The 57,671-nt window shown below is 70.1% G+C and carries 45 protein-coding genes and 3 pseudogenes (2 of these 48 only partly in view); 17 read left to right on the top strand and 31 right to left on the bottom strand.

The window, feature by feature from the left end:
• Both NEH16_RS07040 and NEH16_RS07035 read left to right on the top strand, forming a co-directional pair.
• Window positions 1-154: the 3' portion of a helix-turn-helix domain-containing protein gene (locus NEH16_RS07040; RefSeq protein WP_265547093.1), read on the top strand. 50 nt of this gene lie to the left of the window's left edge; 154 of the gene's 204 nt are visible here — the last part of the coding sequence; its start codon lies beyond the left edge, outside the window; it ends in the stop codon at window positions 152-154.
• Window positions 155-335: 181 nt separating this feature from the next.
• Entirely contained in the window at window positions 336-1,367 is a 1,032-nt protein-coding gene (locus NEH16_RS07035; RefSeq protein WP_265547091.1) for a tyrosine-type recombinase/integrase, read from the top strand.
• A gap of 1,143 nt (window positions 1,368-2,510) precedes the next feature.
• Here the strand turns inward: NEH16_RS07035 and NEH16_RS07030 are convergent.
• The 4 genes and pseudogenes from NEH16_RS07030 to NEH16_RS07020 form a co-directional block, all read right to left on the bottom strand.
• A pseudogene (locus NEH16_RS07030) lies at window positions 2,511-3,355 on the bottom strand (IS5 family transposase).
• A 225-nt stretch (window positions 3,356-3,580) separates the two neighbouring features.
• The gene (locus NEH16_RS07025) at window positions 3,581-4,042 is read right to left on the bottom strand and encodes a hypothetical protein (protein WP_265540179.1); all 462 of its coding nucleotides are present in this window, start codon (window positions 4,040-4,042) and stop codon (window positions 3,581-3,583) included.
• A 66-nt stretch (window positions 4,043-4,108) separates the two neighbouring features.
• A pseudogene (locus NEH16_RS33840) lies at window positions 4,109-4,315 on the bottom strand (helix-turn-helix domain-containing protein); the annotation flags it as partial.
• Between the two features lie 1,699 nt (window positions 4,316-6,014).
• A complete protein-coding gene (locus NEH16_RS07020; protein WP_265540178.1) occupies window positions 6,015-6,686 on the bottom strand; it encodes a methyltransferase in 672 nt (223 codons plus the stop codon).
• Between NEH16_RS07020 and NEH16_RS07015 the strand changes: the two genes are divergently transcribed.
• The 4 genes from NEH16_RS07015 (at window position 6,669) to NEH16_RS07005 (ending at window position 8,973) form a co-directional block, all read left to right on the top strand.
• Window positions 6,669-7,259 (top strand): ABC transporter permease, encoded by a 591-nt coding sequence (locus tag NEH16_RS07015; protein WP_265540176.1) that lies wholly within the window; start codon window positions 6,669-6,671, stop codon window positions 7,257-7,259. The two genes, NEH16_RS07020 and NEH16_RS07015, sit on opposite strands and share 18 nt — an antisense overlap.
• Entirely contained in the window at window positions 7,256-7,507 is a 252-nt protein-coding gene (locus NEH16_RS33645; RefSeq protein ID WP_308286025.1) for an ABC transporter permease, read from the top strand. Before NEH16_RS07015 ends, NEH16_RS33645 begins: the two co-directional genes overlap by 4 nt.
• Window positions 7,414-8,340 (top strand): ABC transporter permease, encoded by a 927-nt coding sequence (locus NEH16_RS07010; protein ID WP_265540174.1) that lies wholly within the window; start codon window positions 7,414-7,416, stop codon window positions 8,338-8,340. The genes NEH16_RS33645 and NEH16_RS07010 overlap by 94 nt, the downstream gene beginning before the upstream one ends.
• Window positions 8,341-8,634: 294 nt before the next feature.
• Window positions 8,635-8,973, top strand: a complete 339-nt coding sequence (locus tag NEH16_RS07005) for an FtsX-like permease family protein (RefSeq protein WP_265540172.1) — start codon at window positions 8,635-8,637, stop codon at window positions 8,971-8,973.
• A 984-nt stretch (window positions 8,974-9,957) separates the two neighbouring features.
• Here NEH16_RS07005 and NEH16_RS07000 read toward each other — a convergent pair.
• The 17 genes from NEH16_RS07000 to valS form a co-directional block, all read right to left on the bottom strand.
• The gene (locus NEH16_RS07000) at window positions 9,958-10,863 is read right to left on the bottom strand and encodes a hypothetical protein (RefSeq protein WP_265540171.1); all 906 of its coding nucleotides are present in this window, start codon (window positions 10,861-10,863) and stop codon (window positions 9,958-9,960) included.
• Window positions 10,860-11,327, bottom strand: coding sequence for a hypothetical protein (locus tag NEH16_RS06995; protein ID WP_265540170.1), 468 nt, complete (start codon window positions 11,325-11,327; stop codon window positions 10,860-10,862). The genes NEH16_RS07000 and NEH16_RS06995 overlap by 4 nt, the downstream gene beginning before the upstream one ends.
• 1,714 nt (window positions 11,328-13,041) lie before the next feature.
• The gene (locus tag NEH16_RS06990; protein WP_265540168.1) at window positions 13,042-13,818 is read right to left on the bottom strand and encodes a hypothetical protein; all 777 of its coding nucleotides are present in this window, start codon (window positions 13,816-13,818) and stop codon (window positions 13,042-13,044) included.
• A 15-nt stretch (window positions 13,819-13,833) separates the two neighbouring features.
• Window positions 13,834-14,994, bottom strand: a complete 1,161-nt coding sequence (locus NEH16_RS06985; protein WP_265540166.1) for a glycosyltransferase family 4 protein — start codon at window positions 14,992-14,994, stop codon at window positions 13,834-13,836.
• A gap of 87 nt (window positions 14,995-15,081) precedes the next feature.
• Window positions 15,082-15,813, bottom strand: a complete 732-nt coding sequence (locus NEH16_RS06980) for an HAD family hydrolase (RefSeq protein WP_265540163.1) — start codon at window positions 15,811-15,813, stop codon at window positions 15,082-15,084.
• On the bottom strand, window positions 15,810-16,688 hold the full coding sequence (locus tag NEH16_RS06975; protein WP_265540161.1) for a glycosyltransferase family 2 protein: 879 nt from the start codon (window positions 16,686-16,688) through the stop codon (window positions 15,810-15,812). The genes NEH16_RS06980 and NEH16_RS06975 overlap by 4 nt, the downstream gene beginning before the upstream one ends.
• Window positions 16,685-17,422 carry an SDR family NAD(P)-dependent oxidoreductase gene (locus NEH16_RS06970; RefSeq protein ID WP_265540159.1) on the bottom strand — a complete coding sequence of 246 codons (738 nt, stop codon included), beginning with the start codon at window positions 17,420-17,422 and terminating at the stop codon, window positions 16,685-16,687. Before NEH16_RS06970 ends, NEH16_RS06975 begins: the two co-directional genes overlap by 4 nt.
• Complete coding sequence (locus NEH16_RS06965; RefSeq protein ID WP_265540157.1) at window positions 17,419-18,396, bottom strand: AMP-binding protein; 978 nt, start codon at window positions 18,394-18,396, stop codon at window positions 17,419-17,421. The genes NEH16_RS06970 and NEH16_RS06965 overlap by 4 nt, the downstream gene beginning before the upstream one ends.
• A gap of 265 nt (window positions 18,397-18,661) precedes the next feature.
• Window positions 18,662-18,910: a phosphopantetheine-binding protein gene (locus tag NEH16_RS06960; protein ID WP_265540155.1), complete on the bottom strand. Its 249-nt coding sequence runs from the start codon at window positions 18,908-18,910 to the stop codon at window positions 18,662-18,664.
• 55 nt (window positions 18,911-18,965) lie between these two features.
• Window positions 18,966-19,328 (bottom strand): hypothetical protein, encoded by a 363-nt coding sequence (locus tag NEH16_RS06955; protein ID WP_265540153.1) that lies wholly within the window; start codon window positions 19,326-19,328, stop codon window positions 18,966-18,968.
• A complete protein-coding gene (locus tag NEH16_RS06950) occupies window positions 19,325-20,191 on the bottom strand; it encodes a hypothetical protein (protein ID WP_265540151.1) in 867 nt (288 codons plus the stop codon). Before NEH16_RS06950 ends, NEH16_RS06955 begins: the two co-directional genes overlap by 4 nt.
• Window positions 20,191-21,642 (bottom strand): alkaline phosphatase family protein, encoded by a 1,452-nt coding sequence (locus NEH16_RS06945; protein WP_265540149.1) that lies wholly within the window; start codon window positions 21,640-21,642, stop codon window positions 20,191-20,193. Before NEH16_RS06945 ends, NEH16_RS06950 begins: the two co-directional genes overlap by 1 nt.
• A gap of 5 nt (window positions 21,643-21,647) precedes the next feature.
• Entirely contained in the window at window positions 21,648-24,254 is a 2,607-nt protein-coding gene (locus tag NEH16_RS06940; RefSeq protein WP_265540147.1) for a pyridoxal-phosphate dependent enzyme, read from the bottom strand.
• Window positions 24,251-25,126, bottom strand: a complete 876-nt coding sequence (locus NEH16_RS06935) for a hypothetical protein (protein WP_265540145.1) — start codon at window positions 25,124-25,126, stop codon at window positions 24,251-24,253. The genes NEH16_RS06940 and NEH16_RS06935 overlap by 4 nt, the downstream gene beginning before the upstream one ends.
• A gap of 170 nt (window positions 25,127-25,296) precedes the next feature.
• Window positions 25,297-26,169, bottom strand: a complete 873-nt coding sequence (locus tag NEH16_RS06930; RefSeq protein ID WP_265540143.1) for a hypothetical protein — start codon at window positions 26,167-26,169, stop codon at window positions 25,297-25,299.
• A 1-nt stretch (window position 26,170) separates the two neighbouring features.
• Window positions 26,171-27,142, bottom strand: a complete 972-nt coding sequence (locus tag NEH16_RS06925; protein ID WP_265540140.1) for a UDP-glucuronic acid decarboxylase family protein — start codon at window positions 27,140-27,142, stop codon at window positions 26,171-26,173.
• 203 nt (window positions 27,143-27,345) lie between these two features.
• On the bottom strand, window positions 27,346-29,916 hold the full coding sequence (gene valS / locus NEH16_RS06920) for a valine--tRNA ligase (protein ID WP_265540138.1): 2,571 nt from the start codon (window positions 29,914-29,916) through the stop codon (window positions 27,346-27,348).
• A gap of 200 nt (window positions 29,917-30,116) precedes the next feature.
• Between valS and galE the strand changes: the two genes are divergently transcribed.
• The 3 genes from galE (at window position 30,117) to NEH16_RS06905 (ending at window position 32,085) form a co-directional block, all read left to right on the top strand.
• Window positions 30,117-31,106, top strand: coding sequence for a UDP-glucose 4-epimerase GalE (gene galE / locus NEH16_RS06915; protein ID WP_265540135.1), 990 nt, complete (start codon window positions 30,117-30,119; stop codon window positions 31,104-31,106).
• 395 nt (window positions 31,107-31,501) lie between these two features.
• Complete coding sequence (locus NEH16_RS06910; RefSeq protein ID WP_073967591.1) at window positions 31,502-31,696, top strand: ribbon-helix-helix protein, CopG family; 195 nt, start codon at window positions 31,502-31,504, stop codon at window positions 31,694-31,696.
• The gene (locus NEH16_RS06905; protein ID WP_265540132.1) at window positions 31,693-32,085 is read left to right on the top strand and encodes a type II toxin-antitoxin system death-on-curing family toxin; all 393 of its coding nucleotides are present in this window, start codon (window positions 31,693-31,695) and stop codon (window positions 32,083-32,085) included. The genes NEH16_RS06910 and NEH16_RS06905 overlap by 4 nt, the downstream gene beginning before the upstream one ends.
• Before the next feature lie 126 nt (window positions 32,086-32,211).
• On the opposite strand, the gene bglS is transcribed toward NEH16_RS06905, so the two are convergent.
• Entirely contained in the window at window positions 32,212-32,991 is a 780-nt protein-coding gene (gene bglS, locus NEH16_RS06900; RefSeq protein WP_265540131.1) for a beta-glucanase, read from the bottom strand.
• Window positions 32,992-33,534: 543 nt separating this feature from the next.
• Here bglS and NEH16_RS06895 point away from each other — a divergent pair.
• Window positions 33,535-34,818, top strand: a complete 1,284-nt coding sequence (locus NEH16_RS06895; RefSeq protein WP_265540129.1) for a glycoside hydrolase family 6 protein — start codon at window positions 33,535-33,537, stop codon at window positions 34,816-34,818.
• A gap of 111 nt (window positions 34,819-34,929) precedes the next feature.
• Here NEH16_RS06895 and NEH16_RS06890 read toward each other — a convergent pair whose 3' ends face one another.
• The gene (locus NEH16_RS06890) at window positions 34,930-35,970 is read right to left on the bottom strand and encodes a LacI family DNA-binding transcriptional regulator (RefSeq protein WP_265540127.1); all 1,041 of its coding nucleotides are present in this window, start codon (window positions 35,968-35,970) and stop codon (window positions 34,930-34,932) included.
• A 414-nt stretch (window positions 35,971-36,384) separates the two neighbouring features.
• Between NEH16_RS06890 and NEH16_RS06885 the strand changes: the two genes are divergently transcribed.
• The 4 genes from NEH16_RS06885 (at window position 36,385) to NEH16_RS06870 (ending at window position 41,120) form a co-directional block, all read left to right on the top strand.
• Window positions 36,385-37,806 (top strand): GH1 family beta-glucosidase, encoded by a 1,422-nt coding sequence (locus tag NEH16_RS06885; RefSeq protein ID WP_265540125.1) that lies wholly within the window; start codon window positions 36,385-36,387, stop codon window positions 37,804-37,806.
• Between the two features lie 50 nt (window positions 37,807-37,856).
• Window positions 37,857-39,155 carry an extracellular solute-binding protein gene (locus tag NEH16_RS06880; RefSeq protein ID WP_265540123.1) on the top strand — a complete coding sequence of 433 codons (1,299 nt, stop codon included), beginning with the start codon at window positions 37,857-37,859 and terminating at the stop codon, window positions 39,153-39,155.
• Window positions 39,156-39,267: 112 nt separating this feature from the next.
• On the top strand, window positions 39,268-40,212 hold the full coding sequence (locus NEH16_RS06875; protein ID WP_073967604.1) for a carbohydrate ABC transporter permease: 945 nt from the start codon (window positions 39,268-39,270) through the stop codon (window positions 40,210-40,212).
• Window positions 40,209-41,120 (top strand): carbohydrate ABC transporter permease, encoded by a 912-nt coding sequence (locus NEH16_RS06870; protein WP_374215673.1) that lies wholly within the window; start codon window positions 40,209-40,211, stop codon window positions 41,118-41,120. The genes NEH16_RS06875 and NEH16_RS06870 overlap by 4 nt, the downstream gene beginning before the upstream one ends.
• 118 nt (window positions 41,121-41,238) lie before the next feature.
• Here the strand turns inward: NEH16_RS06870 and NEH16_RS06865 are convergent, their stop codons facing one another.
• Window positions 41,239-42,252: a LacI family DNA-binding transcriptional regulator gene (locus tag NEH16_RS06865; RefSeq protein WP_265540120.1), complete on the bottom strand. Its 1,014-nt coding sequence runs from the start codon at window positions 42,250-42,252 to the stop codon at window positions 41,239-41,241.
• Between the two features lie 231 nt (window positions 42,253-42,483).
• On the opposite strand from NEH16_RS06865, the gene NEH16_RS06860 reads away from it, so the two are divergent.
• The 3 genes from NEH16_RS06860 to NEH16_RS06850 all read left to right on the top strand — a co-directional run bounded on the left by NEH16_RS06860 (window position 42,484) and on the right by NEH16_RS06850 (window position 44,064).
• The gene (locus NEH16_RS06860; RefSeq protein WP_073967607.1) at window positions 42,484-42,720 is read left to right on the top strand and encodes a hypothetical protein; all 237 of its coding nucleotides are present in this window, start codon (window positions 42,484-42,486) and stop codon (window positions 42,718-42,720) included.
• 10 nt (window positions 42,721-42,730) lie between these two features.
• Window positions 42,731-43,216 carry a hypothetical protein gene (locus tag NEH16_RS06855; RefSeq protein ID WP_242442196.1) on the top strand — a complete coding sequence of 162 codons (486 nt, stop codon included), beginning with the start codon at window positions 42,731-42,733 and terminating at the stop codon, window positions 43,214-43,216.
• Between the two features lie 110 nt (window positions 43,217-43,326).
• On the top strand, window positions 43,327-44,064 hold the full coding sequence (locus NEH16_RS06850; protein WP_265540117.1) for a thioesterase II family protein: 738 nt from the start codon (window positions 43,327-43,329) through the stop codon (window positions 44,062-44,064).
• Window positions 44,065-44,127: 63 nt separating this feature from the next.
• Here the strand turns inward: NEH16_RS06850 and NEH16_RS06845 are convergent, their stop codons facing one another.
• The 7 genes and pseudogenes from NEH16_RS06845 to NEH16_RS06815 form a co-directional block, all read right to left on the bottom strand.
• Window positions 44,128-46,170, bottom strand: coding sequence for a beta-ketoacyl synthase N-terminal-like domain-containing protein (locus tag NEH16_RS06845; RefSeq protein WP_073967609.1), 2,043 nt, complete (start codon window positions 46,168-46,170; stop codon window positions 44,128-44,130).
• Window positions 46,167-49,427, bottom strand: a complete 3,261-nt coding sequence (locus NEH16_RS06840) for a non-ribosomal peptide synthetase (RefSeq protein ID WP_265540114.1) — start codon at window positions 49,425-49,427, stop codon at window positions 46,167-46,169. Before NEH16_RS06840 ends, NEH16_RS06845 begins: the two co-directional genes overlap by 4 nt.
• Before the next feature lie 3 nt (window positions 49,428-49,430).
• Complete coding sequence (locus tag NEH16_RS06835) at window positions 49,431-51,776, bottom strand: amino acid adenylation domain-containing protein (protein ID WP_265540112.1); 2,346 nt, start codon at window positions 51,774-51,776, stop codon at window positions 49,431-49,433.
• Window positions 51,755-53,308 carry a condensation domain-containing protein gene (locus NEH16_RS06830; protein ID WP_265540111.1) on the bottom strand — a complete coding sequence of 518 codons (1,554 nt, stop codon included), beginning with the start codon at window positions 53,306-53,308 and terminating at the stop codon, window positions 51,755-51,757. The genes NEH16_RS06835 and NEH16_RS06830 overlap by 22 nt, the downstream gene beginning before the upstream one ends.
• Entirely contained in the window at window positions 53,305-54,984 is a 1,680-nt protein-coding gene (locus tag NEH16_RS06825; RefSeq protein WP_265540109.1) for a condensation domain-containing protein, read from the bottom strand. Before NEH16_RS06825 ends, NEH16_RS06830 begins: the two co-directional genes overlap by 4 nt.
• Window positions 54,985-55,175: 191 nt before the next feature.
• Window positions 55,176-55,355, bottom strand: a pseudogene (locus NEH16_RS33640) (AMP-binding enzyme); the annotation flags it as partial.
• Between the two features lie 17 nt (window positions 55,356-55,372).
• A protein-coding gene (locus tag NEH16_RS06815; RefSeq protein ID WP_343299510.1) for a condensation domain-containing protein crosses the window boundary here: on the bottom strand, window positions 55,373-57,671 show its 3' portion. The gene runs 398 nt beyond the window's last position; only the last 2,299 of its 2,697 coding nucleotides appear in the window; the start codon falls outside the window, past its right edge; the stop codon is at window positions 55,373-55,375.

Raw genomic sequence — 57,671 nt, 5'->3', positions numbered from 1 at the left:
CATCAGCCGGAGGTCTGTCTACCGGTACATCTCCTCGGGTGAGCTGTCGGTTGTGGACCTGCGCACTGGCAACGAGCGCTCGCGTGTCCGCATCCCGAGCAGGGACGTGCATGAACTGGTCCGGCGGCGCACTGCCGCCTCCCTCTGGCGCTGAGCTGAGCCCGACCCATACGTGTTGTGGCGAGGTCCGTCGTCATGCCCAAGACAATCGGAAAGGGAATATGCCGTACCTGTGCAAACTGGCCTCCGGAAATTGGCAGGCCACTGTCAGAAACCATACTGGCGAGCGGTTCACTGAGACGTTTCCCCTTCGGTCGCAGGCCCGCGAGTGGGGCCTGGACCAGGAAGCGAAACTCCGCCGGAATGCGTATCAGGATCCGCAGGCCGGGAAGATCAAGTTTGGGGAGTGGTACGACCGCTGGTGGGAAGCCCGCGTCGTGGAACCCCATACGCAGCGAGGGGACGCTTCGTGTATACGTACCCATATCTCTCCGTACTGGTCTGATTGGGAAGTGCGCGCGATCTCCCGCCTGGACGCGCAGTCCTGGGTCCGGAAGCTGGTCGTGGACAAGAAGGGGGCCTCGGCGATCCGGCGGGCCTACAACCTGATGTCCTCCATCATGCGAGCGGCGGTCGACGAGAATCTCATTTCCGTGACGCCTTGCAGGCGCATCGACCTGCCCCGGGAGGCGGTAAAGCCGCCGCAGTGGTTCACCGTCGAGGAGGCCCAAGCCATCCTCGATGAGCTCGAAGAGCCGTGGCAGACGATGGCGCTGCTCGCCTTCTACACCGGCCTGCGGTGGGGAGAGCTGGCCGGCCTCCACGGGCACCGCATCGACTGGCGGCGGGGCCGGCTGTTCGTCGTGGAGGTCAACACGAAGTCAGGGATCAAGGAGTACCCGAAGAGCTCGAAGAGCCGCCGCGAGGTCCCGATCCCCGAGCACGTTCTCGACGCCCCTGCCCGCCACATGCGCGGGCGCGACCGCGCGGGAGTTGTCTTCACCACTGTCACCAAGGGCCGGTCCGGTCGGTTGCTCGACGACGGCAACTGGCGGACCCAGACATGGTGGCCCGCGGTCAAGCGCGCGCACTACACAGAACCTGACGGGACGAACCGGCCGGTTCCGCACTACCCGCCGCACTCCATGCGTCACACCTGTGCGTCCTGGCTGGTTCAGAAGGGGGTGTCACTGTACGAGGTGCAGCACCTGCTCGGGCACGAGAGCTACCAGACCACGCAGCGGTACGCGCACCTCGCCCCCGATGCTCACCAAGCGGTCCTCGGAGCGTGGCAGCGGCTGGACTCCCAACTGATCGTTCCAGAGGGGGCCAACTCGAGCCCGGCCACGGATGCTCGCCGTCGGTGACGGTAGGCAACGCCCGTCCGCCTCGCACGTAGCGTTTCCCCGGCGCCGCCGGCCACAGTGTTTCGCAGGCGGCATAGAGCCGGTTGTGACATGCCGAGGGTGACTTCCGTGCCGGGGATGCGGGCGGTGAGGAAGCTCTCCAGGCCCACCTCCTGTGCTGTGTCGTCGGAGGGGGATCCACTTCGTTCCCGGAGGGCATCGCGCCGGTCGCGGGTCGCCTGGTCGCCTTCCATGAGGGTGAGCAGGCCCGACTCTCGACGGCGCTCTGCGCGTTCCCGGGCGACGGGCACAAGGCGCAGCAGCGTGAACGAGGCCATCTCCCCGGCGCACAGGGCCAGGAAGGGGAGCATCTGGGAGCGGGCGACGTCCAGCAGGGTGGCTCCGCTCTCGTCCTCGTCGAGCTCGCCTCCGCGGATTGCGGCCCCCTGGGGAGGGGGCCGCGCTGGTCGGTTCGCCGGAGGGGGTGTCGGACTTGCCGGGGCGGTGTTCATGGCGGATCGTGACGAACAGGTCGTTCTTCGGGCTCGCGTGGCGCCTGAGGCCCGTTCCGCACAGGACCAAGCGGTGGTCCAGTCCGTGAGGGTGGACCACGGTGCAGCCGGCTTCCAGCTGCTCCCAGCCGCGATCGAGCCGGCCGGGCCGTATGTCGCTGGCCTTGGCCTCGATCAGCCAGTAGCAGCTCTCGGCTTGGTGTTGCCGACCCCACAGGTCGGGCCGCGGGTTCTTCTGGCCCTTGACCGGCTTCGTCTTCTGTGCGGTGTCCGTGATCCCCTGAAGCCACTTGTTTTCGATGTGCCAGGTCTGGCTCAGGCCCATGAGGGAACGGCAAGCCCATTCGGCCATGGTCATGCCCATCCGGTAGCTGAACGCCCCGCGGGCACTGGACTCCGTGCCCTGTTGCAGGACGATGTTCGCGGTCAGGCGGCGGCTGACGTTGGAGTCGTGGAGGTGAGGCCTGTCATGGAGGTCCATGTAGGTGTCCATCGGCGCTATTCGGGCCGCGATCTCCCGCGCGGCGTAGTGCGGGCGGTCCAACCAGGGAGGGAGATCGTCCTGGCGCCATTCGCCTTGGTCCGACCACCCGGGCCGTTACGGAAGAGGATCGGGATGTCGATGGCGTCGGCCTAGGCCGTTTCTTTCGGATCACCTCGCCGACCAGATGAAGATGGCGGCGAGGTGCAGTCCGGCCAGGTAGATGGTTGCGGTCCTGTCGTACCGAGTGGCCAAACCGCGCCATTGCTTGAGCTTGTTGATGCACCGCTCGACGGTGTTGCGCTGCTTGTAGGTCTCGCGGTCGAAGGCCGGGGGACGGCCGCCGAGCCGACCGCGCCGCTTGCGGTTGGCTGCCTGGTCCGCCGGCTGCGGGATCACCGTCCGGATCTTCCGCTGTCGAAGATGGAGGCGGATCGCCCGGGACGAATACGCCTTGTCGGCCAGGACCATGTCCGGCGTGACCCTGGGGCGGCCGATTCGTCTGGGCACCCGTAACCGGGCCATGACCTGCTCGAAGACGGGTGCGTCACCTGCCTGGCCCGGCGTGATGACGAACGCCAGCGGTCGGCAAACGCCATCTGCGACCAGGTGGATCTTCGTGGTCAGTCCACCCCGGGATCGACCGAGGGCATGGTCTGCCGGCTCGCCGGCCGGGCCCCCTTTTGACGGGGCCCGGCGGCGTGCTGGTGGGCACGGACGACGGTCGAGTCGACCGCGACGACCCAGTCCAGGTCACCTTCGGCATCAGCCTGGGCCAGCAGGGCAGTGAAGACTTTCTCCCAGGTGCCGTCGATGGCCCACTTCCGCAGTCGGTTGTGGGCGCCCTTCCACGACCCGAACCGCTCGGGCAGGTCCATCCACGGTGTCCCGGTGCGGTACTTGAACGCGATCGCGTCGATCACCTGCCGGTGATCCCGCCACCGCCCACCCCGCCTCGGCGTCCGATCCGGCAGCAACGGCTCGATGCGTGCCCACTGGGCGTCAGTCAACGACACACCAGACCAACGATCAGATGATCTGAAAGAAACGGCCTAGGGCAGGGGCGGCTGGCTACTGAGGTACAGGCATACAACACGTTGAGTGAAGCCCTCGGAGAACAGGGCTGTGTGATGGTTTGGTCAACGACATACACGCAGGGGCCCTCGGTGTTCGGCCGAGGGCCCCTGTATTTAATGCCGCCATGTCCGGCACCGCAACTCCGGAGTCTTTCAGCAAACGAGTCAGATTTGCATCCGGGTCAGACTCGCCACATTCCGAGCCGCATTACTCAAGGGATCAGTTGTTCCATGGGATCCCCACACCTTCGGAAGGTGTTCGCGCTGCTGCTCCAGATATTCGCGAGCGGCAGGCGATCCGTCCCGAGCGGCCGAGCGAACGAACTCCATCCGCGCGCTACGCCATGCCGACTCCCAGAAGATCCACTCATCTTGCGGGACATCGCTGACCGCGATGACGGCCAACATGATCCGCCGCGTCAGAGGAGTTCTCCGGGTGACAAAATTATGAAAGCTGGCACGGCTGATCGGGTGAGCGAGCACTCCCTGCTCGGCGAGGTGCTTTGCCTTCTGCTCGGCTTTTCGGTACGTGAGCCCCGATAGTGCATACACCGACACAAGCGCGTTCCAAAGGTCGGTTGGTGTCACCACCATGTCCGGCCTCTTTGGCTTCTCTTCCCTCAGCATGCGCCTGATTCTCAGTTCTCTCAAACACTGCCAGTGTAATCGTCTACCTATATTCAGGTCAGCCCCACAGGCCATCGCATACCTCTCCACCAAGTTGAGTGATGGAAGCTCCGTGCCATTGGCTGCTCTGCTGAGAGTGGACTTATTGCACTCGATGCGCTCGGCTAGTTGTGCGTAGGTCATTCCCGTTCGCTTCCGCTGCTCTCGCAGCCAACTAGCTAGTTCCACAAGGGGAGAGGGCTCCCTCGGCAACGCCCTGGGTTTACGTCCCATTTGACGTCACACTCGGAGTCGGTGAGCAATCGGGTTGAGGCCGCGGACGGTGAACAGCGTGGAGATCAAGGCGACTCCGCCGATGACCTGCAACGCATCCGGCACCGCGTGCCCAAGGGCTACTAGGACCGTAGCCAGAGTCATGGCCACGATTACTACGACGACGACCTGCGTACTCGGGAACGCGGGTGCCTCAGCAGCTCCGTGGACGACGCAGTCCAAACGGGACGGCCGATTCACTGACATGACAGTTCTTCCCTTCCGCCACAGCTCGATGACCTGTGGGCTGTTCTTGCAGCCGCGTCCGATTGCGGCGCCGGGGCCTATATTCCGCACGCTTGTGGCCTCGGCGCCACACTCATTGTTGTGCAGATGTCTAGCACCTGGACCGCAACAATCCCTCTTGGCTGCGCGGGGAGTTCGTCTTGCTGAGAGAAGAAACAGCAGGTGAGAGCGTTCGGTAGGGAAAGGCAGGGATGCCGCCCTCCCTGAACTGTCAAGGGAGCTGTCGTGGTGTACATCACTTGCTTGGCCTTGCTCATGCTACCTTCGCGATCTCGCAGTTCTGACTGCTGCACCGAACCGGCACCGCCACCGGCGAGGTGGATCTTGCAGGTCAGGCCCCGGCGCGGGCCCCTGACCGTTTGACTGGCGTGCAGCGGGCGCGGGTTGAGTCGCTGTCGTCGGACCAGACGTCGAAGCGGGGTGGGCGGTGGCGGGAGCAGCACAGGCAGGTGATTGACGCGATAGCGTTCAAGTGCCGCATCAGGACGCGTGGATGGCCCCTGGGGAGGTTCAGTTCCTGGAAGGGCGCCCACAGCAGGCTGTGGATGTGTCCGATCGACGGTGCGTGGGAACGTGTCTTCGCCGCCCTGCTCGCCCGGGCGGATGCAGAGGACGACCTGGACTGGGTCGGTGCGGTCGACTACGCGACCGTCCGTTCCCGCCAGCACGCAGCTGGCGGCCACTCAGAGGCCCGGCCGGTGCGCCGCCCGCCCGCCCCTTTGGCCGGTGCCGCTGCGGTGATCGTTCCAGAGGGGGCCACGCCGAACCCGACCACGGATACTCGCGTCGGTGACGGTAGGTAACCCTCGCCCACCTCGCCCATCGCGTTTCCCCGGCGCCGCCGGCCACACTCCTTTCCGTGTGTGGCCGGCGGCGCCGTACACGTTTCCGCTACCCTGGCCAAAACACCCCTGGAGGGCGGCGCAGCTAGCGTGGCGCTAGCCCGTGGCGCACGCCGACGCTGGTGACGCTCGTTTGACGCACGGCCCCTCGGGGAGCATAGGAAAACAGGCTCTGACCTGCTGCTTTGTTCATCACCCCAGGGGTCCACATCTTCCCGATGACGCATCATGTGGAGTGCGTGGCGATTCTGGAGCCGGCCGAGAAGGGCCGCTGACCCGCCGTTTCGTCGAGTACGGCTTGAGGAGGCCCCTTCCTTGCCGCTTCTTGGTGACGCCGTGCTCGATATCGCCTGATGTGAGGCTCAGTAGGAACGGGATCCGTAAGGGCTCCAGTGGCCGAGGAAGCGCTTGAGGTCGTCACCGCTCGGCTTGGGTGGGGAGGGCAGCTTCGGTGCTGCGGCGGACTCGGTGAGGTGCTGGAGCGGGCGACCGCGAAGGCGAGCCACGCCTCGATCTCTGTCCTTTCCTGTTCGGGTGGCAGCTATGTGGCGTGGTCGCGTACCGCCGTGACGTCATCGGTCGGCGCTTGGTCCGGTGCCAGGCGTCTGTTTGTGAGCAACTCGGGTGCGGCGCGACGCGCTCGTGTCCGCCTTGCAGGCCGACATGGACGGCCGTGGCGGGCGGAGCGGCCGCGGTCGTCGTCGCAGAGCCGCTCCATGATCAGCACCCGGCCGCCGGGCAGGCAGCCTCCTACGCCGTGCGCGGCAGAGCCGCGCAGGTCTCGTCGTCCAGTCGGACAGGATGTAGCCGTAGGCGAAGCAGTCGCCGGTCGGCAGCGGGTCGCGGAAGAAGTCGTCGGCCGCGAAGCCCAGCCGGTCTCCGAGCTCGTGCTCGGTGGCCCGCATGGCCAGGTGCGGACCGACTTGGGGAAGGCCGAACTCGGTCGCGCGCAGTCGTGGGTAGGCGTGCAGGGCGGCCACAGAGAACGGTCCGCTCGCTCCGCCCACGTCGAGCAGTTGCCGGGAGCCGCTCAAGTCGGCCAGGGCAGCGAGTTCGTGTGACGCGTGGTAGCTGAGGTCCCGCATCGCGTTCAGGAATCGGCCCACCGACTTGCCGTCGTGATAGATGGCCTCGAATGGAGTCGGCTTGTCCCGGTCACTCTCGGCCTTGCCCGTGTCCAGGTAGCCGCTCAGCCGTCCGAACTGCTCGGCGGTGTCGCCGAGCAGGTGCTCGACGAATCCCATCAGGGAGCGGGGATCCTCACGGTCGAGTACGGCCGCAGTGCCGAATCCGCGGTCGGGGACATCAGCGTCCGTACGGCCGTCCTCAAGAAGGGCTCAGTCCTCAACGGGCCGCCCGTGTACGGGCACGGCTGGTCCGCCGCGGCGCTGGCTCCGTTCACGCTGCGCTCGGGCACCCGGCCGCAAGCTGCCCACGATGTCGTACTCGGCAGCGACCTCACCCAGCGGGCCGGGCTCGCACGAGGAGACACGGTGACGCTGGTGATCGGTTCGAAGCCGACGTCGTTCCGGGTCAGTGGTGTTGCCGAGCCCGATTCCTCGCTCGACCGGCAGTCCGCGGTCTTCTTCACGGACGATCAGGCGGCGCGGCTCTACGGCACGTCCGGAAAGATCGACGCGGTCGGTGTGCTGGTCTCGAAGGGGACCAGGGCGGACGGTCTCGCCGACCGGATCCAGAAGGCCGTTCCCGGCGTGGTCACGTATACCGGCGACGACCGCAGCGACGTCGAGACGCTCGACGTCGGGCAGATGCAGGCGTTCGTGTCGAGGTGGCCAGCGCGTTCGGCGCCACCATGATCCTGCTCGAGATCATCGTGGTCTCCGGCACGCTGGCTCGGTCGGTGCAGCAGCGCCGCCGAGAGTTGGCTCTGCTGCGGGCTGTCGGTGCCACCCCTCGGCAGGTGCTGCGCATGATCGGCGGCGAGGCCGTGCTCGTCGGCGGAATCGGGCTGTGCTCGGCGCCGTCCCCGGCGTCCTGCTCGCCATGCTGCTGCACACCGTGTTCACGGCCGGGGGCGCGCTTCCGTCCGGCTTCTCGCTGGTGATCACGCCGCTGCCCGTGCTGGCCGCCCTGCTGATCTGCATCCTCGCTGCCCGGATCGGCGGCTGGCTCGCGGCCTGGCGCGCTGCGAAGGTCAGTGCCGTCGAGGCGCTCGGCGACGTGGCGGTGGAGCCCAAGAAGCTCGGCTGGGTCCGGCTCTCGCTCGGTGCGCTGCTCGTGCCCGGGGGCCTGACCGCCCCGATCGTGCTGCCGATCGCGCTGCCCGGTGAGTCGGACATCGACGGCGCCGCCAGCACAGCGCTCGTTCTGGTGATGGCTGTCGGCCTGCTCGGACCCAAACTGTTCGGCGGTGTCGCGACGCTGCTCGACCGTCGTCCGGGTGACGCCAACCGATTCCTCGCCATCTCCAACTCGCGGGCCCGATCCCGTCGGCTCAGTGCCGCCACAACCCCGCTGATCATGGGTGTGACGATGGCATCCGCGCAGTTCTTCAGCGGCACGACGCTCGCTGCGGCCGCGCACGACCAGGCCGCCGACGGCGTGCAAGCCGACCATGTGGTGACCTCGGACAGTGCGGGGATCTCACCTGGCCTGGCAGACGATCTCCGCCGCGTCCCCGGCGTCCGCACGGTCAGCCCGGTCGCCCGGACCTCGACGATCCTCACCTGGCCCGATGGCGACAGCATCCAGTACCGGATTACCACGGCGCAGGGCGTCGACCCCGCCGCCTTACCGGACACCATGGACCTGGACCGGCTCCGCGGTGATCTGCGCGGTCTCAACGGATCCACGATTGCACTCAGCCGCCTAGTCGCTGGCACGATCGGCGTCGACGTGGGCGGTCGTCGATATGCACCTCGGCGACGGAACCGTTGAGAAGGCCGAGGTGGTCGCGGTCTACGAGAACGGGCTCGGCTTCGGCGACGTCACGCTGCCTCACGACGTGGTCACCGCGCACACCACCGACCACCTCGATCAGTGGCTGCTGGTGAACTCCGACCGGGAGACGGATTTGGACGCGGCGCTGAAGCCGTACCCGACGTTGCACATGCGCGACGCCGGGGCTGTCACTGCCGCACCGGCCGACGACGCGAGCGGCGGGGGGATCAGTCTCGTACTCAACGTCGTACTGCTCGGCCACCCGCCATCGCCGTCGTCAACACGCAGGTCATGGCCACCATCTCACGACGCCGCGAGTTCGCCCTGCTGCGCTTTGTCGGCACCCGCACCGGCCAGGTCCGGTCGATGATGCGTAAGGAGGCGGGCATCATCGTGCTCTGCGCGGTCGTCGTCGGTACGATTGCCGCGCTGCCGTCGCTGATCGGCATGAGCTACGCGATCCGCCACTCGGTGTTTCCCTCCATCCCGCCCCTGATGTACCTCGGCATCGTGACCGCCGCCGCTGCGATCGCCTGGCCCGCCGTGATGCTGCCGGCCCGGCTGGTACTGCGGCCCCCTGCCGTGGAGGCGATCGCGGGGCCCGTGACATACGACCGCCATCACAGGTGAGGTGTGGCTTCGGCCACGCCTCACCTGCTTCAGGACGTGGAGCCGGGACGCCCTCGCAGGCCGAGCCCGACCGTCCATAGAACCGCGCGCAACGCGTGCCTCCAGAGAGGGGTCGAGCATGCCCCACAGTTTTGACAACGCACCCGCCGATCCAGAGAACCGGGCCATCCCGCAACTCATCGCCGCGCGCCAGGCAGGAACCCGACGCGCTAGCGGTCGTCGACGCCGACAAGGCCCTCATGTACCGGGAGTTGGATGAGCGCGCCAACTTCCTGGCCCACCTCCTTGTCACCGCTGGGTGGGCGCAGAGTCGCGGGTCGGCATACTCACGGGCCGCTCGGGCCACACGTCCGAGCCCGTCGTCGCCCTGCTCGCCGTGCTCAAGGCGGGCGGGGTTTATGTGCCGCTGCATGACTGCGGCGAGTGTGACAGAGCACCGTGAGCGAGGCTCGTCGGGTCCGTTTCGCTCTCGTGCGCTCGATGAGGAGGCGGTGCCGGCCATTGCCTGAGAAGGCAGTGCCTATCGCCTCGACGCGCGGCTGGTATCGAGTTCTCAAGTACCGGTATGCGTTCTGCCTTCGGCCTGCTGCACGTCTGAAGGAGGTCGGAGGTCCGGTGAGCAGTACTCGTTCTGGAGGGCGGATGCTGACTGCCCACACCGGTGCCCCCAAGCGCGTCGGCCCCTACCGGATCATCGGACGCCTCGGCTCAGGGGGCATGGGCACGGTGATCGCTGGTCTGGTCGCCTCCGGTCTACGGGGCGCGGTCAAGGTGAGCCTGCCCGCCTCTGGCGCACATGTCCCTCCAGCCTTGCGCCGGGGTGGAAGCGGTTCCAAGCGCGATCCCGTGTCGATTGCCGCCCGCGCTCTTCCCGCCAAGTGCTTAGAAGGCGCTTGGCGGGATCGGTGAGCTAGGGCGCGTGACCCGTGTCTTGCCGGCATCCGCAGGTCTCGCACTCAATCTCCGGCGTTTCGGGACAGTCCGCTAGCTGGGCTTCACATGCTGACCGGGCAGCAGGCGGATGGCGAGGACGGAACCGTCGGCGTGGATGGACACGGGGCCGCCCCACTTCTTGTCCCAGGCGAGTTGGGGGCGAGTGTGCCGGGACGCATGTACGCGGAGGCGGTACTCTTCGCCCTCCCCTTCGGCGAGGAGGTCGAAGAGTTCCTTTTCCACGCCGGAGAACGCTTCGACGCGCGGCCCGTTCAGCCGGAAGACATGGTCGGTGCCGGCGTACGTGTGCCCGAGGAGGCGGTGGCTGATGTCCTGGACGCTGCCAGCGGCAGCGTGTTCGAAGTCGTCGAACCGTTCGTTGCCCTGCCGCTTGGTGAGATAGCGGGCAGTGGCCTGACCGGAGCCCGTGAAGGCCATGAGCCCGGCCGCCGACGTATGTCCGAGGACCTGCTGAAACCACCTGAAGTACTCGGGGGTCACATGGCAGCCGGGAACTGGCTCGCGGACAGCCCCTCCCACATGAGGCGGCTGGATTCCCGGAAAGGGGTTCTCCTCCGATGGCGCGGTGTCAAGGTCGGCGCTCTCGCCGGAGGAGTCGGCGAGCCAGCCGTCACGGCCGTGAGCCTGCAGCGCGTGGACGGTCACGGAGCCGTCCGCAGGCAGCTCCGTACTGAACAGCAGGCTCGGGGTCTCGTTCCACGCACCGATGTGCACGGCTTCGGCGTGCACCGATGCGGACGCCAGCTGGCCGGCCGATATCACCGCGTTGCTGTGGTTGCCCTTGGTCGCGATGGGGATCACGAGGGACGGCTCCCCAGGACGCCAGACCTCCGCGAAATACTGCGGCCGGTACCCGTACCCGACCTTGTTTCCCTTCTCCCTGCTCGTCAGGGCCCACCCGGCGCGCAGGACCGTGTCGGCCGGGATGATGCTCACGGAGTGCTCGGGAACCGCCGCCCAAGCACCTGCTTGGCGAGCGTGAGTCCGAAGGCCATGCCGAGCTCGTGCGACTGGAGGGTCTTGTACCGCTCGGCGATCTTCCGCCCCTCGGTCGAAAGCCCGAGGAACGAGTCAGGGCCGCCCGTCAACGCCTGGCTGTACTTCAGGGCTCCCCAGTGCTCCGCAAGGCCGCGCCCGGCCCCCTTCCAGGAAAGCGTCGTCGCCCGGCCGAGCGTGTGCAGCACGTCCCACATGGAGACTCGCACCCGGCGGTCGAGCTCGTTGCCCGGGATCCCGGACAGGACCGGCTTTCGGCGGAGAGGCTCAGCTTCCTTCTTTTTGCGTGCCTTGTCGTCCGCGGCGATCGCGGACTGCACCTTGCCGAGCAGCTCCTCGTTGGATCGGACGGAGACGTTCGATGATGCATCGAGGTCGAGAAGTACCTTCTTGGCAGGCTTCAAGGAGTCCCCTACTGCTCGCACGGACGGACGTTTCACGGAACCCCGCGAAGGTACGGACTGGGATGCCGGAGCGCGCAAGTGCGCAGGGGCGCAAGAAGAGTTGGCCACTCGCTGACAAAGCGAAGCGACCCATCGCGTGACGCTGCTCTCGGCCCAGGCGTCGATGACTTCACGGTTCGTCGACGGTCGTGTGTAACTGGATGCGCCGGCACCCCCGCCTTTGCCCGTCATGCGGCTCCCGAGCTCCAGGCGGAAGTCAAACCCCTTGAGGCAGACGCCTGCGGCTACCGCCCGCGGATGCTCCTGGTGCGCGTAGGCCACGTCCTGCGTGCCGCTGAGGCCATCTTTGACGACTTCAGCCGGGATGGCTTGAGCCCGGCTGAAGCCTGCGTTCCGGCGCCCTCGGGCAGGTTGCTGCTCGAGGGCGCTGGGGGAAGGTCTCGACTAAGCGCCGTCTTTGCTCGGCGAAGAGCCCTTGGTCTTCCATGAGGGAAGCACTACGTGGGCTGCGATATCGACCTGTCGCAGGGATGTCGCCACGCCGAACTGTCGGCAGAAGTCGCACTCTTCGCGCGCCGGTGGCTCCAAGCCATTGGCCAGACGATCGATGTCTTCCTCGCTCAGATCACCGATGTCAGTACACCCGCTACCTCGAACTCATTGAGCAGATGGTTCCCGTCGTGGTGACGGTGGTTCCGTTCTGGTGGGCAGCGTAGGCCAGCTGACTACAGGGCTGCCCGTTGTTTCGGACGCGGCTGGGGTCGCTACGGTGGTTTCAGTCCGCTTCTTGGAGTCGGTCCTCCTTTCGGCCAGCCGTCGTACGCAGGTCTAGACACTCGAGGTATACGGCAGGGGCCTCAGCCGGCTCTGCAACTCTCTGAGTGCCCAGGCACTCCACACAACCCGCACGATGCCGCCGGAGGCCCGTGAAAGGACGAGGGTCACCACAGAACGCCTGACTGCGGCACTTCCCAGTGCAAGCTAGCGCTACCTCTTCTCTCGGGGAGCCGACTGCGACAGAGCAGTCCGGAACATGGCCCTGCTTGCTGCGGGCGCTCTACGCCAGAGCCGCCCCCCCCGTCACCAGCACGACAGCCTGGTGATCATTGAGGGCGTACTCCTGCCGGAAGCGCCAGAGGTGGCGGCGGCAACGGCTGAGCCGCTTAGGGCCCGCCTACTCGCGGGTTCGGGAAGGATGGCGGTGACTGTGGGCCTCGTCGTCGGGGCATTGTGTGCACCCCTCCGCGAGGCCTTGCATCGAGCCAGGGAGCTTATTGCCGGCGGCTCGCCGATGAACGTCGGTTCTCCTGAGCTGGTGGTAGGGGTGCCAGCTTCTCCCGGGGCGGCGCCCTGCGCTCGATGTGCCGGCCGCGAAGCTGGGGATCACGGCAGGGAGAGTGAGGAACGGCAGGCACGACAGATGACATAGTGACCCAGGGGAGTAGCGGTCTGCTTGTGGAAGACGTTGAGGTCCCGAGAGACGGTGTCCCCTGATGACCATGACGCTCGTTCGACGCTTCGGGCCGCAGAAAAGGTGCTCGGAGCGGGAGCAGAAGCGCTCTGACCCGAGCGGACGCGGCTCGGCTTCACTGCCCGCTTGGACGGGCCCGGCAGCGAACAGTGCCTGTCCCGTACGACCTGGCCGTGAGCCGTACGGTGGCGTGCGAGGTGGTGGACGGGCATCGTCCCGCCCACCACCTCGGCGGCCGTTCGGTCACAGATCCGCTAGGTCATACCCGAGTTCCGTTGCCTCCGCCTGGAGGAGGCGATGGATCTCCTGGGTGTCGGACTTCGTCAGGTACATGCGGGAGGCGTGGCCGACGAGACCGCCCTCAGGGTGGACACATGCCCGCATGGAGACCAGTTCCTCCGGTTCGCGCTCATACCCTTCGAACGCGGGGAGTTCGCGCTTCACGAACTTGCCCAGACGCACGGCATGGGCGCTCGGATCAGCCAGAAGGCCCTCCCAGCGAAGTACGAGCACGTCGCAGCCCTGTAGCTCGAGATCGCGGATCAGCTGCAAGGTGCTGAGCCAATAGGCGCAGTGCGCCTCCACCGACAGCGGGCGCCAATTGCTTGTCGCAGCCTCACGGCGACGCCCCGAAGCAACCACGTCGAAGGGGTGGCGTACGGTCACGACGGCCTGGTTGCAACGGGTACGAAGAAGAGTGCCCAGCGGGTCGGGAACCGCGTCCAGACCGCCCCCTGCCCATGCCACGGGTTCCTTCCAGGCGAGGAGTTCGAGATCGCGGGCCTCGAGTCCCTCGCTCGGCCAGGAGAGAAATTCCCGCTGACGCACCTTGTCGAGCCGGTCCGCCCCCGAGGACGCGTACGCGTTGAGTGCGGCGAAGGCGTCCTCCGAGGGCTTTCCCTTGAGATCGGTGAGAACCTCGTGGACGCAGTAGGCATCGTCCAGTTGGGTCAGCCAGTCACTGATGTATGTCGTGCCACTGCGCGGCGCGCCAGTGACGAAGAGAAACTCCTGCGGCATTCATGTGCCCTTCGCTTACGGTTTGGTGAGGTGCTCACCGCGGGATGCGGCGGCGGTGGACGCGTAAAGCGCTTCTGTGCTCTCGACCCAGCGGTCAAGGCCGTAGAGATCGCGGGTGAGGCTGCGGATGGCTTCGCCGTCGATGCGCCCGTCCGTCGTCGCCTCCAGGGTGTCGCCGAGCTTCTCGGCATACGCCTGAATATCCCAGCGGGGGACGAGTACGGCCGCGTCTCCACCGACTTCGCGGGCGAAGTCGGTGTCCCAGGCGACCACCGGTACGCCCCGGAGGTTCGCTTCCGCGAAGACAAGTCCGAAGGACTCGTACCGCGAAGTCATCGCACACACGTCGCTGGTCCAGTAGAGCTCGTTCAGCTCGGCGTCGGTGACTTCGGGACGCCAGTCGACACGGTCGCCGTACCGGCGCTTGATCGGCTCTCCGTACCGCTCCCACGCGCTGCCGTTTGCGTCCACGAGGTCGTGACCGACCAGGACGATCCGGGCGGTGGGCCGCGCGGCGAGAAGGAGATCCGCCGACTTCGCGAAGAGGTCGAAGCCCTTGCGCCCGCTGAGACGGCCGACGAAGAGCACGGTGTCGCCCGCACGGCGGGGGGTGCCGGTGGGCACGGCGACACCGAACGGCATGATGTGCGTGGCCCGGCGAGCCTGCCGTGGCACATGCTCCAGGTGAGCTGTCGTGGGAGCCACCACGACGTCGCTCCTCACCAGGCACACCCATTCCGCGGCGCCCAGTACCCAGCGACCGATCTGATCGCGAGCGCGGTCGGCCATGCCACCCTCTTCCCGGGGGACCTGTGCGATCCCTGTAGTGGCCCGCAGAAGCTGGGGCGCCACCTTCGCCATCGAGTGCATTGCGCCGAGAGCTCGCCAGCTAGCGAATTCGATCACGTCGAACGGGCCGTGTCTGGACTGGAGCCTACGCAGCTCCCGGCGGACCCGAAGGCTGCGTCTGAGATCGGACACTCCCGGCAGCGCCTCCAGGAGGCCCGTACCGTTTTGGCCATCCTCCAGCCAGCGCACGGTCAGGTTGTCTCGAACGGTGCCCGATTCGGCCCCCTCCGGCTTGTGACCGCAGGCGACGAGCACCAGGACTTTGTGACCCCGGTCCACGAGACCACGGGCGAGGTCCCAGGTGTTGCGACCGATGCCGCCGATCATGGGGGGATACGCGGGCGACACAAGGCACAGGCGCATGGGCTGTTCCGGCCGGCCGGCGTCAGGTCCTGAGATCCGGGGCCCCCCTGGTCAGTTTCCGCCACGTCGTACCTCCAGCAGTTCGAGTAGTTCGCGGTCCACGCGGGGCAATTGCCCCAGCACTCCGTCAGCGGTGCGGGCGGGCGTGCCGGGCCGACGGATATGCACGGCGGCGCCGACACCCGCCCTGATGGCACCCAGGACATCGTTCTCCCAGGAGTCCCCGACCACGACGCATCTGTCGGGTGAGGTGGCCAGGCGATCCAGTGCCATGTGGAAGACGGCGGCGTCCGGCTTGGTGCGGCCCGCGTCCTGTGAGGTCACCACGGTGTCCACGGCCGCTGCCAGACCCAGCCGGGCGCACTTGGCGTTCTGTATGCTTCCGGGGCCGTTCGTGATGATGCCGAGGCGCACGCCAGCCTCCCGCAGGGATCCCAGAACTTCGTTGACGCCCGCATGCAGTTCCACCCGCGCCGCTGTCATGTCGGCGCAAAGGGCGACGGCGGCAGCAAGCGCGGGAGACGGCTTGCCCCACGGCTCCAAGGCATGACGGAGCCGGCTTTCTCGATAGTCGGCCACGGTCGCACGGCCGGTGTCGACCTCGACGTGATGGCGCGCTAGGTGCCCTTCGTACCGCTCCCAGAAGCCGTCCATGGCATCGGCGGGCAGGTGTGGGCGTACCAGGCGGTGCACACTCTCGCGCTCCTTGGCGGCAGCGGACGAGTAGTTGATCAACGTGTCGTCGAGGTCGAACAGTACCGCCATCGAGGAGGGGGCGGTCATGCCCCGGTTCCGCTGTCGCCGGTCACTGCGGTGACGAACTGATCAAGCGTCATCCCCGCCTCAGTGCAGGCATTCGTCCGCAGGAAACCCCACTTGGCGTAGAAGTGCCGCCATGAGCTGATCACGTTGTCGGGCGTACGAAATCCCGGAGCGTCCTCTTCACCGTGTGCCCGGTGCTGGATCAGTGCCGATGTGACGATGGCGAGCGCGTCGTCGCCGAGCTCGCGACGCAGCTCGAGGCTGTAGTCCAGATCCTCGCCCCCGATCCGGTACACCTCGTCGTGCCGCACCGTGGAGGCGGCCTCGCCCAGTACTGCCAGGGCCCGGTGTCCGGCGAAGTCCACGGGCACGGTCCCGGCCGTGGTGCCGACGCGCTGCCACTCCCATTCCCAGCAGCGCAGGGGTGTGCCCGTCATCCGCGACAGTTCCGTGAACCGCAGTTCTGTCTGACCGCTGTACACGAGTTCGCCCTGCCAGTGCTCCACCGAACCGCAGGCCGCGTGACGACCGTCCTTGAGTACCGCGGTCGTGCTCGTCAGCCAGCCCGGATCGAGGACGACATCATCATCGAGATGTACGACGACGTCGGGGTTCGGGCCGTCGTCGAGGACGAGATCCTCCAGAAGCCTCTTGCCGCGCATGTACGCGTTCTGGGTGTGGCGCACGTAACGGGCCTCGTACGTCAGGCACTCGGCCTCCAGCAAGGCGCTTACGTGGGGGCGTGAGGCGTTGTCGAGCACGGTGATCTCGACCGGGCCGGAGAACCCCTGCTGTGCGCGGATGCTGGCGAGCAGAGTCGCCAGACCCTTAGGCCGTTCATAGGCGAGTACAAGGAAATGGGTGCGCATTGATGTGCCTTTCTGGCTGTGACTCATGCGGCGGCCCCTGCGTCGACCCGGAGGACCTCCGCGGTGATCGCCCCAGCGGCGGACGACAGGAGGAAGGACACGGCCGCCGCGGCATCGCCGGCTGAGGTCTCGTGCGCGAGCATTGCGCGCCGCCGGATACGGCCGCGCGCCACCTCGTCGAGGCCTTCGCTCATGGCCGTGTCGATGAAACCCGGAGACACACAGTTGGCGGTGATACCCCAGGGACCGGCCTCGGCCGCGAGCACGCGGGTGAAGCCTTCGAGCGCCGCCTTGGTGGCGCTGTAGACCCCGAGCCCGCGGTACGGCCGCTGCGCACAGATGGAACTGACGGTCACGATGCGTCCCGTCCGTGCACGCATCATGGCTTTCACGGCAGCCTGAGAAAGAACCATGGGGGCCAGGAGGTTGACGGCCAGCATCGATTCCATGCCCGCGCGCGGGAGGCCGACGTGAAGGCCGCTGAGGGCCACGGCCGCGTTGTTGACCATCCCGTAGAGCCCCGTGCAGGAGCGGATTCTGCGAGCGACGGCGTCGACACCCTCCGGTGAGCCGAGGTCGGCCGCCATGAACTCGGCCCGTGAACCGTGTAGTGAGCGCAGTTCCTCATACTCGTCGGTGGGGTTCCTGGCCACGGCGATCACGCCGTAGCCCTCCTGGAGCAGGAGACGGCCGATCTCGAGACCGATGCCACGGGTGCCGCCGGTTACGACGACGACCCTCTCGGTGGTGGGCGTGCTCAAAGTCGAACCTTTCCGGATTCGGCGACTGTCAGACTCTCGATGCTCCTGATGCGCCGTGGGCGCTCGTGGGCATCCAGCAGACCGGCGGTGTACCGCTTGAGTTCAGGTATCAGCAGCAGGGGATCACTGCCCGGACGCAGCACGACGTCAGCGGCCACCACTTTGCCGAGCAGCGCGTTCCGCAGCCCGTAGGCCCGCGCGGCCAGGACGGACTCGTGTTGCTGCAGCACCTGGGTGACCCGGTAGGGGTTCGCCTTGAGGCCGCCGACATTCACGAAGATCCCGGCCCTGCCGATCACATGTACGCGGCCGTCGTCAATCCTTGCCTCGTCCCCGGTGTCGACGAATGGCGCACCAGGGCCGACCGAAATGCACAGGTGTCCGTCGCGGACGTCGAAAGCGGCGCCATTCGGAAGTCGGTGCCCGAGCAGTGTTTCGGGGAGTCCGGGACGACCATCGTCGACGTGGAGGACCGTGCCGAGCTCCGTCGTGCCGAAGATCTGCTTGATACGCGTCGGTGTAACGATGTCGCCGAGCAGCCGTAGCAACGACGCGTCGACGGGCTCCCCGCCGATCGTTGCGGTGTTCACACGCCGGAACTCGGCCGGGTCCCGGTTCGCGATCGCGGCGAGCCGCCAGAATGACGGCGTGCCCGCCGCGACTGTCAGCGGAGCAGCGTCCGGCCGCGCCGTGGCCAGTTCCGCCGGACGAACGAACTCCACGCGCGCTGCCCGCCCCAGCGCCTGGCACGTCGCTGAAACCGCCGCGAAGCTGTGCGGGGCGTAACCGATCGCCCAGTGTTCGCTTCCTCTGCCCCACTCGCCGCGCGCGAGCGTGCGCCACGGCCAGTGGGTCGGCTTCGGCTCACCGGTGGTGCCCGAGGAGAGCAGACACAGACCCGGTTCCGCGGGGCTGGCACCTCTGCCGTCCCCGTTAGTCGCCGCACGGTGCAGTCCTTCGACGCTTCCGGCCACTCCACCACGGCGTCCACTCCGAGCGCGGCCAGGCGGTCGTCGGAGACCGAGGGGCCGATGATCACCACCGTCGAGTCCATGTCGCGTGCGGCGACGAGGGCTGTCACCAGGGCCTGTCCGGCGGGCACGGCTGTGGCGACGGTGGACGGCCTGGCCGCGGCCACCTGTTCCCTGAGCCGCTCGGCCTGCCGGGTCACCTCGTCCCAGCTGGTCGTCCGTCCCGCCTCCCACACGTCGGTGGACCGTATGCGCTGCGGTCCCGTGGTCACGACGGGCCGACCGGTGTGAGCGAGGAGTGCAGCTCGGCCAGTGTTTCCAGCCGTGTCCCGGAACGGAGTTCCAGCAGGACTTCGAGACGCTCTTCGAGCTCCACGATGATTTCCGCAATCAGCAGGCTGTCCACGCCGATGCTTTCCAACCGAGTGGACTGCGGGCCGCCGACGGTGAACTCGGGGGCCTCGTCCTCCCCGTCGGGGAGGCGTACGGCGAGAACGGCGGAGACTGCTTCGCGCATGACCTGCTCTGTAATGGCCGGCTGTGCGGTAGGACCTGCACACCCGATTTCGGTCTCATTCATTGGGAGGCGTTTCCCTTCTCCAGGAGCCGAGCAGATCCCGGTACTGCACGGCAAGCTTTTTCTCGGTCTCCGACAACGGCCCACGCTCCAGGTAGTACGGGGCGGCGATCGGCGCGTCGGTGCGGATTCGGCAGAAACCACCGCGCAGCGGAATGCTTTGAGGGCCTTCTGGAGAAGGCACCACCTTGGGCGGGCTGATATAGGTCAGCCGGAACCCGCCCCGCACCAGAGCGGCCTGCACGGGAACGGACCGCGCGTCGTTCAGGTCGCAGACCGCGACCGTGCACGCTTCGCCACGATCGGCGGCGGCTTCGACCAGGGTGCCCTCGGGGGCATGTAGATCCAGGTGCGTCACCCGGGGCCGTGTGGGTCCCCCGGCCGGGCCGGCGCCGGAGCATCCCGCAGGCCGAGTGGTTCGGCCTGAACAGTGCGGATGTTCACGTCGAACCCGTTCAGCTCGCACAGGTCCGCGACCAGGCTCGCCGACACGGTGTCACTCATGTGCACCGTGCCACATGTGGCGAACCCGTGGCGCACGTACCTCTCCTCGAAGCTCACCTCCCGGTAGTCCAGGAGCTCCAAGGAACCGCCCACCATGACGTAGAACGGGGCGACTCCCCAGTGCCGGGAGCCGACTGCCCGTGTATGGAGACGATGGATGGCCGCCCCGCCGGGCACCCCGTGGGCCGAGCGGCGGTTGCGCGGCACACAGGAGAGAGTGTGGAGCACCTCGCCCTTGCGTGCCCCCGCGAGGATCCGCCCCAGATCCCACAGGATCGCTTCGGTGGCTCCTGCGGAGTCGCCCTGGGTGCTGCCCGTACGCGCGACCTCGACATGCCCCCGGCCGTACAGCTCTTCCCCCGGCAGAGAGGTGTGCGTGCCGAGGGACAGGCCGTCAAGCACTGACCCAGGGGGGCACCCCGGTGCGTGGAACAACTCGGCCACGCGGCTCACCTGATCCTCGGGCCCCCAGAACAGCACCCGTTCCCATCCATCGGCGATCCGGCCGGCCAGGCGCGCCTCGTCGAAGACGTCTGTGTGGTAGTCGCCGTTGTAACAGCGCATCAGGACGCTGCGGCGCAGCCGCACAGCGAGCAGCGGATTGCGCCGGCAGATGTCCGGGTCCGTCCACGTCGCACCGGGCTCGGCCGCGGCGATGCGACGCAGGGCCGGAGCCCGGTCGTCTCCGGTCGCGTGCCGGATCACTCCACCGGCCATCACAGGTAACCGAGTTCCGCGAGACGGCGCAGCATGTCGGGCGAGTCCGCCTGCTGCGCGGGTTCCCCGTCGACCTGGTGCGTCCAGTGCAGTCCCTCGTCGACCGTGTACTGGATATCGAGTTCGGCGAGCAGGGAGCTGACCGGGATGCCGTCGGGCACGGCCACTCCCTGGGCCGCACAGAGTACGGAGAACACCTCCGACATCTCCAACGGCCGGTTCGCGGCTCGGTTCGGGGACGACGGGAAGTCGGCGCCGCCGGCCAAGAAGATCCCGTCGATCCGGTGACCGCTGATCAGGCCTCCGGGCTCCGTGAACAGCGTGCCGGCAAGTCCCGGCCGGGGGTGGATCCCGTCGGCGGGGATCAGGATCAGGTCCGGGCCGAGGTCCCGGAGCGGGCCGTCGTACATGTCTGCGGCGACGAGGACCTGCTGGAACACCGGCTGCTGGGTCTCCGGGGCACGGACGGCGAGCAGCCCTTCCCGCAGCTCATTCAGGAACAGCGCGAACTCTTCGGCCGGTACGCCGTAACCCTGGCGGTCCTGTCGGTTGACGTAGACGGCGATTTCCGGCTCCTCACCGGCGTACGCCCAGGACTTGTGCATGTCCACTTCGCGGCCGTCGGCACCGCGCTGGGCCCAACCGTGCTCGACAAGCCAGTCATCGGTCTGGAACACCTGCCGGGACGGGCCGGCCCCGTGATCACTGACCACCACGATGTTGTCCCAGTCCTGCTGGGCGAGCAGCTTGGCGAGAGCCTCGTCGGCGAACGCGTAGGCATCCCAGACCGCGCTGTCGGTGCCGTCCTCGTGATCCCAGAAGAAGTGCTGCATGCGGTCTGTCACGGTGACCACATGCACCACCAGGTCGGCACTGGAGGGCTCTGCGAAGTCGATGGCGGCGGCCAGGTGGTTGCCGCCCACCTCGAGGATGTGCTTGCGCAACTCGGCCGGGCGGTCGACGAACGACAGGCCCTTCTCGATCTCGTAGCGGTAACCGGGAAGACGCTTCTTCAGATCCTCCGCCAGGTGGGGCGGCCAGGTCTGGCCCGGTGCGTCCTCCAGCGACAGCGTGCCGCATACGAACACCCCTTCCGTGGGGGGTGCGGGGTAGGCCATGGGGAAGTTGGTGACCGACACCCGGCCGCCCTGCTGCTGCACGTACCACCAGAGGAACGCTTCCTCCAGGTGGCGTGTGGAGACCAGCGGGCGGTTCCCGCGCTCGGCGTCGAACCGCCCGCGCCAGTGGAACACACCGTGCTGATCGGGGCGGAGCCCGGTCATGCAGGTGGTCCACGCCGGACCGGTGAAGAAGGGGAGTGTGGATTTCAGCGTCCGTACCGTCCCCGACCGGTACAGCTGCGCCAGGGCCCCGTCGGTGTGCTTGCGCACATAGCGGTCCATGACGTCGAACGTCGCGCCGTCCAGACCGACGACCAGAAGCTTCTTCATGTGGATCAGGCCTTACTCATAGGGGTGTCGAACGTGCGCAGGTACTCGGAGACAGCGTCGGCGGCAGCCGCCGCCTGCTGCTCTATCGCCTCCTGCGCGTGCGTTCCGACGGAGAAGCGGAGGAAGGGGTCCGAGCCCTGTGCCATGGCCGAGGCCGCGGAGATACGGGTCGTTGAGAAACCGAAGCTGAGTCCCTTGACGAGCGGCACCCCGCGCGCACGCGCATTGCCGAGCATGCGCTCGATGACGGCCTCCAGACCGTCCCGGTTGTTCAGCCCGGCACGACGGAACTCGACCGTCAGAACGGCGCCGCCATGGGCCCAGTCCCGGTCCCTCCAGTCGTCCACCCAGCCGACCAGGATGTGCTCGGCGATGCGGGGGTCAGCGCGCAGCACATCCGCGATGACGCGCGCGTTCGCGGACATCTGGACCATGCGGTTCAGATAGGCACCACGGTCGGCACGCGGGAAGCGGGCGAGGGCGTCCGGGTAGAGGATGGTGCCCGTGTTACGGCGGATCGTCCTGGCCGCGGCCGCGAGGTGGCTGGGGACCACGCAGACGCCGGCCATCTGCAGGTCCAGTCCGAACTGCGCGTACTTACTGGCGCTCTCGTAGTAGAGGATCTGTGGGTGCCCCGGCTGGTTGAAGAGGTCGAAGACGTTCAGCGCACCGGAGACCATGGTGCCGTCGATGACCAGCCAGCGGTCCGACCAGCCTTCCCTGCGCTCGGTGAGCTCCGCGAGCCGACGCAGATCCACTACGGGAAGTCCGGCGACATTGTTCACCGGGTCCGCGAACAGGACCTTCGCGTCGTGCTTCTCGACCATGTCGACCAGCAGATCCGCGTCGTAGCGCTCCGCACGGACGTGGTTGAGGAAGCGGAGTCCTTCGAGCTGCTCGGCGGCCTCGAAATAGATGTACGGCGCATAGCCGATGGTGTCACCGGGCTCGACCGCGTGACGCAACAGCAGACTCTCGATCACCTGGTAGGCGGCCATGCCGCTCGAAGTGGCGAGCAGTTCCGTACCATTGTGGGCCAGACCGAGCATGTCGGTGAGTCCGAGCTCCAGGGTACGCAGGTCGTTCGTCCCGTAACGGGCGTAGTTGACACCTCCCGCGGCCTGTGCCGATGTGTCGTAGAAGTTCACCCGCCGGCTCTGGTCGTACGCGGGGCTCGCCCACTCGAGCCCGTTCGTGAGCGTTTCGCGCACGCGGAGCAGCAGACGCAGCACGTCTTCCTGGGCCCCGGGGGCCACGTCCGGAAGACCGGACTCCGGTGACCGCAGCTCCTGAGCCAGGCCGTCCGCCAGGTCACGCAACCGGTCGAGGGCCTCGTGGGCCACCTTGGCCTTCGGCAGCGAGACAGCTTCGAGGTAGCGCTGATGGTCCTCCGCGCGTGCGTCCGCGTCGTTCAGCGACAGCGACGACTCGGCCCAGCGGGAGTTCGGAGGGACGGAATCCGGTGAGCCGGCGGCTGTGCCGGGCCGGGGGTGGTCCTTCGCGAGCTGCTCGCCGAGCCCGGCCACCTCGCTCTTCTCCAGGACCGGCACGTTCCGCCGGAGCCCGAGGCCGATGCGCAGATGCTCGTCGTGGACCTCAGCAACGATGGCGCGGGCCAGAGCGGAGGAGGAGATGTTGCCTCCGGAGAGGACGAGGAGGGTGCGCCCCGTGTCCTCGGGTGCCTTGCCGCTCAGGAGCGCAGCCGCGGTTGTCGCTGCCGCTCCTTCGACCAGAAGGCTGTGCTCGTGCAGCAGCGCGTAGATACCGAGAACGATTTCGTTCTCCGAGACGGAGCGCACCTCGCTCAGCAGTCGCTCCAGCACGTCGGCCAGCGGATTGGCGAAGGTGTGCTGCACCGCGAGGCCGTCCGCGTAGGTCGGCGGTGTGGCCATGCGCAGGCAGTTGTCGATGGAATCCTGGCCGAAGGGCCGGTTGAACACCTCGGGATGAGTGGCTATGAGCCGCGTGCCGGGGGACTGCTCCACCGCGTAGGCGCCGACTCCGCTCAGCAGACCTCCACCGCCGAGGGGTACGACGACGGTGTCGAAAGCGCCCGCATCCTCGACGGCTTCGACCATGCAGGTGCCCTGACCCGCCGCGACGTTCCAGTCGGCGTACGGAGAGATGAACGGCAGCTCGTGGCGCCGCGCGTATTCCACCGCATGGTCTGTCGCTTCCTTGAGGTCGCGGCCGACCACCGTCACCTGGGCACCGGCTGCCGCGATCCGCCGGACCTTGAGCTCGGAGGCGGTGGTGGGAACGAACACACGGGTTCGCTGGCTGAGTGTCCGCGCGGCGAAGGCAACCCCGAGGCCGTGGTTGCCCGCCGAGGCGGTCACCGACATCTGGCCCGGCTCGAACCCGGCCAGCGCGTTGAGCGCACCGCGTGCCTTGAAGCTGCCGGAGACTTGCCAGCACTCCAGCTTGGCCCAGACCTCGCGATGCTCGGTGTCCAGCCAGGGCAGTCGAACGGTGGGGGTGCGGACGGCATGCGGAGCGATGCGCCCGCAGGCATTCTGCACTTCTGCGGCCAGCGTGGAGAGCGGGGCGTCGGAGCCCGAGCCGCCGTGTGACCCATATCCGGCCGAGTGCGAGGAGACCGCCGTACTCAACGGACCACTCCCATCGCCAGCGGCACCTGGAACAGGGCGGGGTGGAAGTAGGGGCCGTGGCCGAACATGCCGTCCTCTCCGAAGAGTTCACCGTGGTCGGCTGTGACGATGACCGCGAGGGGTTTGGGGAGATTCTCGATCACCACACCGAGCCGGCGGTCCACGACTTCGACGGCACGTACCTGGGCCGCCTTCATCTCCAGGTAGTCGGCCTCGGAAAAGTTCAGTAGATAGCCGTCACTCGGGCCGGTGGCTCCGTCGGCCAGGTCGCGACCGGCCACACCGTGGGCTCCGGGGAGCCTGGGCAGACGGGACTTGGGGAGCATGAACGGGTAGTGCGTCTCCGCGGCATTGATGAACAACAGGTTCGGCCGGTCCTCAGCCAGCCGAATGCTGGATGCCTGTGCCCCCAGGCCGCTGCCTTGCGGCGAAAGGTCGTAGTCGGGGAATCCGTGGCGCAGTCCTGCTTCAGGCCGGAGGACCGGCATGGACACCCGTGCGTGGGTCGACCAGCCGCACTCCTGCGCCATGCCTGCGAGGCTCATGGTCGGGTGGAAGTTACCGGCGTGTTTCTCGTCGCCGGCGAGCAGGTAGGACCAGAACAGGAAGTCGTCGCGGTACGTTGCCGCAGCCACCCGGCCTGGTTCCGGGCGCCAGGGGAGCAGCCCGGAGAAGAGGCAGGAATGACTGGGCAGGGTCCAACTGGCGTAACTCATCCGCTGCTCGGTGACAGAGCACACTTCGTCGATCACCGGCGTCCGGGCTTCCTGGAAGGAGTCCCAGCGGAGGCTGTCGAGAACGGCGACGAGGACTGTACGGACCTGTCCCGTGTCAGCGGCGAACTGGAGGGGAGAAGCGGCCTTGTTCAGCAACAGGAACTCCCTTCGTGTAGGGGGCGGTTCGCGACCGCGGAGATGGATACTTCGAGAGTGGGTACCGGAGCCGTCTGTGGCGACGCTGGTTGCATGGAGAAGTCCCTCAGAGTCGAGGTGCCCGGGTCATGAACGCGCTGCGCGTGCGAAGTTCCGCGGGCGTGGGCAGTTCAGAGGAGAGCGGCCAGAAGCTGTCTCAGAGGTGTGCTATCCGGCACGTCGGAAGCACACGGCAGGGGGACCGCGACATGTGTGCCCAGCAGGGCAACATCCGCGGCCACAGGTTCACGCCCGAGGCGGACGCTCAGCCGGTCCACCGCGGAGACCGCGATCCTCCGCAGGTCCGGCGCCTGAGCCAGTGCGGGATCCGTCAGCCAGGCACCGCTGCGGTGCAGGAGCGGCGAGATACGGCGCGCGGGCATCCGCGTCCCCGGCGGCTCCGCGCGCCGTCCGGAATGGGGCAACCACGGATAAACGTCGTGGGCATGGATCACGTCGCCCCGGACCGGCTCGGGGGCATAGGTGTCCACAGGCACACCGTGCCGTTCCAGACGCTGACGTGCCCGCTCGGTTGCTGCGGAGACGAATACCTGCTCGACGGCGAAGTCGTACGAGGCAAGACGGCCCAGAACCCCGTCCAGGGTATCCCCGCTGTACATCGCGTCGTCCACGACGGCCACGCGCACGCCGGCGCCCCCCTCAGTCAGGCTGTCGGGCAGACCCGCAAGGTCCAGCACCAGCTGCTCCCCGGCTCCCAGGCGTCGGTGCGCGGCCACATGGTGATAGCGGGGGCCGTCCCCGCCGACCGGCATGACGAAGAGTTTGTCCAGCACCAGGACTTCGTCGTACTTCTCCAGCTGGGGTGTGACCCACGAGGTGAACCGCTCGTGAACGACGACGTTCCAACCGCGCGAGGAGGCCAGGTCCAGTAGGATCCGGGACAGCGCTTCGAGATCGTCGTGCAGTAACTCTCGCCCGAAAGGGCTCAGTTGTCTTGCGGCTGCCTGAATGTCCAGGATCAGTGATATCGGCTCGCAGTCCATGTCAGAGCGCGGCAACCCGTCCCAGAGCCCCTTCCTCCGTAGGCGCCTGCCCGCGAAACCATTCGATGGTCCGGGTAAGGCCCTCCTCAAGAGGCACCTGCGGCTTCCACGAGAGGTTTCTCGTTGCGAGACTGATGTCAGGACGCCGGATCATGGGGTCGTCCTGAGGCTTGGCGATGAACTCGATGGGCGATACCGAACCGGTGAGCCGCTTCACCTCGCGCGCGAGCTCCAGGATGGACAGTTCGTGGGGATTGCCCAGGTTCATGGGCCCGTGGCCGTCCGACTCCACGAACTGAATCAGCCCTCTGACGAGGTCGTCCACGTAACACACCGAACGGGTCTGGCTGCCGTCTCCGGACACGGTGATGGGCTCGCCGGCCAAGGCTTGCCGGATGAAGGTCGGGATGGCCCGGCCGTCGTGGGCACGCATCCTGGGCCCGTAGGTGTTGAAGATCCTGACGATCGCGGTGTCGAGCCCGTGATGGGTGCGGTAGGCCGTAGTCATCGCTTCGGCGAATCGCTTGGCCTCGTCGTAGACGCCGCGAGGCCCGACGGGATTGACGTGCCCCCAGTAGTCCTCCGGCTGGGGGTGGGTCTGCGGGTCGCCGTACACCTCCGAGGTGGACGCCAGCAGGAAGCGGGCACCCTTCTCCTTCGCGAGCCCCAGTGCGTGCATGGTCCCGATGGACCCCACCTTGAGGGTCTCGATGGGCAGTTGGAGGTAGTCGATGGGCGACGCGGGGGACGCGAAGTGGAGTACGACGTCCACGTCCCCGACCACATGGATGTATCCGGTGACGTCAGTGCGGGTGAGCCTGAAGGATTCATGGCCCATCAGATGGGCGATGTTTCCCGGCTCGCTCGTGAGGAAGTTGTCGAGGCAGACGACCTCGTAGCCCGAACCCAGCAGACGTTCGCACAGGTGCGAACCAAGGAACCCGGCTCCGCCCGTGATGACCGCTCTTCTCACTTCGCCCCCGTTGGCATCAGGTGTTCGAACGGTGCGAGCATAACCGACGGCTCATCAACTTGCCTGGGTAAAAAGCAGCTTGTCAGCGGCATGTGCGCGTGCTCGGAAAGGCTGGGCAACGGGGGCGCCAACGGTCGTTCCGGGAAAAGGCCGTGCCCTGCCGGAGGGCCCGGCAGGGCACGGATTCATGGATGCTGATGCGGTCAGGCCAGGTCGACTTCGACCGTGAGCTCGCCGCCCTCGGTGTTCTGGAAGGCCAACTCGGACACGACCCCGGCCGCCTGGATATCGGCGGCGACGAGCCGGACGTCGTCCAGTACGGCGGCAGGCGCCTTAACCACGGCACGGGCGACCTCGGCCCGCATCGAGACCTTCGCGGTGGACTTGGCGCGCCGGATGATGGCGATGGCGGAAGCGGCGGCCTCGGCAAGCTCCGGGCGTGTGCCGGAGGCCGTCTCCCACAGGTCCGCGCTCGTCGGCCACGAGGTCAGGTGCACGGTCGACTCGTGGGTCCACGACCACGTCTCCTCCGCCGTGTAAGGGAGGACGGGGGCGAACATCCTGGTGACGATGTCGAGGGCGCGCCGTAGTGTGGCCCGGGCCGATTCCGCGCCTTCCTCGGAGCCCTTGCCGTAGGACCGCTCCTTGACCAGTTCGACGTAGTAGTCGCAGAAGAACCAGAAGAACCGCTCGATGGCGTCCAGGGCCGTCGTGTAGTCGAAGCCTTCGAGCGCCTTTGTGGCGTCCTCCGTCGTTGCCGCCAGCTTGGCGAGAAGCGCCTTGTCGAGCGGCTCCGTTGCCTTCGCCCCGGCACTCGGCGCAGGCAGCGAAAGTACGAACTTGCTCGCGTTGAGCAGCTTCATGGCCAGACGCCGGCCGATCTTCATCTGCTGCGGGTCGAAAGCGGTATCCGTACCAGGGCGTCCGCTGGCCGCCCAGTACCGGACCGCATCGGCGCCGTACTCGTCGAGCAGATGCCCGGGGGTGACCACGTTCCCCTGGGACTTGGACATCTTTTTGCGGTCGGGATCGAGGATCCACCCGGAGAGGGCGGCGTGCTTCCACGGAGTGGTGTTCGCTTCGAGCTGGGAGCGCACGACCGTGGTGAACAGCCACGTACGGATGATGTCGTGCCCCTGGGGGCGCAGGTCCATCGGGTACACCTGGCTGTAGAGCTCCGGGTCGGACAGCCAGCCGGAGGCCAGCTGGGGGCTCAGCGACGAGGTGGCCCAGGTGTCCATGACGTCGGGTTCGCCCATGAAGCCGTTCGGCTTGTCCCGCTGGTCCTCGGTGAACCCGGGCGGGCAGTCGCTGGACGGGTCGATCGGAAGGACCGACTCGTCGGGAAGGATCGGAGCCCGGTAGTCGGGCTGCCCGGCCTCGTCGAGGGCGTACCACAGAGGGAACGGCACACCGAAGAAGCGCTGCCGGCTGATCAGCCAGTCGATGTTCAGCCCTTGCACCCAGTCGTTGTAGCGCGACTGCATGTGCGCCGGGTGCCAGACGATCTCGGCGCCGTTGGCAAGCAGCTGCTCGCGGTGCTGGACGGTCTTGATGAACCACTGCCGGCTGCTGACGACCTCGAGCGGCTTGTCGCCCTTCTCGAAGAACTTGACCGCACGAGTGGTCGGCCGGGGGTTGCCGACCAGGCCGCCGGTGCCACGCAGCTCCTCGACGAGGATCTCCCGAGCAGTATGCACCGTCTTGCCGACGATCCGGTCGTAAAGGTCCTGGGCGCCCGCAGCGTCCGCGGTCGGCAGCTCGCTGAAGTCCAGCGGCAGCAGCCGGCCGTCACGGCCGATGACGGTGCGGGTCGGGAGCTTCAGCTCACGCCACCACATGACGTCGGTCGCGTCACCGAAGGTGCAGATCATGGCGATGCCGCTGCCCTTCTCGGGGTCGGCGGCGTGATGGGCGACGACCGGCACGCGGACCCCGAACAGAGGCGACGTGACTTCCTGGCCCACGAGGGACCGGTAGCGCTCGTCGTCCGGGTGTGCCACCAGGGCCACGCAGGCGGGCAGCAGCTCGGGACGGGTCGTCTCGATGTGCACGTCCTCGGTGCCGTGCTTGAACGCCACGCGGTGGTACGCACCCGAAACGTCCTTCTCGACCACCTCGGCATTGGCCACCGCGGTCCGGAAGGAGACATCCCACATAGTGGGTGCTTCGGACTGGTAGGCCTCTCCTCGCTGGACCAGGCGGAGGAAGGACGTCTGCGCGACGCGCTGTGCCTCCTTGCCGATCGTCGTGTACTGCATGGACCAGTCGACGGAGAGTCCGAGTTTGCGCCACAGCTCCTCGAAGACAAGCTCGTCCTCAGCGGTGAGCTTCTCGCACAATTCGACGAAGTTCTGGCGGGAGATGCTGACCGCCGGCGCCTTCTTGTCCTTGCCTGTCCGCTCGGCGATCGGCGTCGGGGCGGTGAACTCCGGGTCGTAGGGGAGTGACGGGTCGCAGCGTACGCCGTAGTAGTTCTGCACGCGGCGCTCGGTCGGCAGCCCGTTGTCATCCCAGCCCATCGGGTAGAAGACGTGCTTGCCGCGCATGCGCTGGAAGCGGGCGACGATGTCCGTGTGGGTGTAGCTGAAGACGTGGCCGACATGGAGCGAGCCGCTGACCGTGGGCGGCGGGGTGTCGATCGAGAACACGGCGTCACGGCTTCCGGGCCGGGCGAAACGGTAAACGTCCGCCTCACCCCAGAACGACGACCACTTCGATTCCAACCCGTCGAGCGAAGGCTTGTCCGGCAGCGGAGAGCCATAGCGCGTCATGTCGACACACCCTTCCCAGTCAGTTCCACAGCTTGAGGCGAGCGGGAGGACCACGCCTTTGAAGGCGATCGCTCCGGTCGGGCTCGCCAGTGATACTGATGAGCTGCAACTCGGCCCTCCGTCCAGTGTAGGGGGCCAGGAGCGAGCAGCTGTCCGGGATATCGCTGCGGAAGACCTTAGGCGAGAGAGGCGACGCGCACATGAGCAAGGAACGAGGGCGGGTGCTGGTGACCGGCGGAGCCGGATACATAGGTTCCGTCGTTGCCGCACGTCTGGTCGAGACCGGACACCGGGTGACCGTACTGGACGACCTGTCCACCGGTTTCCGTGAAGCTGTACCATCCGGTGCCGAATTCGTCAAGGGTCGCATTCAGGAGGCCGCGGAGGTGCTCGACCCCTCCTACGCGGTCGTGATGCACTTCGCCGCGGTCGCCGAGGTCGGTGAATCGATGGTCAATCCGGAGAAGTACTGGGATACGAACGTTCTCGGGACTTTCGCCCTGCTGGCGGCCATGCGTGGTGCGGGCGTACGCAAACTTGTGGCCTCTTCCACCTGTGCCGTGTACGGGGAGCCGACAGCCGGTGTGATCTCGACCCGCACCCCGACTGCCCCCGTGAATCCGTACGGCGCCTCCAAACTCGCGGTGGATCACATGATCGCCGGTGAGAGCGCCGCGTGTGGCCTCGCAGCGGTGTCACTGCGATATTTCAATGTCGCGGGGGCGGTCGCCTCCCACGGAGAGCGCCACGATCCGGAATCGCACCTCATACCTCTGGTGCTGCAGGTCGCGCAGGGGCGGCGGGAGGCGATCTCCATCTACGGAGACGACTACGCAACACCTGATGGCACATGTGTCCGCGACTACATCCATGTTTCCGATCTCGCTGACGCCCATCTGCTTGCTCTCGACGCCGCCGCGCCCGGGGAGCACCTGGTCTGCAACCTCGGCAACGGCAACGGCTTTTCCGTACGCGAGGTGATTGCCGTGGCCCGCAAGGTGACGGGCCACCCCATCCCCGAAGTCGTCGTCTCGCGCCGACCCGGCGACCCCGCGACACTCGTCGCTTCTTCCGCCCGTGCCCGAGAAAGGCTGGGATGGGTGCCGCGCCGCTCGAATCTGTCGGAGATGATCCAGGATGCGTGGGATTTCGCTCAGGCGACTGCAGTGAAGGAGTCCACCGGCCACTGACTGGACGTCCGGAGCTGCATGGCAGGGAGAGTGATGAACGGCAGGCACGGCAGATGACCTAATGACTCAGGGGAGTGGGTGGTCTGCTTGTGGAAGACGTTGAGGTCCGGAGAAGCGTGTTCCCTGATGGCCATGACGCTCGTTTGACGCTCCGGGCCCGCAGAAAGGGTGCTCGGAGCGGGCGCAGAAGCGCGTTGACCTGCGACTATGAGGGTCTCAGGTTCGCGTGACGTCTTCCCGATGACTTATCGTGTGGAGTGCGTGGCGATTCTGGAGCCGGTCGAGAAGGGCCGCTGACCCGCCGTTTTGCGTTTCGGGTGGTCAGCTCGTGGTCCGAGATCTTGAGTGGCTGGTATCACCTCGCCGCCCAGATACCAGCCCGGTATCATTGCTGTATGGCGATGACACTCCGGCTCCCCGAAGACCTTGACGCGAAGCTCACCGAGCGGGCTCGTCGGGAGGGTCGCAGCAAGCAGGAACTCGCCATCGAGGCCATCCGCGACGCCCAGGACCGGGCCGAGCTGAAGGTCGATGACGTCCTGGCCGAGCTGATGGACAGCGATGCGGAGATCCTGGACTACCTGAAGTGACCGACGTGCGCTACATCCAGGTCGACGAGATCCTGGCCATCGCCCGTACGGTCAACGGTACGGGGCACAGCGTGCGTGACATGGGACTGCTGGTGTCGGCGATCGAACGGCCCCGGACGAACGTGTTCGGGGCCGAGCTGTATTCCACGCTGCACGAGAAGGCGGCGGCACTGCTGCACTCCGTCGCCCGCAATCACGCTCTGATCGACGGCAACAAGCGCACCGCCTGGCTTGCCATGCGTGTCTTCCTGCGGTTCAACGGCGTCAGCGCCAGTGCCGCCCCGCCGCCCGTTTCCGTGGCCGGGCCGTTCGTCGAGGAAGTCGCGCAGGACAACGTCGATGTACCGGCGATCGCCAAACACCTCGCGACCTGGTTCCCTGTTTCCTGACGTTCGACGAGGCAGGGGCTCGACGCCTGCGTTCCCATTCCGGACCCAGCCCACGCACCGGGCTGGGTCCGGTTGGGAACCGCCGGGGAGCTGTCGCTCCCCGGCGGTGACTTCACTTCGGTCGGATCAGTACTTGGTGTACTTCATCCAGTCGTAGCGGGCCGTCAGCGGGGTGCCCGGGTAGTTGAACGGGCCGAGCCAGCTGTCGACGCCGGTGCCGGGCCACAGGTTGGCCATGATGCGCATCGGGTGGGTGGGGAGTGCGCCGCGTGAGCCGTTCTCCTGGTGGACGAGCTTGCCGTCCACGAACCAGTTGATGGTTCCCTGGTTCCACCACTCGATGGCGTAGTCGTGGAATCCGGCGGAGGCGTCGAAGCCGAGGTTGATGACGGTCTCGTGGCCGCCGACGCCGTTGGTGAAGTAGTTGGTCTGCATCTGGTTGGTGTTCTTGCCGAGGATCTCGACGTCGATCTCGTCCCAGGGCTGGCCGTCGCTCGGGCCGGTGTAGGTGAAGAAGCCGGTCACGGTGCCTTCGCGCTTGACCGCCTGGAGGCGGGCCTCGAAGCGGCCGTACGAGTACAGGTCGTTGGTGCGGTACTCACCGGAGGCGTAGGGCTTGCCCGAACAGCCGGACGGGCAGCTCGCGGTGTCGAGGTTCTGGCCCATGACACCGCCGCTGAACCAGGTGTGGTCGGCGCGCCAGCCGGCGTTGAACATCCCGCCGTTGGACCAGCCGTCGGACTTGCTCCAGAGGCCCGTGTTGTAGGAGTCGAAGTTGTCGGTGAAGCTGCCGCCGACGGCGTACGCGGGGGTGGAGATCGGGTTGAGGGTCAGCGCGAGTGCGGCGAGTGGAGCGAGTAGCCAGCGGTACTTGAGAGACCGCCGAGAAGCCGTGCGGGATTGCATTGCTGCCTCCTTGGGGGCGTGAATGCGGCAGGCGGGGGGAGTGGTTCGGCGTCCGCCGACGACACAACCGTGCGGGGACAGGACGCCTGTGGTGAGGGGACGTGCACCTGTCAATCACGATCTTCCGTGCACCACCGGTGGGGGGAACCGGGAGTCGCGGTGCGGTACAGGCCCGACGGCGCATGGGTGGTGCGCCGTGAACGGGTGGGACTGGGAACGCTTCCAAAAAGTAGCAGCGCCGTAGCGGGCGGACAAGAGGCCGGAGTGCCTCGATGCATCACGAAGGAAACCTTCCGTTCACACCGAAGGGCCGCTGGCGATGCGCCGCCCGGGTTGGTCAAGTGCCCTCTCGTGCCGCTTCTTATCCCGTTCTGGCTGGTCGGGGGCGGTGGGGCGGCGAGTCGCTGAACGGCTATTGACATGCCTGTAACGTCGGCCTCAGCATGTGCCCACGAAAGCGCTGGGCTTCAATCACATCTGGAAGCGCTACCAAAATCTGTGTCCGAGCCGGCGAATCAGCCGGCATAAAGGAGACTTCACCTCATGAGCAGAGTGCGACGGTTGCTCGTCTCGGTCGCCTGCGCGGCGCTCGCCGCCGGCACGCTGGGCGGCGGTGGCGAGGCGGCTGCCTCGCCCGGCCCCGCGGCGGCCGGCCATACGCTGCCCAGCAACACCCGCTTCTACGTCGACCCCGAGGCCGGGGCCGCTCGGCAAGCGGTCGCCGACGTCAAGGCGGGCAAGGTCGAAGACGCCGTGCGAATGGCCAAGTTGGCCTCCTGGCCGCAGGCGATCTGGCTGGACTACGGCACACCCGCCGAGATCGAGAAGGTCGTCCGGAAGAAGATGCTGGCGGCCAGGCTGACCGGCACCGTACCGGTGTTCGTCCTGTACAACGTCACCGGACGCGATTGCAGCTTCTACTCGGCCGGCGGCGCGGACAGCCCCGAGGAGTACCGCGCCTGGGTCCAGGGCGTGGCCGACGGCATCGGCACCGGCCGCGCCGCGGTCATCGTCGAGCCCGACGGGCTGGCCCTGCTGCCCAAGGAGTGTCCCGAGGGCGACGCGGACGGCGCCCGGACCGAGGAGCGGTACGCCAACATCCGGACCGCGGTCGACCTCATGGAGGCCAAGCCCAAGACGTCCGTCTACCTCGACGGCGGCAGCAGCAACTGGCAGCCGGTCGGTGAACTCGCCGGCCGGCTGATCGAGGCCGGCCTGGACAAGACGCAGGGCTTCGCCCTGAACGTCTCCAACTACCAGCCCACCGACCAGCTCAACCGGTACGCCACCTGGGTCTCCAAGTGCGTCTGGTACACCACCGAAGGCCCGCAGGAGGCACGCGGGAAGACGGACACCTGCGCCAGCCAGTACTACTCGCCGTCCGCCCCCAACGACGGGCAGCCCGGCAACGCGGTGGACTTCTACGACCCGTCCACCTGGAAGTGGACCGACGCCTGGTTCGACCGGACGGTGGGCCGGCCCCCGCTCGAGGACCTCTCGCACTACGTCCTGGACAACAGCCGCAACGGCCTCGGCGCCTGGATCCCCCCGGCGGGCAAGTACACCGACGCCGAGCCCTGGTGCAACGCCCCCGGGCGCGGCATCGGCGTCCGGCCCACCGCCGACACCGGGCAGCCCCTGGCCGACGCGTACCTGTACGTGAAGACCATCGGTGAATCGGACGGCACCTGCCACCGGGGCACGGCGGGCCCCGCCGACCCGGAGTACGGAAGCGAGGACCCGGCGGCCGGCGCCTGGTGGCCGGAGTTCGCGCACACCCTGGCCAGGAACGCGAAGCCCGCGCTGACGTTCAACACCGGCCGGTAGCCGACAGCAAGGCGCTCGCCCGTCCGACGCCGGACGGGCGAGCGCCTTGCTCGTTCAGGGTGCGGGTTCAGGACCGGATCGGGCTGCGCACCGGGCCGTGCTCATGCCTGCTCAGGCCGACCCGCGGCGGGTCAGGGTGGTGGCGGTGATGACGGCGCCCTGGGTCCGTGTGCCGGAGCCCTGCTCGTGGAGCTTGCGCAACAGCAGCCGGGCCATCGTGCGGCCCATGCCCTCGATGTCCTGCCGGACCGTGGTGAGCGGCGGATCGGTGGCCGTGGACACGGAGGTGAGGTCGTCGAAACCGACCACGGCCACGTCGTGCGGCACGGTGCGGCCTCGTGCGCGCAGGGTGCGCAGCGCGCCCTTGGCCATGAGGTCGCTGGCGACGAAGACCGCGTCCAGATCGGGGTGCCGGTCCAGGAGTTGGGCCATCGCGCGCTCGCCGCTCCCGTCGGTGAAGTCGCCCTGCGCGACGAGCGAGGGATCGGCGTCGAACAGCACATCCCGGTAGCCGTCCAGCCGGTCGATCCCTGCGGCCAGGCCGAGGGGACCGGCGATGTGCGCGATCCGTCGGCGGCCCTGGGCGACGAGGTAGCGCACGGCTTCCCTGGCCCCGCCGCGGTTGTCCGCGTCGACGTACGCGAGTGCGGCCTCCCGGGGGATCGGTTCCCAGTGGGGCCTGCCGCCGTAGACGGTCGGCAGGCCGAGGCGCCTGACGATGTCGGGCAGCGGGTCGTCACGGTGTACGGAGAAGGCCAGCGCGCCGTCGATGTGGCCGCCGGACAGGTAGCGGTCCATCCGCTCCCGGTCGCCGGCCCCTTCGGCGAGGAGGAGGACCAGCTGGAGGTCGTGTGCGACCAACTCCTTGCTGATGCCGCGGATCTGGAGCCCGAAGTAGGGGTCGGAGAAGACGCGGCCCTCGGGTTCGGCGATCATCACCGCGATGTTTCCGGTACGTCGGGTGACCAGCGTGCGAGCGGCCCGGTTGGGCACGTACCCCAGCTCTTCGATGGCTCCTTCGACTCTGGCCATGACCTGTCGGCGTACTCCGGTCCCGCCGTTGATGACGCGGGACACCGTTGAGCGGGACACGCCCGCGTGGGCGGCGACCGCCTCCAGGGTCGGGCGGACAGCCACGGACGGTTCGGGCACGACGCACTCCTTGCGGGAAGGGGAGGGGCGGCCGCGCGGCGGTGGGCACCACGCCGGTGCGGGGTTCGACGCCCCCCTCGGCAGTCGTCGAACCCCGCACGATCACGCGCCGTATTGGTAGCGCTCCCAAATAATGTGCAAGTGATCCAGGGGTGTCAAGCGGTGAGTGGGTCATGGCGCGGCAGCTGATCCGCCGTGTTCGTGGCCGCTGTCGCAGGGTCATATTCGGGCAAACATTGCTGATTCTCCCTCGTTGGCACCGGATGGCCAACAGGAAGGGTCATGGACGCGGACCCTTGACAAAGGTGAACATCGCCCCCATCTTTCTGGAAGCGCTCCCAGTTTGCCGCCCAGGAGTCAGTCGTACACGCGGCGGCTCCTTCCCGAATCCCTCCGCTGTTGGAGAAGCACCCCATGAGCATCGATCTGCGGCCTGTCGATTCCGGCCGGTCCGAGCCCCAGCCCCTGCCCGGCCTCACCGTCCCCGGTCTCCCGGCGGACTTCGTGTGGGGCGCCGCGACGTCGGCGTACCAGATCGAAGGGGCGGTCGATGTCGACGGGCGTACGCCGTCGATCTGGGACACCTTCAGCCACACCCCCGGTGCGATCGAGGGCGACGACCACGGCGATGTGGCGTGCGACCACTACCACCGGATGCCCGACGACGTGCGACTGCTCGCCGGTCTCGGACTGGACGCCTACCGCTTCTCGTTGTCCTGGCCGCGGGTCCAGCCCGGTGGGCGCGGACCGGCGAACGCGAAGGGGCTCGACTTCTACGACCGCCTCGTGGACGAGCTGCTGGCGCAGGGCATCACTCCCTGGGCGACGCTCTACCACTGGGACCTGCCGCAGGAGCTGGAGGACGCCGGAGGCTGGCCCGAGCGGGACACCGCCTACCGCTTCGCCGACTACGCGGAGCTGGCGGCCGGCCGGCTCGGCGACCGGGTGCACCACTGGATCACCCTCAACGAGCCCTTCTGTTCGGCGATCCTCGGCTACCACATCGGCTGCCACGCCCCGGGGCGCAAGGACTTCCGGGCCGCCGTCCGCGCCGTGCACCATCTGCACCTGGGGCACGGGCTGGCCGTCGAGCGGATCCGTGCGGTGGTGCCCACGCCGGCACAGGTCGGCATCACCTTCAACCCCGCCCAGGTCTACCCGGCGTCCGACAGCCCCGCCGACCTCGCGGCCGCCCGCCAGGCGGACGGCATGGGCGCGCGCATCTACCTCGACCCTGTCCTGCGCGGGCGGTATCCGCAGGACGTGGTCGAGGATCTGGCCAGGCTCGGGGCCGAACTGCCGGTGGAGGCGGGGGACCTGGAGGTCATCGGCCGGCCCGTGGACTTCGTCGGGATCAACTACTACGTCAGCGACGTCGTGGCGGCCGGCGGCGAGCCGGGGGAGACCGTCAGGGTCCCCCAGCCCGACCGGCCCGTCACCGCGATGCCGTGGGAGATCCACCCGCAGGGCATGACCGACCTGCTCACCCGGATCAGCCGCGACTACCCCGGCACGGCGATGTACGTCACCGAGAACGGTGCGGCCTTCGACGACTCGGTGTACGGCTCCGGAGCCGGCGGCCGCATCGAGGACATCGACCGGACCGTGTACCTGGCCGACCATCTTGCCGCGGTGGGCCGGGCCCGCGAGGCCGGCGCGGACGTGCGGGGCTTCTTCGCCTGGTCCCTGATGGACAACTTCGAGTGGGCCTACGGCTACGGCAAGCGCTTCGGCATCGTCCACGTCGACTACGAGACCCAGATGCGCACCCCGAAGCAGAGCGCCGAGTGGCTACGGGACGCCGCGAACGCGGCCCGCGGACGCCAGGGGTCCTGAGGTCTCCACCCGCACCACCTTTTGTACGCATACACGCAAGGAGGCTTCCCATGTCCACTGCACGAGCCGCGAGAAGAATCCTCATCCGCCTGGGCGCCATGGCCGCGGCCGGCACCCTGCTGGCCGCCTGCGGATCGGGCTCGACCGATGCCCAGGACAGCAACGGCAGGATCACCCTGACCGTCGACCTGTTCGGCACGTTCGGCTTCAAGGAGGCCGGGCTCTACAAGGAGTACGAGAAGAGCCACCCGAACATCACGATCAAGCAGACCGACACCCAGGAGGAGAAGAACTACTGGAAGGCGCTGCAGACCCGCCTCGCCGGCGGCGGCGGCCTGGCCGACGTCCAGGGCATCGAGATCGGCCGCATCGCCTCCGTGGCCCAGCGCCAGAGCGACAAGTTCGAGGACCTGAACCAGTACGGGGCCGCCAAGCTGAAGGCGAACTTCACCGACTCCAAGTGGGGCGCCGCCACTACCAGGAGCGGCCAGGTCATGGGCCTGGGAACGGACAACGGCCCCGGCGCCATCTGCTACCGCACCGACCTGCTCAAGAAGGCCGGACTTCCCACCGACCGCGAGGAACTCGCCAAGAAGTGGTCCACCTGGGACGGCTACCTGGACCTCGGCAAGCAGTACATGAAGAACGCCCCCGCCAAGACCGCCTGGATCGACAGCATCCGGAGCATCTACACCAACGTGGCCGGCCAGTACAAGGAGCGCTACTACGACTCCTCCGGCAAGCTCATCTACCAGGACAGTCCGGCGGTCAAGGAAGCCTGGGACCTGTCCGTCAAGGCCGACCGCGCGGGCGTGAGCGCCGAGCTGGCGCAGTGGACGCCGCCCTGGAACCAGGCGTTCGCCGCGGGCTCCTTCGCCACCCTGCCGTGCCCGGCCTGGATGCTCGGCTACATCAAGGGCCAGGCGGGCGACGCGGGCAAGGGCAAGTGGGACATCGCCAGGATGCCCGGTGTCCCGGGCAACTGGGGAGGCTCGTACCTCTCCATCCCCAGGGCCGCCAAGCACAAGAAGGAAGCCTACGAGCTCATCGAGTGGCTGACCGCCCCCGAGCAGCAGGCCAAGCTCTTCACCGAGATCGGCAACTTCCCCTCCAGCGTGCCGGCCATCGCGAAGGTGGCGGACACCGAGGACCCCTACTTCTCGGGTGCGCCCATCGGAAAGATCTTCGGTGACGCGGCCAAGCAGGCGCCGGTCCAGGTGCTCGGCGTGAACGACCAGGACATCCAGGAGCAGATCACCGCCGGGCTGTTCGAGATCGAGAAGAAGGGCACGTCGCCCGACACCGCCTGGAAGCACGCCGAGAAGGGCATCGACAACGCCATCGGCTGATCACGCCGCGGGGGCGGGCCGGGTCCCTCGCCACGCCCCGGTCCGCCCCCGGCCCCCTTCCCCGACCACCCGCCGAGGCCCCGGCCTCCCCGCACACCCGAAGGGTCACCCCGTGACCGTCACCGCCGCCGCGCCGGCGCGCAGTCCCCAGCTCCCACCAGGACGCCGGGCCTGGCGCACCCTCTCGCCGTACACCTACATAGCGCCGTTCTTCGTGCTGTTCGGAGCCTTCGGCCTCTTCCCGCTGATCTACACCGCGTTCATCTCGCTGTACCGGATCGAGTTGCAGACCCCCGGCGACATGGAATGGCGCGGCTTCGGCAACTACACCGCCATCTTCACCGACCCGTTCTTCTGGGGCGCCCTGCGCAACACCTTCACCCTGGGCGTGCTGTCCACCGTCCCGCAGCTCCTGATCGCCCTGGGGCTCGCGCACCTGCTCAACTACAAGCTCCGCGGGCGCACCTTCTTCCGCACCATGATGCTGATGCCGTACGCCACTTCGGTGGCCGCCGCGACCCTGGTGTTCGCCCAGCTCTTCGGCCACGACTTCGGCCTGATCAACTACGCCATCGGCCTCGTCGGCGTCGGCCCGGTGGACTGGCAGACGGGCACCCTCGCCTCCCAGACCGCCATCGCCTGCATCGTCGTCTGGCGCTGGACCGGCTACAACGCGCTGATCTTCCTGGCCGGCATGCAGTCCATTCCCGGCGATCTGTACGAGGCCGCCGAAATGGACGGCGCCTCTCGCTGGCGGCAGTTCCTGCACGTGACCCTGCCGGGCCTGCGCCCCACCATCGTCTTCTCCGTGATCATGTCGACCATCGGCGCCACACAGCTCTTCGGCGAGCCGCTGCTGTTCGAGGGCAACGCGGGCGGCGGTATCACCCACCAGTACCAGACGCTCGGCCTGTACATGTACGAGCAGGGCTGGTCCTTCTTCCACCTGGGCCGGGCCGCCGCCATCGCCTGGGTCATGTTCCTGCTCATCCTGGTGCTCGTCGGGCTCAACGCCCTCCTCGCGCGCCGCCGCATGGCCAAGGAGGCCGGCCGGTGACCATCCTCGCCGATCCGAACACCGCGCACGCCGGGCAGCCGTCCGCCGTCACCGCGTCACGCCGCCGGGGGCCGAGGCGCCGCGCGGGACGCACCCTGCACGGCAGCCGCCTCACGTACACGTTCCTCGTCTTCGCCGTGCTGGTCTCCGCCTTCCCCTTCTACTACACGATCGTGGCGGCCAGCCGGTCCAACGCGGACATCGCGAAGGTACCGCCGACGCTGATTCCCGGGCCCAACCTGCTGCACAACTTCCAACAGGCCCTGGACCAGGCCGACATCGGGAAGGCCCTGGTCAACTCCCTGATCGTGTCCGGGTCCATCACCGTCGGTACGGTGCTGTGCTCCACCCTCGCCGGGTTCGCGTTCGCCAAACTGCGCTTCAAGGGAAGCAACGCGCTGCTCGCGTTCACCGTCGGCACCATGATGATCCCGCCACAGCTCGGCGTGATCCCTCTGTTCATGGTGATCGCGAAGCTCGAGTGGGCTAATCAGTTGCAGGCGGTGATCCTGCCCAGCCTGGTCTCCGCCTTCGGTGTGTTCTTCATGCGGCAGTACATCGCCCAGTCACTGCCCGACGAACTCATCGAAGCCGCCCGTGTCGACGGCGCCTCCACGGCCCGGATCTTCTGGACGATCGTCGTCCCCATCGCGCGCCCCGCCATGGCGGTCCTGGGCCTGGTCACCTTCATGACGGCCTGGAACGACTTCTTCTGGCCGATCATCGCGCTCTCCTCCCAGGAGCCCACCGTGCAGGTCGCCCTGCGTCAGCTCGGCGGCGGGTACGTCCAGGACCAGTCCGTGGTCATGGCGGGCACCCTCCTGGGCACGCTGCCCGTCCTGGTCGTCTTCGGCCTGCTCGGCAGGCAGATCGTCGGCGGGATCATGCAGGGCGCCGTCAAGGGCTGAACGGCCCCGCACAGACGGTGGTGTGCGGCCGGCCTTCGGGCAGGCAACCGGTGTCCACTCCCCGCCCGGCCGCCTCCCGGCGGCCGACGGTTGCCGGCCGCGCACCACTCATCCCGCATCAGCTACTGGCGCGCTCGACCAGGTGAGTGGGCAGGATCAGCGGACTGGCGGTACGGCCCGCGATCAGCCCGGCGAGCATCCGGGCCATCTCGCGCCCCAGATCCCGGACCGGCTGATGGATCGTGGTGAGCGCGGGTTCGGCGAGCTGTGCGACGGCGAGATCGTCGAACCCGACCACGGCCACGTCCTCCGGCACCGAGCGCCCGGCGCCGCGCAACGCGCGCAACGCGCCCGCCGCCATGTTGTCATTGGCCGCGACCACCCCGTCCAGGTCCGGGTGCGCCTCCAGCAGACGGGCCATCGCGGCGGCTCCGGCGGCTTCGGTGAAATCCCCCTCCTGGGGCGGGCGGGGCTTCAGACCGGCCAGCATCATCGCTTCCCGGTAGCCGCGATGCCGTGAGGCGCCCACCTCGGTGTCCAGCGGGCCGCAGATCGTGACCACGCGAGTCCGCCCACGCGAGAGCAGGTGATCGGTCGCGTCCCGCGCGCCGCCGACGTTGTCGATGTCCACGTACCAGCGCGGCTCGAAATCGACGGGCCTCCCACCGAAGACGACCGGGATCCGGCTCTCCTTGGCGATCCGGGCCAGCGGGTCGTCCTCGTGCAACGCCATCAGCATCACCCCGTCGACGACACGGGAGCGTACGAGCTGTTCCACCCGCTCCCGGCCGCGCGGGCTGGCGGCGACGCACAGCATCATGTGCAGGTCGGCGTCTTCCAGCGCACTCGCCACCCCGGCGACGACCTGCGCGAAGAACGGATCCGTCAGGACCTCCGGGTCATCCTGTGAGATGACCAGCGCGGCCGCCCCCGCCTGCCTCGTGGCCAGGGCGCGCGCCTTCGGATTGGGGACGTAGCCGAGTTTCCTGATCGCCCTCTCGACGGACTCGCGCTTGGCCCGGCTGACATGGGGCGCGTTGTTGATCACCCGGGAGGCCACCGATCGTGACACACCGGCCAGCGCGGCCACCTCGTCGAGCGTGGCGTGCCGATGCGGCAGTTCCTCAGTCATGGAGGCGGGCCTTCTCTCGCGGCAGTTATGGAAGCCCTTCCATTGTCACCTGTGCGCGTGGCGCGTGGGTACAGAGGGGGAATCCCCTGCGCTGCCACCCTCACCCCGCCTGTTTTTGGGAGCGCTCTCATGGGCGGCTGCCTCGAAACTGCCTCTCCGGCCGCCGGTGGTGGGGCTGTGCCGACCCTAGCGTCGGGGCACAGCACCATCCGTCTAACTGGGAGGGGCAAGATGAACAAGGGTCTGCGTACGGCCGCGGTGGCCGCGGCACTGGTCACCGGGATGGTCGCGGCGGGCAGCGCGCCCGCCGCGGCAGCGGGCCGCGCCGAGCGGATTACGTCGCAGGAGCAGCTCGCCGCGCACCTCGCCGAGGCCGTCGCCGTGGAACAGGCGAACGGAGCCGTCGACACCGGTGTCGTCGGCGGCCTGGTCGTCAACACGACCGGCGTCCGCCCGGCGAGCTGCTGAGGCGGCGGAGGTGACCACCGTGGACGGGTCCGCGGGGCAGCCGCCCCTGAACTGGTGTCCCTCCGGCGACGCGAGTCGTCCGGAGAGCGTGGTCCTCGGCGTCCGCTCCGGCGACGGCGGCGAGGTCGTCTACCTGGCCGAACCGGTGCCGGCCGCCGATGTCCTCGGCGCCGTGCCGGCGGGTATCGCGCCCAACCGGGTGCTGCGGTTCGCCTCGCACTGCGTGTCGGAGTGCGCGAACCGGGTGGGCGACGCGTGCGGCCTGATCGAGCGGATCCGCGTCGTGCCGGAGGAGGCCGGGGCGGACGAGCGGTCCCTGCCGCGGTGTCACCTCCGCCCGCAGTGCAAGTGGTGGAACCAGGTGGGCGTCGAGGGCTGCCGTCGCTGCCCCGCCGTCGTCACCCTGAATCCGCACGACGACGAGTTGAGGGTTCTCGTCGCCGGTCCGGACACCACGCTGGAGCAGGTGGAGGAGTGGATGGCCGCGGCCGAGTAGACCGCGGGCACCACCCGGAACAGAAGGGGCCCCGCGCCGGGCGATACGGCGCGGGGCCCCGTTCGTCGCACGTACGGGGCGACCGGGCCCCACGACCGAGAGGGACGTCCATGGCCCACTGGATACGCCGTTTCCACCCCGCGCCCCACGCACCCGTCCGGCTGCTGTGCTTCCCGCACGCGGGCGGCACCGCCTCCGCGCAGCACGCCCTGTCGGCCGCGGTCAGCGGGGCGCTCGACCCGCTCGTGGTGCAGTACCCGGGCCGGCACGACCGCTTCGGGGAGCCGCCGGTCGAGCGGGCGGAGGAGATCGTGGAGGCGGTGCTGAGAGAGCTGCCGCCGGACCCGGCTGACCGGCCGCTCGCGCTGTTCGGGCACAGCATGGGCGCCTTGATGGCGTTCGAGTCGGCCCGGGTGCTCCAGGGCCTGGGCCGTCCGCCCGCGGTGCTCTTCGTGTCGGGGCGCGGCGGGCCCTCCCTGCCCCTCCCGGCGCGCTGGTCGCAGGAGCTGTCCGACGACGAACTCCTCGCCGAGATACGGCTACTGGCCGGGACGGACGAGGAACTGCTCGCCGACCCCATGCTGATGGAGCTGGCGCTGCCCCCGCTGCGCGCGGACTACCGGCTGCTCGGGCGTTACGCGTACGCGCCGGGGCCCCCGCTGAGCTGCCCCGTGGTGGCGCTGGGCGGCGACGCCGACCCCCGGGTGCCCGTGGCCGAACTGGCCGCCTGGGAACGGGAGACGGCCGCCGGCCTGACCACCCACGTCCTGCCCGGCGGCCACTTCTACCTGGATGCCGGGCTGCCGGAGGTGGTGCGGGTGGTGACGGGCGCCTTCGTGGCCTCCTGAACCACCGCGACGTACGAGGGGGGCCGGCGGAACTTCCGCCGGCCCCCCTCCCGCGTCCCGCCCCTACACGTTCTCGAACTCGCTGAGCAGCGCGTCCAGCGCGTCGTCGGGGCTGCCCGCCTCGACGATCCGCCGCGCCAGCTCGTCCAGCGTCAGCTCCTCCAGGAACAGGGTGAGCGGAACGTCGAGGCCGAAGTCGTCGCGCAGGCAGCCGACCAGGTGGACGGCGGCCAGCGAGTCCCCGCCGGCGGCGAAGTAGGTCATCCCCATGTCCTGCTCGCCCGCGAGCCCCAGGGTCTCCACGATCAGCGCCCGCACCCCCGCGTCCGGCCCGGCGTCCGGCCCCGCGTCCTGCGGCGCGTCCACCGCCCCGGCCGGAGCCCGGACGGCGTCCAGCGAGAGCGCCCCGAAGCTCTCACCCGCGAACGGATAACCGGGCAGCGAGACGCGGCGGCCCCGGTCCGGCCCGTCCGGCAACTCGCCCCGCAGCCACGCCTCGCCCAGCGCACGCGGCCCGGCCGGGTCGCCCGGGTGCGCGGCGGGACGGCCGAGGACCAGCCCGTCGAGCCGTGCGGCGGCCTCCGCGCGGTCCGAGGCCACCACGTACGCGCGTACCGCCAGCGGGGCGCGGCCCTCGCGCAGCGTACGGGCGACATCGGCGAGGTCCGGCGCCGCCGGGCCGCGCAGCGCGGCGGCGAGCCGTCCCGCGAGCGCCCTCAGCGCGTCCTCGCTGTGCGCGGCCAGCAGCAGCGCCTCCGGCTCCGGCGGCGCCCCGGCGGCCGGGGTGCGCGGCGGGGCCTGCTCCAGGACCACATGGACGTTGGTGCCGCCGATGCCGACGGAACTGACCCCGGCCCGGCGCGGTCCGCCGGCGGGCTCCGGCCACGGCTCGGCCTCGGTGACCACATGGAACGGCGAGTCGGCGAGCCCCAGTTCCGGATTCGGTCGGCCCGCGCCCGCCGTCGGGGCGATGACGCCGTGCTCCAGCATCAGCACGGTCTTGATCACCCCGGCCACGCCCGCCGCCGCGTCCAGGTGCCCGAGGTTGGCCTTCACCGAGCCGAGGGCGACGGCCCCGGTGCCGGCGCCCGCGAACGCCGCGCCCGCGGCGCTCGCCTCGATCCGGTCGCCGAGCCGCGTCGCCGTGCCGTGCGCCTCCAGGTACTGGGCGTCCGCCGGGTCGAGGCCCGCCGACGCCCACGCCTCCCTGATCGCCGCGGTCTGCTGGTCCACGCCCGGGGCGGTGAAGCCGACGCGGGCGGCGCCGTCGTTGGTGACCGCGCTGCCCCGGACCACCGCGCGGATCGGGTCCCCGTCGGCGAGCGCGTCCGCCAACCGGCGCAGCACCACCACACCGACGCCGTTGCCCGGCACGGTCCCGCCGGACGCCTCGTCGAAGGGGCGGCAGCGGCCGTCGGCCGAGAAGATCCCGCCCTCGTAGTGCACATAGCCCCGCCTGCGTACGGAGTCCACGGCGACGCCCCCGGCGAGCGCGGTGTCGCAGTCACCGAGAAGCAGCGCCTGGCAGGCGAGGTGCAGCGCGCTCAGCGAGGTCGAGCAGGCCGTCTGCACGGTCAGGCTCGGACCGTCCAGGCCGAGCCGGTACGAGATCCACGGAGCCAGGAACTCGCGGTCGGTGAGGATGCGCGCCTGGAGCGCGCCGTGCTGCGCCGCGAGCGCCGGATCGGTCTGCGCGGCCAGCATGTGCTCGGTGACCCCGCCACCGACGTACACGCCGGTGCGCGCCGGCGCGCCGAGCGGATTCAGGCCCGCGTCCTCCAGCGCCGACCACGCCGTCTCCAGCAGCAGGCGGTGCTGCGGGTCGAGGACGGCGGCCTCGGTGCGGTTGAAGCCGAACAGGGCCGGTTCGAAACGGTCGGCGCCCTCCAGCACGCCCTTGGACGGTACGTGGTCGCGGCCGGCGACCTGGGCGGGGTCGGCGCCGTCGGCGAGGAGCTCCGCCTCGGTGAAGTCGGTGACGGAGACGACCCCGGCCAGCAGGTTCTGCCAATAGGCCGCCAGATCGGGCGCGCCGGGGAAGCGGCCGCTCATGCCGATGACGGCGATGGCGGAGTCGAGGGTGTCGGGGGCTGCGGGCTCGGTCATCGTGACATGCCTTTCCGGGAACGGAGTCGGACGGCCGCGGCGTGCCGCTGATGGCGCTCCCGGCCGTGGGCGGTGGAGCCGCCGGAGTCCGCCGGTGCGGCGGGGCGGTCCGTACGTATCTGGTCGAGGCGGCCCGCGAGGGCGGCGACCGTGGGGAGGCGGAACAGGTCGACGAGGCCGAGGTTCCCGTCCGCGCCGGCTTCCCGGAGCGCGACCAGGACCCGGGCCAGCCGGACGGAGTTGCCGCCCAGCTCGAAGAAGTTGTCGTGGAGGCCGACCCGGTCCGTCGTCAGGACCCGGGCCCAGATCCCCGCGACGAACCGCTCGGTCGGGGTGCCGGGGCCCGCGCCGTCCGGCTCCGGGGCGCGCCGGGTGACGGGCGGCTCGGGCAGCGCCGCCCGGTCGGTCTTGCCGTTGCCGTTGAGTGGCAGCGCGTCGAGGCGTACGAAGACCTCCGGGAGCATGAACGCCGGCAGCCGCTCCGCCAGATGGGCGCGGAGCACGTCGTCGGCGGGTGCGGCGGCCGGGTCCCGGCCCACCACGTACGCGACGAGCCGCTGGTCCGCGCCCGTGCCGCGCACGGCCGCGGCGGCGACCCGCACCTGCGGATGGGCGGCCAGCAGCGACTCCACCTCGCCGAGTTCGAGCCGGACACCGCGCAGCTTCACCTGGAGATCGGCGCGGCCCAGGTAGGCGACCGCGCCGTCGGCGTCGACGCACCCCAGATCGCCCGTGCGGTACATCCGGGTGCCCGGGGCGCCGAACGGGTCGGCGACGAAGCGCTCGGCGGTCAGGCCCGGCCGCCCGACGTAGCCGCGGGCGAGTCCCGCGCCGGTCACGTAGATCTCGCCGGTGACGCCGACCGGCACCGGACGCAGCAGCTCGTCGAGGACGTAGGCGCGGCTGCCGGGCACCGCGCGGCCCAGCACCACCGGAGCGCCCGGCAGGAGGTCCGCGGTGTGGGAGTAGACACTGACCTCGCTGGGCCCGTAGGCGTTGACGACCCGGCGGCCCGGCGCGTGCAGCCGTCCGACCAGCTCGGCGGGGCACGCCTCGCCGCCGACCGCGACGGTGCGCAGGTCGGGCAGGGCGTCCCCGATGTCGGGCAGCAGCATGGCGGCGGATGGCGGCAGGAACACGTACGTGATCCGTGAGTCGCGCAGCCGGTGCAGCAGCGCCTCGCCGAGCCGTTCGTCCTCGGTCGGTACGTGCAGTTCCGCCCCGGCGACCCACGGGAAGAACAGGTCGGACACGGCGACGTCGAAGCCGAACGCGACGAACTGCAGCACCCGGTCGCCGGCCTCGACCGGGAAGGCGCCGCGCACGGCCCGGGTGAGGTTCGCCAGCGCACGGTGCTCCACGGCGACCCCCTTGGGACGGCCGGTGGAGCCCGAGGTGAACAGGACGTAGGCGAGGTCGCCGGGGCCGGGTGCCGGGCCGTCGTGGACGGGCGGCGGCTCGGCCGGCCGTACATGGTCCACGCGGAGCTGCGGCACGCCGAGCGCGCCCGCCCGCGCGGCGGTGGCGTCCGAGGTGAGGAGCAGCGCCGTGCCGGAGGTGGCGAGCATGTCGCGGATGCGGTCGTCGGGGTGCGCCCGGTCCAGCGGCACGTACGCGCCGCCCGCCCGCAGCACCGCGAGCGCGGCGACGCCCTGGAAGGCCGAGCGCGGCAGCAGCAGCCCGACCCGGGTGCCGGGGCGCACCCCGGCGGCACGCAGCCGCGCGGCCAGCGCGTCGGCTCGCTCCAGCAGCTCGCGGTAGCTGAGGCGTTCACCGTCGTGGACGAGGGCCGTGGCGTCGGGGCGGGCCGCCGCGACCTCTGCGACCAACTCCGGCACCAGCCGGTCGGCGGGGGCGGCGTCCGCGAGGCGGTCGTTCTGCGCGAGGAGCAGCCGGCGCTCCTCCGGCGGAACCATGTCGAGGCGCGACAGCGGGGCGTGCGGGTCGGCGAGCAGGGCGTCGAGCAGGGCGCGGAAGTTGCGCGCCCAGCGGGCGGCGGTCGCCGGGGCGAACAGGTCGGTGCGGTGGATGAACTGCGCCGCCAGGTCCTCGCCCCAGCGCTCGACGTGCAGGTGGAAGTCGAACTTGGCGGTGTCCAGCGGGAGTGCGAGCCGCCGGGTGTCCGTCCCGGCCAGGTCCAGGGTGAGTTCGGTGTCGTCGTCGTAGGAGAGGACGACCTGCACCACCGGGTCGTGGCCGGGCTCGCGCACGGGGTTGAGAGCGTCCACCACCGCCTCGAACGGGGCCTCCTGGTGCGGGGCCGCGTCCCGCAGGGCGGCGCGCACCCGGCCGGTCAGCTCGTGGAAGGACGGGTCGCCGCCCACGTCCACCCGCAGGGCGAGGGTGCCGGCGAGCATGCCCACGGTGTGCTGGAGGTCGGGGTGCTCGCGGCCGGAGACCGGGTAGCCGATGACCAGGTCGGTGCGGCCGGTCAGACGGCACAGGAACGCCGCGTACGCCGCGAACAGGGCGGCGAACGAGGTCGCGCCCGCGGCGCCGGCCGCCTTGGCCAGCCGGGCCCGCACGGTGGCGGGCAGCGTGAACGGCACCGAGCCCCCGTCGCTCGGACGCGCGGTGGGGCGCGGCCGGTCCGTGGGCAGTTCGAGGACGGCGGGCGCGCCGCGCAGCGACTCCGCCCAGTGCGCCACCGCCGCCGCGTGCTCCCCGGCGGCCGCCCGCTCGCGCTGCCACAGGGCGGCGTCGGGGAACTGGAGGGGCGGTTCGGGTGGGCTGTGCGGCCGCCCGGCCGCCTCGTTCCGGTAGGCCGTGCCCAGCTCCCGGAGGATCAGGCCCAGTGACCAGCCGTCGCAGACCAGGTGGTGGGCGTTGAGCAGCAGCCGGTGGGTGCCGTCGTCCAGTGCGTACACCGAGGCGCGCAGCAGCGGGCCGGTGCCCGGGTCGAAGGGGCGGGCCGCGTCCCGGCGCAGCAGTTCCCCGGCCCGGTCGGCGGGCACGTTCCGCTCGACGGTGAGCGCGGCGCGGCCGGTGGCGCGGACGAGCTGGGTCCGGGTGCCGTCGGGCGCGATACGGAAGACGGTGCGCAGCGCCTCGTGCCGGGCGACCAGGAGGTCCAGCGCACGGCCGAACGCGCCGACGTCGAGCGGCCCGGTCACGGCGAACGCCGCGGGCACGTTGTACTGCGCGGTGCCGGGGTTCAGTTCGTCGAGCACGAGCAGGCGCGCCTGGGCGTCGGAGACGGGGAACTCGTACTCCTCGTCGGCGGCCGGTCCGGCGAGGCACAGGGTGTCGGTGGTCATCGCTCACTCCCCACGGAGGGTGGTTTCGAGGACCGCGGCGATCCGTGCCGCCTGGTCCGGCTGGAGGACTTCGCTGTGCGCGCAGTCGAGTTCGTGTACGTCGAGGGCGGCGGCCACGGGCCGCCAGGCCGCCGCCTTCTCGGCGGTGCCGGCGTGCGCCGCCCGGGTCGCGGAGAAGAGCGTGACCTGTCCGTCGTAGCGGGACGGGCGCCAGGCGCGCGCCAGATGGATGTGATGGACGCCGGTGTCGGCCAGCGCGTGCAGGACCCGGTCGTCCATCGCCGCCAGCGGTCCGTCGGCGGCGCGGACCGCGGCGAACACCGCCGCGCGGTCCAGGCTCCCGGCGGGCCCGGGCACACCGGGGGCGTGGCTGTGGAGCAGGATGCGCAGTGATTCCCGCTCGGCCACGTCGTCTGCGACGCGGGGGGTGCCGGGCGGCTGCGGTACGGCGTCCAGCACGGCCAGCACCCGCACCCGCTGCCCCTGCGCGCGCAGCCGCACGGCGATCTCGTGGGCGACGGTGCCGCCGAAGGAGCGGCCGGCCAGGGCGTACGGGCCGTGCGGCACCAGGGCCCGGATGCGCGCGGTGTACTCCTCGGCCAGCTCGGCGACGCTGTCCGGACGGGCGGCGTCGGGCGAGGTCAGCGCGGAAGGCTGAAGGGCGTGCACCGGCCGGTCCGGGTGCAGGTGGGGCAGGAGCGCGGCGAACGACCAGCCGAGGCCCAGCGCCGGGTGGACGCAGAACAGGGGCGTGCGGTCACCGCCGCCGCGCAGGGTGAGGAGCGGCGTCAGATCGGCCAGGGGCTCGGCGGGCGGCGCGACGGCCGCGGCCAGGCGGGCCGGGGTCGGGGCCGCGAACAGGGCGGCCAGCGGCACCCCGGCCAGGGACGCGAGGCGCAGCGCGGTGAGCGAGTGGCCGCCCGCCGCGAAGAAGTCGGTGTCCGGGCCCACCTCGGACACCCCCAGCACCTCGGCGAACCGCTCGCGCAGCAGGCGCTCACGCTCGGTGCCCGGGGCGCGTTCCGGGCCGGGGTGCACTCCGTCGCGAGGCGCGGTGAAGACACCGGCGGGCTCGGGCAGCGCGGCCCGGTCCGTCTTGCCGTGCGGGGTGAGGGGGATCTCCGCGATCTCCGCCCACACGGCGGGCACGAGGTGCCCGGGCAGCTCCCGGGCGGCGTACTCCCGTGCACGGGCCAGGAGTCGACCCGAAGCGGAATCAGCGGACGAGCCGGGTCCGGGAGCCAGCCAGGCGGCGAGGCGCTTGCCGCCCGAGGCGTCCGGGCGTGCGGCGACCACCGCCCGCCGCACGCCCGGGCAGCGGGCGAGGACCGCCTCGACCTCGGCGGGCTCGATGCGCACGCCCCGTATCTTCAGCTGGTCGTCGGCCCGGCCCCGGAAGTCCAGCAGGCCGTCGGGGCGCCGCCGGACCAGGTCGCCGGTGCGGTACATCCGGGAGCCGGGCGGCCCGTACGGGTCGGCGACGAACCGCTCGGCGGTCTGCCCGGGCCGCGCGAGGTAGCCGTCCGCGAGGCCGGTCCCGGCGATGTACAGCTCGCCGGTCCCGCCCGCCGGGACCTGACGCAGCAGGGCGTCCAGGACGTGGGCGCGGGTGTTGTCCAGCGGACGTCCGACGGGGACCGGGCCCGGGGCGCCGTCCGCGGTGTGCGCGGTGGCGAAGACGGTGGTCTCGGTGGGCCCGTAGCCGTTGACGACGGCGGTGCCGGGGCAGTGGACGCGCAGACGGGCCACGGTGGCGGGGTCCAGCACGTCGCCCCCGGCCCACACCTCGGCGACCCCGTCGAGCGCGTCGGGTGCGATCTCGGCCAGGGTGCGCAGGAGTTCGGGGGTGAGGAACAGCGCGGTGACCTCCTGGCGGGCGATCACCTCGCGCAGCACCTCGGGTGTGACCGGGCCGGGCGGCGCTACGACGACCGTCCCGCCGTTCAGCAGCGGCACCCACACCTCGTACGTGGACGAGTCGAAGGTGTACGGGGCGTGCGCGAGCACCCGGCGGTGGGCGGCGCCCCGGAACCGCTCGTCGGCGGCCAGCTCCACGACGGCCCGGTGCGGCACGAGCACCCCCTTGGGCGTGCCGGTGGACCCGGAGGTGTACAGCACGCAGGCGCCCGAGCCGGGGTGCGGCGCAGGGAGGGGGCCATTGGGCGGGGCGGCGGGGGAGTGGACGGGGATCGCCGTCAGCCTGGCGGGCAGGGCCGTGGGCTCGGGCACCGTCGTCAGGGCCAGGCGGGCGCCCGACTCCCGGACGGACGCGGCCAGCCGGGCCGGCGGGTGGGCCGGGTCCAGAGGGAGCCAGCGGGCCCCCGCCTTCAGGACGCCGAGCTGGGCCACGACGACGTCCGCCGAGCGGGGCAGCAGCAGCGCGACGGTGTCGCCGGGCGCCGCCCCGCGTGGACCAGCCGGGAGGCCAGCGCGTCGGAGGCGGCGTCCAGCGCTGCGTAGGTCAGGACGCCGGAGGCCGACTCGACGGCCGGGGCGTCCGGGGTGCGGCCCGCCTGTTCCGCGAACCGCCCGGTAATGGTGGCCGGTCCGGCCCCCGGCCGCCGCGGCCCGGCCGCCAGCGCGGTCAGCCGCCGGTGCTCGGCGGGCGGCAGCACGTCCAGCGTGTCCGCCGCACGGTCGCCCCCGTCCGCGAGGAGTTCCAGCGCCCGCGACGTCCGGGCGGCGAAGTCCGCGGCGGACAGGCCCCGACGGCAGCCGACCGACAGCAGCAGCCGCTCGCCGGCCCCGACCGCCAGCGTCACCGGGTAGTGCGTGGCGTCCGCGACCTCGTGCAGGGCCGGCTCGCCGGGGCCCGGGTCGCCCTCGGCGCGCTGCGGGAAGTTCTCGAACGCCAGCACGGAATCGAACAACTCGCGCGTCCCGGAAGCGCGTTGGACGTCGGCCAGGCGCGCGTGCTGGTGCGCGGCGAGCCGGGACTGCTCGTCCTGGAGCCGGACCAGCAGGTCGTCCACCGACTCGCCGTCGCGCAGCCGCACCCGTACCGGCAGGGTGTTGACGAACAGCCCCACCATGCTCTCGACGCCGGGCAGGTCGTGCGGACGGCCGGAGACGACCGCCCCGAAGACCACGTCACGGGAACCGGTGGTGCGGGCGACCACCAGCGCCCAGGCCGCCTGGACCACGGTGTTGAGGGTGACCCCGGCCTCCCGGGCGCGGCGCGCCAGGGCGGCGGTGGCGTCGGCGGTCAGCAGGACCCGGGCGCGGTCGAGGGCGCCGCCGTCCTCGGGGGCGGCGGCCGGGCCGGCGAGGAGGGCGGGCGGGCTCAGGTCCGCCAGCGCCTCGGCCCACGCCGCACGCGCCTTGTCGGCGTCCTGCCTGGACAGCCAGGCCAGATAGTCCCGGTAGGGGGCGGCCGGGGGCAGCGGGCGGCCCGCCGTCAGGGCGGCCAGGTCCGCCTCGACCACCGGCATCGACCAGCCGTCGAGCAGCAGGTGGTGGAAGGTCAGGACCAGTTCGGAGCCGTCGCCGCGGCGGACGAGCGTCGCCCGCAGCAGCGGTGGCCTGGCCGGGTCGAAGCGGCGGGCCGCGTCCGCCCGCAGCAGCCGGTCGGTGCGGGTGTCCGCCTCCGCCGCCGGGAGGCCGGTCAGGTCCGCCTCCCGCCACGGCACCCGCACGGCGCGCGGGACGACCTGCACGGGCTGCTTCAGGTTCGCGTGGCGGAAGCAGGCGCGCAGGTTGGGGTGGCGGTCCAGCAGCGCGGTCAGCGCCGCCCGCACCCGCCCCGGATCGACACCGGGGCCGATCCGGAAGCGGGCCTGGACCAGATAGGGGTCCGGCCCGGCGGTGTCCCGCAGGGTGTGGAAGAGAAGGCCCTCCTGGGCCGGGGACAGCGGCAGGACGTCCTGCACCTGCGCGTTCATCGTCCGGCCTCCCCGCCGCGCCCGTGGCCGGGGCCGTCGTCGACGATCTCGGCGAAGTCGTCCGCGAACCCGTCCCCGAAGTCGTCCGCGAAGTCCTCCGCGAATCCGTCCTGGAAGTCCAGGTCCCCCACCAGCGCGTCCAGCTGCCCGGTGTCCAGGTCGACCAGCGGGAAGTCGGACGGGGTGTGGCCCGCGGCGGGGGCGTCCGCGGCGTCCGCGACCAGGGCGGCCAGCTCGGCGGACCACAGACCGGCCAGCTCCGCGACCTCGTCGGCGGTGAGCACGCCCTCCGCGTACGAGAACGTGGCCTCCAGGCGCGGAGCCTCCTCCGTGCCCCGCGCCAGGACGTCGATCTCCAGGGCGTGCGCCACGGGCACCGCGTCCGGCCCGGTGTCGAGCAGCCGGCCGCCGGCCGCGTCGTCCCCGGCGAAGCGGCCCAAGTAGGCGAAGCGGACGTCGGGCACCGGCAGCGCGGCGAGCGCCGGACCGGCGGTGGGGTGCATATGGCGCAGCAGGCCCCAGCCGAGTCCCGCCGACGGAACGGCCCGCAGCTGTTCCTTGACCCGCTTCAGCGCGGCGGCGCCGGTGTCGGCGCCGAGGCCGATGCGGACCGGGTACTGGGTGACGAACCAGCCCACGGTGCGCGAGACGTCGACCGGTACGGACAGCGGCTCGCGGCCGTGCCCCTCCAGATGGAGCAGGAGCCCGCCGCCCTCGCCGCGCCGGCGGACGGCCGCGCGGACCAGGGCGGTCAGCAGCACGGCGTCGGCACCGCAGTGGAACGCGGCGGGCAGCTCGATGAGGGCGGCCCGGGTCAGCGTGGCGTCGAGTTCGGCGGTCACCGTGCCCCGCCGCCGGCCGGACGCGCCGGGGGAGCGGTCGTCGGCCGGAAGCAGCCGGTCCTCCTCCGAGCCCGTCAACCGGTCCCGCCACCAGTCGAGTTCACCGGCCATACCGTCCGCCTCCACGGGCAGCGACCGGGCCCAGTGGGCGAACGAGGTGCCCCGGCCGGTCGTGGGCGCCGTGCCGTGCTCCAGCGCGTACGCCAGGTCCTCGCCCAGCACCCGCCACGAGACCCCGTCCACGACGAGGTGGTGGACCAGGAGCAGCAGCACCCCGGGCCGGTCCGGACCGGCGTCGTACCACGACGCGCGCAGCATCTCGCCGCGCTCCGGGTCGAGTTCGGCGCGGAGCGCGGCCGCCCGGGCCGGGTCCAGCGGGTCGGCGCCGGCGGGCACCGGTATCCGCTCGGTGACGGTGCCCGCCGGGGCCGGCTCCAGCGTCCAGTCGCCGGACCCGTCGCCCGGCCGGACCAGCCGGGTCCGCAGGGCCGCGTGCCGGTCGACGAGCGCGGTGACGGCGGCGCCGACCCGCCCGGGCGCGGTGCCGGCGGGCACCGGGAACGCCATCGCCTGGACGAACGCGGTGGACCTGCCGTCCTGTTCGCGCCACCAGCGCATGATCGGGGTCAGCGGCAGCCCGCCCTCCGCCGTGTCCGGACCGGCGGCCGCCTCCGGGCCCACCGGGCGGGCCGTCAGGGCCAGCCGGGCCGGGGTGCGGCCGGTGAAGACGTCCCGGGGCGCGAGCAGGAGGCCCGCCGCACCGGCCCGGGCCGCGAGCTGGATCGCCATGATGCTGTCGCCGCCGAGCCGGAAGAAGTCCGCGTCCGGGTCCACGTCACCGGTCCCGAGGATCTCCGCGTACAGCGCGCACAGGATCTGCTCCGCGGTGGAAGCGGCCGGGCGGGCCGCCCCCGGCGCCCCGGCGGGGCCGCTCGGCCGGGGGCGGGCAGCGCGGCCCGGTCGACCTTGCCGTTCGCCGTCAGCGGGAACGCGTCGAGGACCAGCACGTCGGCCGGGACCATCGCGGCGGGCAGCCGCAGGGCCGCGTCGGCCAGAACGGCGTCCGGGTCCGGGGCCGGCCCGGCGGCCGGCACCACGTATCCGACGAGCTGCGGCCGGCCGGCCGCGCCCTCCCGTACCACCACCAGCGCACGGGCCACGCCGGGGTGTTCGGCGAGGGCGGCGGCGATCTCGGCCGGTTCCATCCGCAGGCCGCGCAGCTTCACCTGGTCGTCGTCGCGCCCCAGGAAGCGCAGGGTGCCGTCGTCGTCCTGCCGGGCGACATCGCCGGTGCGGTACATCCGGGCGCCGTGCGGGCCGTAGGGGTCGGCGGTGAAGCGTTCCGCGGTGAGGCCGGGCCGGTGCAGGTAGCCGTCGGCCAGCGGACCCGTGACGTACAGCTCGCCCCGGGTGCCCGGGGGACCGGGCGCAGCCGTTCGTCGAGCAGCCGCACACCGGCGCCGCGCAGCGGACGGCCCAGCGGCGGACCGGTGCGGTCGCCGGCGGCCAGCGGCGGGGACAGGGTGACGGCGACGGTGGCCTCGGTGGGCCCGTAGACGTTGACCATGCGGCGGCCGTCCACCGCCCAGCGCTCCACCAGCTCCTGGGGGCACTCCTCGGCGCCGACGGCCACGGACCGCAGCCGCGGGTAGTCGCCGGCCGGGACGGTCGCCAGCACGGACGGCGTCGTCATGAGGGCGGTCACCCGCCGCACGAGCAGTTCGCGCCCGAGGTCCTCGCCGACCAGCGGGCCGGGCGGCGGGAGCACCAGGGTGGCGCCGGCGCCGAAGGCCATGCAGAGGTCGGCGACCGAGATGTCGAAGGTGGGCGGCCCGAGCTGGAGCACCCGGTCCCCGGGGCCCAGGCCGAGCCCCTCCACCAGCGAGGCGGCGAGCGCGGACAGCCCGGTGTGCGGTACGACGACGCCCTTCGGTACGCCGGTCGACCCGGAGGTGTGAATCAGGTACGCGGGCGCGGACGGCGGGGGCTGCGGCCCGTCGAACGCGGGACCGGAGCCGGAGCCGTCGCCCGGCACGAGCACGGGAACGGGACCGGAGACCGCCGTACCGGGCGCCTCGTCCGCGACGAGCAGGACCGGGGCCACGTCCGCCAGCGTCCGGCGCAGGCGTTCCGCCGGGTGGTCCGGGTCCAGGGGAAGGCAGGCCGCCCCCGTGCGCTGCACGGCCAGTGCCGTCACCGGCCAGTCCGTGCCCCGTCCCCGCAGGAGTGCCACGACCCGGCCCGGTCCGGCCCCGTGCCGGGCCAGTTCCCCGGCCAGCAGGTCGACGCGGCCGGCCAGACCGGCGTACGAGAGCACCTGGCCGCCGAGGTCGAGTGCGGGGGCGTCGGGGGTCTCGGCCGCTCGGCGCGCCACCAGCGCGGGCAGCGCCAGCGGTTCGGTGCCCGCTTCCCCGCCCGACGCCAGGCCGAGCAGCCGTTCGCGCAGCTCCGGCGGCACGATGTCGATGTCACCGACGCGCCGAGCCGGGTCGGCGGCGACCTCCCGCACCAGCCGCACGTAGCACTCGGCCCAGCGGGCCACCGCCTCCGGCGCGAAGGTGTCGGCGCGTACCTCGAAGCTGCCGATCATCGCGTCGCCGTCGTCCTTCACCACGCCGACGAGATCGTGCTCGCCGCCGGTGTGGATGCGCTCGGGTTCGGCGAACTCGCGGACGACCGACACGCTGGGCTGCTGCGTGAGGTGCATGAACACCCACTGGAACAGCGGGGACCGGCCGAGGCTGCGCTCCGGCGCGGTGGCCGCGACGATCCGGCCCACGGGCAGGTCCGCGTTGGCCACCAGCTCCGGGAAGTCGGCGGCGAACCCCGCCAGGAGGTCGGTGAAGGAACTGTCGGGACGCACCCGCCACCGGGTGGGCACGGCGTTCATGACGTACCCGACGACCCGGTCCAGGCCCTTCGCGGACCGGTTCGCGACCGGTGTGCCGAGCACCATGTCCTCGGCGCCGGTGACCCGGTGGGCGAGGACCGCGAACGCCGCCATCAGCACCCCGTACACGGTGGTGCCCGAGCGGCGGGCGAGCGCGCGGACCGCGGCGGCGTCGCGCGCGTCGAGGTCGAAGCCGATGTGCACGATGCCGTCGCGGTCCCCGCGGGGCGCACCGGCGGCGGTGCCGTGGCCGACGGGGACGAGCGGGGCGGGCAGGTCGGCCAGGTAGCGGCGCCAGAACGCGAGCCGCTCCCCGAAGACGCCGGCCTCCTCCAGATCGTCCTGCCAGGCGGAGAAGTCGGCGTACTGCACGGCCGGCCGGCCGACGCGGTGCGGGGTGCCGTCGCGGAACGCCAGGTACGCCTCCGCGAACTCGTTCTGGAGTACGTCGAAGGACCACCAGTCGGCGATTACGTGGTGGACGCTCAGCATCAGCGTGGTGCGCCGGTCGTCGACCCGTACGAGCCGGGCCCGCACCAGCCGTCCGCCGTCCAGCTCGAACGGGCGCCGCCGGAAGGCGTCGAACGCCCGGTGCACGGAGGTGCCGGTGCCGCGCAGGTCGTCGTGTTCC

This window comes from Streptomyces drozdowiczii, from assembly GCF_026167665.1.
GTDB classification, from domain to species: Bacteria; Actinomycetota; Actinomycetes; order Streptomycetales; family Streptomycetaceae; genus Streptomyces; species Streptomyces drozdowiczii_A.
This window is presented reverse-complemented; position numbering and strand designations above follow the sequence as displayed.

Coding starts and splice junctions, on each gene's coding strand:
- NEH16_RS07025 (WP_265540179.1), bottom strand. CDS start 4,042: ATGCTGAGGGAAGAGAAGCCAAAGAGGCCGGACATGGTGGTGACACCA.
- NEH16_RS07020 (WP_265540178.1), bottom strand. CDS start 6,686: ATGGGATTCGTCGAGCACCTGCTCGGCGACACCGCCGAGCAGTTCGGA.
- NEH16_RS33645 (WP_308286025.1), top strand. CDS start 7,256: ATGATCCTGCTCGAGATCATCGTGGTCTCCGGCACGCTGGCTCGGTCG.
- NEH16_RS07005 (WP_265540172.1), top strand. CDS start 8,635: ATGGCCACCATCTCACGACGCCGCGAGTTCGCCCTGCTGCGCTTTGTC.
- NEH16_RS06990 (WP_265540168.1), bottom strand. CDS start 13,818: ATGCCGCAGGAGTTTCTCTTCGTCACTGGCGCGCCGCGCAGTGGCACG.
- NEH16_RS06985 (WP_265540166.1), bottom strand. CDS start 14,994: ATGATCGGCGGCATCGGTCGCAACACCTGGGACCTCGCCCGTGGTCTC.
- NEH16_RS06980 (WP_265540163.1), bottom strand. CDS start 15,813: ATGACCGCCCCCTCCTCGATGGCGGTACTGTTCGACCTCGACGACACG.
- NEH16_RS06975 (WP_265540161.1), bottom strand. CDS start 16,688: ATGAGTCACAGCCAGAAAGGCACATCAATGCGCACCCATTTCCTTGTA.
- NEH16_RS06960 (WP_265540155.1), bottom strand. CDS start 18,910: ATGCGCGAAGCAGTCTCCGCCGTTCTCGCCGTACGCCTCCCCGACGGG.
- NEH16_RS06950 (WP_265540151.1), bottom strand. CDS start 20,191: ATGGCCGGTGGAGTGATCCGGCACGCGACCGGAGACGACCGGGCTCCG.
- NEH16_RS06945 (WP_265540149.1), bottom strand. CDS start 21,642: ATGAAGAAGCTTCTGGTCGTCGGTCTGGACGGCGCGACGTTCGACGTC.
- NEH16_RS06930 (WP_265540143.1), bottom strand. CDS start 26,169: ATGGACTGCGAGCCGATATCACTGATCCTGGACATTCAGGCAGCCGCA.
- valS (WP_265540138.1), bottom strand. CDS start 29,916: ATGACGCGCTATGGCTCTCCGCTGCCGGACAAGCCTTCGCTCGACGGG.
- galE (WP_265540135.1), top strand. CDS start 30,117: ATGAGCAAGGAACGAGGGCGGGTGCTGGTGACCGGCGGAGCCGGATAC.
- NEH16_RS06910 (WP_073967591.1), top strand. CDS start 31,502: ATGGCGATGACACTCCGGCTCCCCGAAGACCTTGACGCGAAGCTCACC.
- bglS (WP_265540131.1), bottom strand. CDS start 32,991: ATGCAATCCCGCACGGCTTCTCGGCGGTCTCTCAAGTACCGCTGGCTA.
- NEH16_RS06895 (WP_265540129.1), top strand. CDS start 33,535: ATGAGCAGAGTGCGACGGTTGCTCGTCTCGGTCGCCTGCGCGGCGCTC.
- NEH16_RS06885 (WP_265540125.1), top strand. CDS start 36,385: ATGAGCATCGATCTGCGGCCTGTCGATTCCGGCCGGTCCGAGCCCCAG.
- NEH16_RS06880 (WP_265540123.1), top strand. CDS start 37,857: ATGTCCACTGCACGAGCCGCGAGAAGAATCCTCATCCGCCTGGGCGCC.
- NEH16_RS06865 (WP_265540120.1), bottom strand. CDS start 42,252: ATGACTGAGGAACTGCCGCATCGGCACGCCACGCTCGACGAGGTGGCC.
- NEH16_RS06860 (WP_073967607.1), top strand. CDS start 42,484: ATGAACAAGGGTCTGCGTACGGCCGCGGTGGCCGCGGCACTGGTCACC.
- NEH16_RS06850 (WP_265540117.1), top strand. CDS start 43,327: ATGGCCCACTGGATACGCCGTTTCCACCCCGCGCCCCACGCACCCGTC.
- NEH16_RS06845 (WP_073967609.1), bottom strand. CDS start 46,170: ATGACCGAGCCCGCAGCCCCCGACACCCTCGACTCCGCCATCGCCGTC.
- NEH16_RS06840 (WP_265540114.1), bottom strand. CDS start 49,427: ATGACCACCGACACCCTGTGCCTCGCCGGACCGGCCGCCGACGAGGAG.
- NEH16_RS06830 (WP_265540111.1), bottom strand. CDS start 53,308: ATGAACGCGCAGGTGCAGGACGTCCTGCCGCTGTCCCCGGCCCAGGAG.